General features: G+C 60.2%; 53 protein-coding genes and 1 tRNA gene (1 of these 54 only partly in view). 38 read left to right on the top strand and 16 right to left on the bottom strand.

Features of this window, described 5'->3' with window-relative positions:
• Window positions 1-1,618: the 5' portion of a tetratricopeptide repeat protein gene (locus ACT6Q8_RS24380; protein WP_444735080.1), read on the bottom strand. Its footprint begins 182 nt before the window's first position; 1,618 of the gene's 1,800 nt are visible here — the first part of the coding sequence; the start codon lies at window positions 1,616-1,618; its stop codon lies beyond the left edge, outside the window.
• 118 nt (window positions 1,619-1,736) lie between these two features.
• On the opposite strand from ACT6Q8_RS24380, the gene ACT6Q8_RS24375 reads away from it, so the two are divergent.
• Window positions 1,737-2,795: a GDP-mannose 4,6-dehydratase gene (locus ACT6Q8_RS24375; RefSeq protein WP_444735081.1), complete on the top strand. Its 1,059-nt coding sequence runs from the start codon at window positions 1,737-1,739 to the stop codon at window positions 2,793-2,795.
• Here the strand turns inward: ACT6Q8_RS24375 and ACT6Q8_RS24370 are convergent.
• A complete protein-coding gene (locus ACT6Q8_RS24370; protein ID WP_156344888.1) occupies window positions 2,785-3,156 on the bottom strand; it encodes a hypothetical protein in 372 nt (123 codons plus the stop codon). The two genes, ACT6Q8_RS24375 and ACT6Q8_RS24370, sit on opposite strands and share 11 nt — an antisense overlap.
• 245 nt (window positions 3,157-3,401) lie before the next feature.
• Here ACT6Q8_RS24370 and ACT6Q8_RS24365 point away from each other — a divergent pair, with 245 nt between their 5' ends.
• The 12 genes from ACT6Q8_RS24365 (at window position 3,402) to ACT6Q8_RS24310 (ending at window position 14,565) form a co-directional block, all read left to right on the top strand.
• Window positions 3,402-3,605 carry a hypothetical protein gene (locus tag ACT6Q8_RS24365; RefSeq protein WP_094458148.1) on the top strand — a complete coding sequence of 68 codons (204 nt, stop codon included), beginning with the start codon at window positions 3,402-3,404 and terminating at the stop codon, window positions 3,603-3,605.
• A 120-nt stretch (window positions 3,606-3,725) separates the two neighbouring features.
• Window positions 3,726-3,802 (top strand) — tRNA-Arg (locus ACT6Q8_RS24360).
• A 1,491-nt stretch (window positions 3,803-5,293) separates the two neighbouring features.
• Window positions 5,294-5,623, top strand: a complete 330-nt coding sequence (locus ACT6Q8_RS24355) for a hypothetical protein (RefSeq protein WP_444735082.1) — start codon at window positions 5,294-5,296, stop codon at window positions 5,621-5,623.
• Between the two features lie 2 nt (window positions 5,624-5,625).
• The gene (locus tag ACT6Q8_RS24350) at window positions 5,626-7,128 is read left to right on the top strand and encodes a hypothetical protein (RefSeq protein WP_444735083.1); all 1,503 of its coding nucleotides are present in this window, start codon (window positions 5,626-5,628) and stop codon (window positions 7,126-7,128) included.
• Window positions 7,129-7,149: 21 nt separating this feature from the next.
• Window positions 7,150-7,377 carry a hypothetical protein gene (locus tag ACT6Q8_RS24345; RefSeq protein WP_444735084.1) on the top strand — a complete coding sequence of 76 codons (228 nt, stop codon included), beginning with the start codon at window positions 7,150-7,152 and terminating at the stop codon, window positions 7,375-7,377.
• A 118-nt stretch (window positions 7,378-7,495) separates the two neighbouring features.
• Window positions 7,496-8,095: a hypothetical protein gene (locus tag ACT6Q8_RS24340; RefSeq protein ID WP_444735085.1), complete on the top strand. Its 600-nt coding sequence runs from the start codon at window positions 7,496-7,498 to the stop codon at window positions 8,093-8,095.
• 142 nt (window positions 8,096-8,237) lie between these two features.
• Window positions 8,238-8,981, top strand: coding sequence for a hypothetical protein (locus tag ACT6Q8_RS24335; RefSeq protein ID WP_444735086.1), 744 nt, complete (start codon window positions 8,238-8,240; stop codon window positions 8,979-8,981).
• Between the two features lie 2 nt (window positions 8,982-8,983).
• Window positions 8,984-11,134, top strand: coding sequence for a phage terminase large subunit family protein (locus tag ACT6Q8_RS24330; protein WP_444735087.1), 2,151 nt, complete (start codon window positions 8,984-8,986; stop codon window positions 11,132-11,134).
• A 24-nt stretch (window positions 11,135-11,158) separates the two neighbouring features.
• Entirely contained in the window at window positions 11,159-11,398 is a 240-nt protein-coding gene (locus ACT6Q8_RS24325; protein ID WP_444735088.1) for a hypothetical protein, read from the top strand.
• A gap of 1 nt (window position 11,399) precedes the next feature.
• A complete protein-coding gene (locus ACT6Q8_RS24320; protein ID WP_444735089.1) occupies window positions 11,400-12,914 on the top strand; it encodes a phage portal protein in 1,515 nt (504 codons plus the stop codon).
• A gap of 80 nt (window positions 12,915-12,994) precedes the next feature.
• Window positions 12,995-13,324: a hypothetical protein gene (locus tag ACT6Q8_RS24315; RefSeq protein WP_444735090.1), complete on the top strand. Its 330-nt coding sequence runs from the start codon at window positions 12,995-12,997 to the stop codon at window positions 13,322-13,324.
• A 2-nt stretch (window positions 13,325-13,326) separates the two neighbouring features.
• Window positions 13,327-14,565: a head maturation protease, ClpP-related gene (locus ACT6Q8_RS24310; RefSeq protein ID WP_444735091.1), complete on the top strand. Its 1,239-nt coding sequence runs from the start codon at window positions 13,327-13,329 to the stop codon at window positions 14,563-14,565.
• Between the two features lie 373 nt (window positions 14,566-14,938).
• On the opposite strand, the gene ACT6Q8_RS24305 is transcribed toward ACT6Q8_RS24310, so the two are convergent.
• On the bottom strand, window positions 14,939-15,805 hold the full coding sequence (locus ACT6Q8_RS24305; protein ID WP_444735092.1) for a hypothetical protein: 867 nt from the start codon (window positions 15,803-15,805) through the stop codon (window positions 14,939-14,941).
• A 9-nt stretch (window positions 15,806-15,814) separates the two neighbouring features.
• Entirely contained in the window at window positions 15,815-16,501 is a 687-nt protein-coding gene (locus ACT6Q8_RS24300) for a hypothetical protein (protein WP_444735093.1), read from the bottom strand.
• A 420-nt stretch (window positions 16,502-16,921) separates the two neighbouring features.
• Here ACT6Q8_RS24300 and ACT6Q8_RS24295 point away from each other — a divergent pair, with 420 nt between their 5' ends.
• The 4 genes from ACT6Q8_RS24295 to ACT6Q8_RS24280 all read left to right on the top strand — a co-directional run bounded on the left by ACT6Q8_RS24295 (window position 16,922) and on the right by ACT6Q8_RS24280 (window position 19,482).
• Window positions 16,922-17,290, top strand: a complete 369-nt coding sequence (locus ACT6Q8_RS24295; protein WP_444735094.1) for a head decoration protein — start codon at window positions 16,922-16,924, stop codon at window positions 17,288-17,290.
• 58 nt (window positions 17,291-17,348) lie between these two features.
• A complete protein-coding gene (locus tag ACT6Q8_RS24290) occupies window positions 17,349-18,359 on the top strand; it encodes a major capsid protein (protein ID WP_444735095.1) in 1,011 nt (336 codons plus the stop codon).
• A gap of 103 nt (window positions 18,360-18,462) precedes the next feature.
• Window positions 18,463-18,708, top strand: coding sequence for a hypothetical protein (locus ACT6Q8_RS24285; protein ID WP_444735096.1), 246 nt, complete (start codon window positions 18,463-18,465; stop codon window positions 18,706-18,708).
• Window positions 18,709-18,714: 6 nt separating this feature from the next.
• Window positions 18,715-19,482 carry a hypothetical protein gene (locus tag ACT6Q8_RS24280; protein WP_444735097.1) on the top strand — a complete coding sequence of 256 codons (768 nt, stop codon included), beginning with the start codon at window positions 18,715-18,717 and terminating at the stop codon, window positions 19,480-19,482.
• A 24-nt stretch (window positions 19,483-19,506) separates the two neighbouring features.
• Here the strand turns inward: ACT6Q8_RS24280 and ACT6Q8_RS24275 are convergent, their stop codons facing one another.
• The 4 genes from ACT6Q8_RS24275 to ACT6Q8_RS24260 all read right to left on the bottom strand — a co-directional run bounded on the left by ACT6Q8_RS24275 (window position 19,507) and on the right by ACT6Q8_RS24260 (window position 23,766).
• Window positions 19,507-19,944, bottom strand: coding sequence for a hypothetical protein (locus ACT6Q8_RS24275; RefSeq protein ID WP_444735098.1), 438 nt, complete (start codon window positions 19,942-19,944; stop codon window positions 19,507-19,509).
• Window positions 19,945-20,062: 118 nt separating this feature from the next.
• Complete coding sequence (locus ACT6Q8_RS24270; protein ID WP_444735099.1) at window positions 20,063-20,680, bottom strand: hypothetical protein; 618 nt, start codon at window positions 20,678-20,680, stop codon at window positions 20,063-20,065.
• 490 nt (window positions 20,681-21,170) lie between these two features.
• Window positions 21,171-22,532: a hypothetical protein gene (locus ACT6Q8_RS24265; protein ID WP_444735100.1), complete on the bottom strand. Its 1,362-nt coding sequence runs from the start codon at window positions 22,530-22,532 to the stop codon at window positions 21,171-21,173.
• A gap of 127 nt (window positions 22,533-22,659) precedes the next feature.
• Entirely contained in the window at window positions 22,660-23,766 is a 1,107-nt protein-coding gene (locus tag ACT6Q8_RS24260; protein ID WP_444735101.1) for a hypothetical protein, read from the bottom strand.
• Between the two features lie 302 nt (window positions 23,767-24,068).
• Here ACT6Q8_RS24260 and ACT6Q8_RS24255 point away from each other — a divergent pair, with 302 nt between their 5' ends.
• The 7 genes from ACT6Q8_RS24255 to ACT6Q8_RS24225 all read left to right on the top strand — a co-directional run bounded on the left by ACT6Q8_RS24255 (window position 24,069) and on the right by ACT6Q8_RS24225 (window position 29,319).
• The gene (locus tag ACT6Q8_RS24255; protein WP_444735102.1) at window positions 24,069-24,419 is read left to right on the top strand and encodes a hypothetical protein; all 351 of its coding nucleotides are present in this window, start codon (window positions 24,069-24,071) and stop codon (window positions 24,417-24,419) included.
• 11 nt (window positions 24,420-24,430) lie between these two features.
• Window positions 24,431-24,754 carry a head-tail joining protein gene (locus tag ACT6Q8_RS24250; protein ID WP_444735103.1) on the top strand — a complete coding sequence of 108 codons (324 nt, stop codon included), beginning with the start codon at window positions 24,431-24,433 and terminating at the stop codon, window positions 24,752-24,754.
• A 103-nt stretch (window positions 24,755-24,857) separates the two neighbouring features.
• Complete coding sequence (locus ACT6Q8_RS24245) at window positions 24,858-25,268, top strand: hypothetical protein (RefSeq protein WP_444735104.1); 411 nt, start codon at window positions 24,858-24,860, stop codon at window positions 25,266-25,268.
• A gap of 12 nt (window positions 25,269-25,280) precedes the next feature.
• Window positions 25,281-26,024 (top strand): phage tail tube protein, encoded by a 744-nt coding sequence (locus ACT6Q8_RS24240; protein WP_444735105.1) that lies wholly within the window; start codon window positions 25,281-25,283, stop codon window positions 26,022-26,024.
• A gap of 75 nt (window positions 26,025-26,099) precedes the next feature.
• Window positions 26,100-26,528 (top strand): phage pre-tape measure protein, encoded by a 429-nt coding sequence (locus ACT6Q8_RS24235; protein ID WP_444735106.1) that lies wholly within the window; start codon window positions 26,100-26,102, stop codon window positions 26,526-26,528.
• A gap of 20 nt (window positions 26,529-26,548) precedes the next feature.
• Window positions 26,549-26,746, top strand: a complete 198-nt coding sequence (locus tag ACT6Q8_RS24230; protein WP_444735107.1) for a hypothetical protein — start codon at window positions 26,549-26,551, stop codon at window positions 26,744-26,746.
• A gap of 5 nt (window positions 26,747-26,751) precedes the next feature.
• On the top strand, window positions 26,752-29,319 hold the full coding sequence (locus ACT6Q8_RS24225) for a hypothetical protein (RefSeq protein WP_444735108.1): 2,568 nt from the start codon (window positions 26,752-26,754) through the stop codon (window positions 29,317-29,319).
• Between the two features lie 699 nt (window positions 29,320-30,018).
• Here the strand turns inward: ACT6Q8_RS24225 and ACT6Q8_RS24220 are convergent.
• Complete coding sequence (locus ACT6Q8_RS24220) at window positions 30,019-31,239, bottom strand: IS256 family transposase (protein ID WP_444735109.1); 1,221 nt, start codon at window positions 31,237-31,239, stop codon at window positions 30,019-30,021.
• Window positions 31,240-31,627: 388 nt separating this feature from the next.
• Between ACT6Q8_RS24220 and ACT6Q8_RS24215 the strand changes: the two genes are divergently transcribed.
• The 10 genes from ACT6Q8_RS24215 to ACT6Q8_RS24170 all read left to right on the top strand — a co-directional run bounded on the left by ACT6Q8_RS24215 (window position 31,628) and on the right by ACT6Q8_RS24170 (window position 41,523).
• Window positions 31,628-32,134 (top strand): hypothetical protein, encoded by a 507-nt coding sequence (locus ACT6Q8_RS24215; protein ID WP_444735110.1) that lies wholly within the window; start codon window positions 31,628-31,630, stop codon window positions 32,132-32,134.
• 6 nt (window positions 32,135-32,140) lie between these two features.
• Entirely contained in the window at window positions 32,141-34,009 is a 1,869-nt protein-coding gene (locus ACT6Q8_RS24210; RefSeq protein ID WP_444735111.1) for a hypothetical protein, read from the top strand.
• 2 nt (window positions 34,010-34,011) lie between these two features.
• Window positions 34,012-34,569 carry a hypothetical protein gene (locus ACT6Q8_RS24205; RefSeq protein ID WP_444735112.1) on the top strand — a complete coding sequence of 186 codons (558 nt, stop codon included), beginning with the start codon at window positions 34,012-34,014 and terminating at the stop codon, window positions 34,567-34,569.
• Complete coding sequence (locus ACT6Q8_RS24200) at window positions 34,566-36,362, top strand: hypothetical protein (protein WP_444735113.1); 1,797 nt, start codon at window positions 34,566-34,568, stop codon at window positions 36,360-36,362. Before ACT6Q8_RS24205 ends, ACT6Q8_RS24200 begins: the two co-directional genes overlap by 4 nt.
• Window positions 36,363-36,446: 84 nt before the next feature.
• Window positions 36,447-37,703, top strand: a complete 1,257-nt coding sequence (locus tag ACT6Q8_RS24195) for a hypothetical protein (RefSeq protein ID WP_444735114.1) — start codon at window positions 36,447-36,449, stop codon at window positions 37,701-37,703.
• Window positions 37,651-38,043 carry a dATP/dGTP diphosphohydrolase domain-containing protein gene (locus ACT6Q8_RS24190; protein ID WP_444739449.1) on the top strand — a complete coding sequence of 131 codons (393 nt, stop codon included), beginning with the start codon at window positions 37,651-37,653 and terminating at the stop codon, window positions 38,041-38,043. The genes ACT6Q8_RS24195 and ACT6Q8_RS24190 overlap by 53 nt, the downstream gene beginning before the upstream one ends.
• Window positions 38,044-38,469: 426 nt before the next feature.
• Window positions 38,470-39,288 (top strand): lysozyme, encoded by an 819-nt coding sequence (locus tag ACT6Q8_RS24185; protein WP_444735116.1) that lies wholly within the window; start codon window positions 38,470-38,472, stop codon window positions 39,286-39,288.
• Window positions 39,285-39,605: a hypothetical protein gene (locus ACT6Q8_RS24180; RefSeq protein ID WP_444735117.1), complete on the top strand. Its 321-nt coding sequence runs from the start codon at window positions 39,285-39,287 to the stop codon at window positions 39,603-39,605. The genes ACT6Q8_RS24185 and ACT6Q8_RS24180 overlap by 4 nt, the downstream gene beginning before the upstream one ends.
• Window positions 39,592-39,885 (top strand): hypothetical protein, encoded by a 294-nt coding sequence (locus tag ACT6Q8_RS24175; protein ID WP_444735118.1) that lies wholly within the window; start codon window positions 39,592-39,594, stop codon window positions 39,883-39,885. The genes ACT6Q8_RS24180 and ACT6Q8_RS24175 overlap by 14 nt, the downstream gene beginning before the upstream one ends.
• A 99-nt stretch (window positions 39,886-39,984) precedes the next feature.
• Window positions 39,985-41,523 (top strand): AAA family ATPase, encoded by a 1,539-nt coding sequence (locus tag ACT6Q8_RS24170; RefSeq protein WP_444735119.1) that lies wholly within the window; start codon window positions 39,985-39,987, stop codon window positions 41,521-41,523.
• A gap of 55 nt (window positions 41,524-41,578) precedes the next feature.
• On the opposite strand, the gene ACT6Q8_RS24165 is transcribed toward ACT6Q8_RS24170, so the two are convergent.
• From ACT6Q8_RS24165 to ACT6Q8_RS24155, 3 genes are all read right to left on the bottom strand, one after another.
• Complete coding sequence (locus ACT6Q8_RS24165; protein WP_444735120.1) at window positions 41,579-41,917, bottom strand: GcrA family cell cycle regulator; 339 nt, start codon at window positions 41,915-41,917, stop codon at window positions 41,579-41,581.
• 65 nt (window positions 41,918-41,982) lie between these two features.
• Window positions 41,983-45,273, bottom strand: a complete 3,291-nt coding sequence (locus ACT6Q8_RS24160; RefSeq protein ID WP_444735121.1) for a phage/plasmid primase, P4 family — start codon at window positions 45,271-45,273, stop codon at window positions 41,983-41,985.
• Window positions 45,274-45,329: 56 nt separating this feature from the next.
• A complete protein-coding gene (locus ACT6Q8_RS24155; protein WP_444735122.1) occupies window positions 45,330-45,794 on the bottom strand; it encodes a hypothetical protein in 465 nt (154 codons plus the stop codon).
• A 63-nt stretch (window positions 45,795-45,857) separates the two neighbouring features.
• Between ACT6Q8_RS24155 and ACT6Q8_RS24150 the strand changes: the two genes are divergently transcribed.
• The 3 genes from ACT6Q8_RS24150 (at window position 45,858) to ACT6Q8_RS24140 (ending at window position 48,285) form a co-directional block, all read left to right on the top strand.
• On the top strand, window positions 45,858-46,247 hold the full coding sequence (locus tag ACT6Q8_RS24150) for a helix-turn-helix domain-containing protein (protein WP_444735123.1): 390 nt from the start codon (window positions 45,858-45,860) through the stop codon (window positions 46,245-46,247).
• 180 nt (window positions 46,248-46,427) lie between these two features.
• Complete coding sequence (locus ACT6Q8_RS24145; RefSeq protein ID WP_444739448.1) at window positions 46,428-46,718, top strand: hypothetical protein; 291 nt, start codon at window positions 46,428-46,430, stop codon at window positions 46,716-46,718.
• A 379-nt stretch (window positions 46,719-47,097) separates the two neighbouring features.
• On the top strand, window positions 47,098-48,285 hold the full coding sequence (locus ACT6Q8_RS24140; protein ID WP_444739447.1) for a tyrosine-type recombinase/integrase: 1,188 nt from the start codon (window positions 47,098-47,100) through the stop codon (window positions 48,283-48,285).
• A 411-nt stretch (window positions 48,286-48,696) separates the two neighbouring features.
• On the opposite strand, the gene ACT6Q8_RS24135 is transcribed toward ACT6Q8_RS24140, so the two are convergent.
• Complete coding sequence (locus tag ACT6Q8_RS24135; protein WP_444735124.1) at window positions 48,697-50,178, bottom strand: methyl-accepting chemotaxis protein; 1,482 nt, start codon at window positions 50,176-50,178, stop codon at window positions 48,697-48,699.
• Window positions 50,179-50,512: 334 nt separating this feature from the next.
• On the opposite strand from ACT6Q8_RS24135, the gene ACT6Q8_RS24130 reads away from it, so the two are divergent.
• Window positions 50,513-50,722 (top strand): hypothetical protein, encoded by a 210-nt coding sequence (locus ACT6Q8_RS24130; RefSeq protein WP_444735125.1) that lies wholly within the window; start codon window positions 50,513-50,515, stop codon window positions 50,720-50,722.
• Between the two features lie 54 nt (window positions 50,723-50,776).
• Here ACT6Q8_RS24130 and ACT6Q8_RS24125 read toward each other — a convergent pair whose 3' ends face one another.
• The 3 genes from ACT6Q8_RS24125 to ACT6Q8_RS24115 all read right to left on the bottom strand — a co-directional run bounded on the left by ACT6Q8_RS24125 (window position 50,777) and on the right by ACT6Q8_RS24115 (window position 56,766).
• Window positions 50,777-53,956, bottom strand: coding sequence for an efflux RND transporter permease subunit (locus ACT6Q8_RS24125; protein ID WP_054170394.1), 3,180 nt, complete (start codon window positions 53,954-53,956; stop codon window positions 50,777-50,779).
• Window positions 53,957-54,182: 226 nt separating this feature from the next.
• Window positions 54,183-55,352: an efflux RND transporter periplasmic adaptor subunit gene (locus tag ACT6Q8_RS24120; protein ID WP_054170541.1), complete on the bottom strand. Its 1,170-nt coding sequence runs from the start codon at window positions 55,350-55,352 to the stop codon at window positions 54,183-54,185.
• 463 nt (window positions 55,353-55,815) lie between these two features.
• Window positions 55,816-56,766: a LysR family transcriptional regulator gene (locus ACT6Q8_RS24115; RefSeq protein WP_054170540.1), complete on the bottom strand. Its 951-nt coding sequence runs from the start codon at window positions 56,764-56,766 to the stop codon at window positions 55,816-55,818.
• Window positions 56,767-57,003: the final 237 nt, after the last annotated feature.

Raw genomic sequence — 57,003 nt, 5'->3', positions numbered from 1 at the left:
TGGGCCGCCCCAGCCCGCCGGCCAAATGCGCCGGCCCCGTACAGGAGGTGATGACTAGGTCAAGGTTGGCCATGATGGCGGCAGTATCGGCGAAATCCCCGATCTCCGGCCCCAGATCGACAAAATTCTGCGGCAAGGGTCCGGCGGTTTCCAGATCCTTGCGGCCCGGTCCCTTTTGCAGGCCAAAGAAGGATACGCCGGCCGTGTCCAGCAGCGGGCGCACCGCCGCCAGACCGGGGGAACGCAAACGGTCGGCCTTGAATTCCGGGTTGCCGGCCCAGACCATGCCCACCTTCAGCCCCTGGTATCGCGACAGTTTCTCGCCCCATTGCGCCTGCAGGTCCGGTTCCGCCGCCAGATAGGGGGCGGCGGGCACATTGTCGATACAGGCCCCCAACAGGTGCGGTAATGACAAAAGCGATACATGGGCATCGTGCGGCGGCAACGGCTGAAACCGCCCGATCACGGGGCCCAGGCCGGGAACGCCGCCCAGCAGGCGCACCAGCTGGCTGTTGCATTCCAGCACGACATTCACGCCGCGTTCGCGCAGCACCGGGACATAACGGACGAATTGCAGCGCATCGCCCACCCCCTGTTCGTCATGAACCAGCAAGGTGCGGCCCGCCATGTCCGACCCGTCCCAGGCGGGAGAGGTGAAATCCCGGCGGGGAGAGGGAAAATCCGGCATGCGCGAGCGCCATTCGTATTCCGCCAGCCCTTCTGGATACTTGCCCTGCATCAGCAGTCCCATGGCCAGCGACGTGTGGCCGGCGGCAAGGGCGGGATCGTGCCGTATGGCGGCCCTGGCGCTGCTGACCGATTGTTCGATCAGCATTTCCTCGCGATAGGCGACGGACAGGTTCAGGTGCGCCGTGGCGCTGTCTGGCTGCTTGGCGATGGCGCGGCGGAAACAGTCCATGGCCTCGGGGTAAAGGTCCTGATCCTGGAGAACGATCCCCAGATTACTGAGCAGGCCGGGATCGTCGGGCGCGAAGCCCAGCGCCGTGCGGTAGGCGACCGCCGCATCGGCCAGCCGGCCCAGCCGCCGCAAGGCCACGCCCATGTTGGTATAGGCATGGACGGATAGGGGCTGCATGGCCAGCAGCTCATACATCGCCTCGATGGCCGCTTCCGGCTTGTTATCCAGGATCAGCAGCCGGCCCAGCTGCAACCGCGCCTCCGCCGAATAGGGGCGCAGCGTGATCAGTTGCCGCTGCGCTGCCACCGCGTCGCCCAACCGCTGCATCTGATCCAGGATATTGACAAGGTTGACGAGACCGTCGGCGAAGTCAGGCGCCAGACGCACGGCCTGCAGGCAGGCGTTCAACGCATCGGGCAGCCGGTTCAGGCGGCGCAGCGCACTGGCCAGATTGGAATGGCGGACGGGATCATTCGGTACCGCCTTCACCGCCGCCTCCATGATCGGCGCCGCCGCAGCATATTCACCCCGTTGAAGATGCAACACGCCCAGCCGGTTCAAGGCATCGCCATGGCCGGGTGCGCGATCCAGGACCGACCGGTATGCGGTCTCCGCCTCCGCCAGACGACCGGCATCATGCAGGGCGATGGCGGCTTGAAGCTCGGCAATGGCGGTCGATGGCTGATGCTGCACATTCATCGGGATAATCTCTCCTTCCGCGCCGATTTTACCGATCCCATCCAGGCGCCGGTACCCTTATAGATATGCTTATCCGCATCGGTGTGGCCGATGCCATCGCAATCGTCGGAATGGGTTGATGGGTGAGGAGCGGGGTACGGGCCGGCGGGCGTTGATCACCGGCATCACCAGCCAGGACGGTGCCTATCTGGCATCGCTTCTGCTGGAGAAGGGGTATCGGGTGACCGGCACCCTGCGTCCCGGCGGCACGTCGCTGGCGCAGGCCTGGCGGCTGCGGGAGATGGGGTTGCTGGGCCGGGTGACGACGGTGACCGTCGATCTGACCGACGGGCGGGCGGTTTCCTGGCTTATGGATGATCATCTGCCAGACGAGATCTACCATCTCGCCGCGCACAGCTCCGTCCATTCATCCTTCCATATTCCGGCGGAAACCTTCGCCAGCAATGCTGTCGCCACCACCAACCTGCTGGAGACGGTCCGCACCCGCTGCCCGGATACACGCTTCTACCACGCCTCCACCTCTGAAATGTTCGGTGAGGCGCCGGAGGTGCCGCAGACGGAGACGACGCTGTTCCGGCCCCGCAGCCCCTATGCCGTGGCGAAGGTGGCGGCGCACCAGATGACGACGCTGTACCGCATCGCCTATGGCCTGTTCTGCGTCAACGGCATCCTGTTCAATCACGAATCGCCGCTGCGCGGCCCGGAATTCGTGACCGCCAAGATCGTGCGCAGCCTGACCCGCTGGCGGGCGGGGGAGCAGTCGTCACCCATGGCGCTGGGGCGGCTGGATGCGCGGCGCGACTGGGGCTTTGCCGGCGACTATGTGCAGGGCATGTGGTCGATGCTCCAGGCCGACCGGGCGGACGATTATCTTCTGTCCACGGGACGTACCTGGAGCGTGCGCGACTTCGTTTCGCTGACGGCGCAGACCCTGGATATCCGTCTGCACTGGCAGGGGACGGGGGCGGGGGAAACCGCCATCGATCTGGACAGCGGGCGCATCTGCGTCGCGGTCGATCCGGGCCTGTTCCGGCCGGCGGAGGTGGGTGAACTGCGCGGGGACAGCCGCAAGGCGCGTGAACGCCTGGGCTGGTCACCGACGGTCGAACTTCCCGCCGTCATCGCCATGATGGTGAAGGCTGAACAGGCCCGAAATACCGACCCCGTCAGGGAATGACGGTCACAGGCTCGCCATGGGCCGGGTCAGCCTTGACGACGCTGACCTTGCCGCTTTCGGGCACCGAAAGCTCATAGGTCACGCCGGCGGAAAGATAGGCGAAGCAGGCGGCATGCAGGGCACCATCCTGACCGTCCGCCGCCTGATGCTGCAACGGGCATTGCTGCCCGCCGATGGTCAGATCACGAAGCTTGCCGGTCTGTGCCTGGCCCAGCGTCAACTGGATGCGATGCACACCCTCCCTGCCGACGGTGAAGCTGCAACGCCCGGCGGCGGCCATCATGCAATCTTCCGCCTGTTCTTCGGCGGCGGCGTGGGCAGGTGCCACGGGGGCGAATGCCAGGAATGCCGCAGCCATCATCAGGCCCGCGGACCGGAGGAAGAGGAAAAGCATGGAAACCTCGTCACATACGCTAAACAACGCCCCGCCCCTGAATAGGGCATGAGCGAATGCATAATCAACCCCTGAATTGTAGCGTAAATACCATACTTCCACCGTATGCTTGGCAGGCTACCCCGTCCGGGTGGGGCAATGGTGGAAGGAAAGGCGTGACGGGCCGGGGCCGGCCATGCTTAAAGAGCCTGGAATATATCGGGAATAATATGATGCCGGCTGAAGAAGATATCGTTGAACGCCTGCGCCGCCGCGCGGCCCGCGCCCGCGACCGTTATCCGGATGAGGCCGATGATCCCGCGACCCTCGTGGGTGGGTTGATCCAGGATTACGAGGCCGCCGCCGATGAGCTTCAGCGCATGCGCGACGCGCTGAAAGACCTGTCACGGCAGGCACTGCGGGCCATGCTGGGCTGAAAAATCGATTTATTTCAGTGGCTTGTCGGCAATTTTCATTTTCTCGAACGAAGCATTTGCACCGACCGAACCGATGCGCTATGGTCCGCGCCGCTTGGGGTTGCTCCCCAATGCCGGCATGGACCCGTAGCTCAGCTGGATAGAGCGCTGCCCTCCGAAGGCAGAGGCCGATGGTTCGAATCCATTCGGGTCCGCCAATTTTTCCCAATGAAATCAAAGACTTAGCTGTGATGTACCGAGTAGTCCTTGGCGGATCACTGAACCAATCACTGAACCCCCTGGGGTGACGTGGCAGGATTCGCGCGGTCGGCCTGAGCCGGGGAAGCCAGCAGCGGTGTTGAAGACCTGGGCGGGGCGGGTCCTGGGAAAATTGATATGAGGGTGCTGGGCGGGGGAGCGTGTGACGGCTCTGCCGTCATGCGTCATGGGCGGCTGTATTTGGTGGGCATTTGGCCGGCTGTGGTGGGAGATGGCGCCGACACCAGCGCCTGGGCGGAATTGGGGGTGGGGTGGTAGCGATGTGGGTCGGTGGATGGGGCTGGCTTTAGGCCCTGCGGGCCTTTTTGGGGCAGGGAAGGAAAAGTCTGTCGGGATCCGCGGGGTTGGAACCCGGCGGGCAGACTTTGGGCCCTGCGGGCCTTTTCGGGACGTCTGGGGGCTGTCTGTGGGGGCCTCTGGCCCCCGAGGATCAGAAAAGTGACAAAAGTGATTTCTCAGTGAAGGCAAAGTGATAAATCATTATTTCTTGAAACCCGCAGAAAACCTAGGGCTTTTACCCAAAAGTGACAAAAGTGATGTCTTTTTGGGAAGTTACGCGTAAGGAAAAAATGTATATCCAATGGATATAAAATTAGGCTTTGATCATTACGCTATATATGTACAGGGAATTTTTCCGGAAAAAGCATCACTTTTGTCACTTTTGGATAGAAAACAAAGCAAAATCAATGCGTTAGACAAATCATGATTTATCACTTTGGCATCACTGAGGCATCACTTTTGATCACTGAAGTGATCCCAGGCCCACGCGGGGGGCCATAACGAGCCTCCAGGTTCCCCCTCAAAAGGCCCGTAGGGCCTACAGTCAGCCCACCAGTTCCCCACCCAGGACCCCGCCTGACTTTTCCTTCCCTGCCCTAAACAGGCCCGCAGGGCCTAAAGCCAGCCCTATCCGTCCACCCACATCACTCCCACCGCCCCATTCATTCCGCCCAGGCGCTGTTGCCGGTGCTCCCCCACGCGCGCCCCGCGCGCCCACATCCCACACACGTTGATCTTCAACGCCGACAAAAAAACTTACGTACACACAAAAAAGTCCTTGAATCTTTTTTATGTGTATATATATTATCCATACCTGAGAGTGATATCGAGAGCGTACTCCATGCCCCCCGCTGCCACAGGTCGACTGATCGTATACCCCCAGGGTCCATGGCAGACCTACGCTCCCGTTATCCCACCTGGGGCCGAGATCTTGGGTACTGTTCAATCTGACGCTCACGGCGTTGGAGCCCTCGTCCGCTTGCCGACCGGCGCGTATTGCCAGCTCAATGCTGAGCGGGTGATCCGACTGGATGGTCGTCGTGTTGCTTCAGCCCTCGGTGTGATGGGCCGCCCGACTGAGATGACCGCCGGTCGGCGCGTCCAGGTCTATCTCGATGCACCCAGCCTGGCCCGGGCGTTGGATCTGGGCGATGGCAATGCGAGCCTTGGCATTCGCAGGGCTTTGGCTCAGCCGCAAGATTGAGTTTTGCCGATTAACCACCGCCAATGCGGAGGACGTCACCATGTCGATGTCGTTGACCCCCCAAAAATCTGTGCTGGCCGAACTGGTCGCAGCCAATACCCGTCGACCCACTGACTGGCGGGCCGCGCGCGACGCCCGCCGCGCTGCATATCGCGAGCAGTTGACAGAGCGCGATCGCCGCCGCGCTGAGCGCGCCGCGGGCATCACAGACAGTGATGTCGATGTCGATGTCTTTTCGGTAGCGTTGGACGCTGCTATCGACGCAGAGGAGGGCTAATCATGGTTCTGCCCTTATGCTGGTCTCGTCCCGCTGGCGGCCCCGATGATGCACCCCTCACACCTCCGCCCCCGACCGCAGCCCCGCAGCCACCGGCTGAGTGGCAGACCGGCCAGCTGACTTTTTATGGCACCCACGATCACATAACAGGTGCCGTCTATCGCCGGAGCAAGCCATGGATATGGGAGTGCGATGGCAACCCTCCGGACCCTCTGCCGGCCACGATCGACCTGCGCCGCTGGTGCGAGACCCTACCGCTGATCCCCGGCAATGCCTGGTCCTCTGTCTACACCGCCCGATCGAGTGACGTAGTCATCGGCACGCAGATCATCCGCGATCTGGTTGAGGTCAGGCGCCTCTTCGGCGAAGCTGAGGGCCCCGGCCAGCGCGAGATGGAATGCCGGCTCGTCATAAGTTTGCTGGACCTTTATCTCCAGCACCCAGATCTGCGGCCATCAAAGGCCGATCGACAGCTCTATGCCCTTGCCAAAGCCCACGGGGTCGGCGTCAAAATTTCCGGTGCCTGGGATGGCATCCGCCGCACGCTGGATGTCGTTGGCCCTACCGATGTCGCCGTGGACTACGTCCTGTCTGATCTCGATCGCGACGACCGGCGAGCGCTGCGCGACTATTACCTCCCCCTCACGCATGCGCCAAAGGCCATTACCATGGCGCGCAGACTGACGCAGGAGCTGCTTGGCCGCCGCCTACTCCTCGATTTGGATGACGATGGTGAGCTTGTCCTGGTCAGCAAGGACGCAGGGACCGGTCCAGATCGGCCGACCCTGGACGCCAATCTGCACTTGCCACCCCACCATATCGAGGAGGTCCGGCATCTCGCCTGGCACCTCCAGGAAATGGCGCGTTTTTGCCGGACCGGAGCCCAAAGCGGGGACAGCACCGCGATGATCATTGCCGCCCAGATCGAGTCACACGCCCATAGGTTGTATCATAAGCACGCTGGAGTTGAGGATTTCTTGCTCGAAGCGGCAGGGTACGACCTGACCCCGATCGTCTGCCCCCGCTCGGGCTTCATGGTGGCGCCCGACTGGGCCCGCTGGTTTCTGACCCCACCTGATTTCCGGGCCGCGTGGGAGAGCTACGTCCCACACATGTTGCGCGAGCGCCTCCTCCAGCAGCGCATCACTCTCGCGGAGCTCCGCCAGGCGGGGTACGATGCCGTGCCATCGACGGACAAAGACCATCTGCACCTCCTCCAGATCGGGCCCGATCAACGGCCACAGCCGTCAGCTGATATCCTGGGTCGTGTGGCCTCATCGGTACATCTTCTGCGCCAGGAGCTCCACGCTGAGGCACCGGATATCGGCGTTCATGCCTGGGCCCAGGCAGAATGCGACGGCAAGCCGATCCTCATCCCCTCGCGTTACACCCCCATCTCTGCCATGGCCGAGCGCCGAGCGGATGCCTGGCGCGCCGAATACCACCACATCATCCCCAGCGCTCAGTCGCCTCAGGCAGACGCTGCCGATCCATCTGGTCTCTGACACGGCCCACGGGAGCTCATCATGAATATCCACAAGCGCAAGATACTTGGCTACCAGCCCATGGCGCCCGAGGACTACTCATCACCGATCTATCAGGTGCGCCAGCGATTTTTGACCCGTCGCGGCAAAGACAGGATGGAGCCGGGCGATGCCCTGGAGGCCGCCGGCCGAGACGTTATCCTCACCATCGACCAGGAAATCCGCACTTTGCAGTTTAAGCGCGATCTCGTGATCTCGGCCATGCGCTAACATGGGCTGACCGTTTCCTGCCACTTTTTGCGCCTCTCTCTGTTTGCGCTGTATGATATGGCGACCTACAGAGGGAGGCGTTTTCGTGTTAGCGGCGAAGTGGGATGTATCTAGGCTGGTGAGCCTGCTGCGCGGATCCGCGCAGGACATGCCCTTTGCCACCGCCCGCGCCCTGACCCGTACCGCCCAGGCCGTGCGGGACCATGTCACGACGATGCTCGATCAGCGCATCGATCGGCCTACGGCTTTCACGCGTCGGGCCTACCGGATCTCCGCCGCGCGAAAGACAGCGCTGGTCGCTCGTGTCTTCGCCGCGCCCATCCAGGCAGCCTATCTCTCGCGCCTGGAAGATGGCGGCGAGAAGGCCCAGCCGGGCCTCCTGGCCCCCGTCCGTGCAAAGACTGACGCCTCCGGCAATCTCGGCCGCAGATCTATTACGCGGGCCTCTCGGCTGCCGGGCGCCTTCGTAGGCTCACTGACCAACAAGGATGGCAACAGCCAGCCAGGTGTCTATCAAAGGTTGGTATCTGGCCGCCCTGCGAAGCCCGGCAGCAAGCGGAAGGGTCGACCTGGTGTAAGATTACTCATTGCCTTTATCAGTAAAAGAACTCACAAGCCCCAGTTAAACTTCAGAAAAGACGCAGTAGAGAAAGCCAATGAGATAATGCAAAGCGAACTTAGAAGGTCAATTGACAAAGTATTCAAGGATAGAAAATGAAGCACCAAGTATCGAATACTGCCGGGGACCCAGTAAAACAAGTAAAACGAGGGTAATTCTGGAACCCGGTTCCGGGTGCAGCTGCAATATTTTTCAGTCGGACACCACCCATGGTATCACACGGCCCCAGAGGACACAAGATATGCCCATCGAACGCCGCGGCCGAGGCCGCCCTCGCAAGAGTGCAGCGCCGCCAGGTCTGATCCTGGACCCTCTGGATGTCGCCGGCGGGCCCATCATCGACGCTGTTGCTGTCGAGATCGATGATGCAGCGATCGACGACAATATGGCTGCCGCCCTGGACATGCTGGACGATCTGGAGCAGCCCCAGGCTGCCCCCAGCCGTATCGTCAGCCTCAGCCAGCTGGCGACCCTGCTCGGCAAGAGCCGGAATATTGTGCGGCGCTGGATCAGTGAGGGGATGCCGGTCGTTCAGAAGCCTGATAACGCCATCGACGGGTCAGGCTGGCAGCTCGACATCGCAGCAGTCTTCTCCTGGCGCGAGGATCAGGCGCGTGCCGCCGGTGGGGGCGCCGACGGCGAGATCTCCAAAGACGAGGCCGCCAGGCGCAAGCTCGTCGCCGAGGCGGAGCTGGCCGAATTTAACCTCGGGCGCGTCCGACGCGAAACTTTATTGCTCGGCGATGTCGTGTCGGCGGTCACCGATGAATATGCGGACGTCCGGGCCCGTGTCCGCGCTTTGCCGGCCCGTCTGGCGTCGCGCCTCGCCGGTGCCGAGCAGGACGAGATTTTCCGGATCCTCCGCGCAGAGATCGATGAATGCCTGTCGGTCCTCTCTTACGACGCCCGTCTGGCCCGGTCCGCCGCTGCGCCGGCCGAACAGGATGACGCTGTCGCCGACGAGCCTGGCGAGGAGGAGGACTGATCATGGCGATCCGCAGCACGGCACCTGAGGCCATGGACGCTCTGCGTAGCATGATGCGGCTAGAGTCCCGTGCGGCTCTGATGCCGCCGCCATCCATGACGGTTGATGCATGGGCGGATACGTACCGGGTTTTGGGACCAGAGGGCAACGCTGTGCCCGGCCCCTGGCGGACCAGCACGCAGGAAGTCGCCCGCGGCCCGATGCGCGCAGTCACGGAGCCCGGTGTTCGGACGATTACAGTAAAAGCATGCACACAGATCCTCAAAACGTCGTTACTCGAGAATGTATTCGGGTATTTTGCGCACCTCGACCCATGTCCGATGCTGTATATTCAGCCCAAGGAAGACGCTGCTCTCAAGTTTTCCAAGAAAAAAATCTCGCCAATGATCCGCCATACCCCTGTATTACGTGACCTTGTCTCAGAGGCAAAGGGCCGCGATGGGGACAATACGCAGCTCTACAAAAAATTCCCCGGCGGTGATTTGACGATCTCATCCGCTGGATCGCCGACCAACCTGGCGATGATCTCCATCCGCGTCGTCGGCCTCGACGAAACCAACAAATATGTCGACACGCCAGAGGGAGATCCGATCTCGCTCGCCGAAGAGCGGATGTCCAGCTACACCGCAAATTCGCTCTCCATCCGCGTCTGTTCGCCGACCACAAAAGACGGACAGATCAGCGTCTCTTATGCTGACTCTGATCAGCGCCGGCCCTATGTGTCGTGCCCCCATTGTCAGCATGAGCAGGTCATGGTGTGGGGCCAGGTCCAGTGGGACAAGGACGATGACGGCAACCATAGCCCTGGCACCGCCCGCTATTACTGCGAGGCCTGCGGCGTTGGCTGGACCGATCGCGAGCGCACCCAGGCCATCCGCCAGACGCTCCAATGGCGCCAGACCCGCATTTTTAAGTGCTGCGGGGAGGAGCAGGATCCACAGCGCTTGCGCGTCTGGCGTTGGGCGCCCGAGCATCTCGTCGGGTATGCGGCATGCCGGCATTGCGGCAAGGAGAGGGTCAGCAATCGCCACGCCGGGTACTGGGCCAGTAAGCTATATTCTTGTACTCAGGCCCTATCTGACATCGTCTACAAATGGCTGGACGCGCAGAATGACATCGAGAAACTCCGCTTCTTCATCAACACGCAGCTGGCAGAAGATTACGAAGAACGCGGGGCTAAGATCGACGAGACAGAGCTGATGTCTCGCCGCGAAAACTACGCCTCTATCATCCCTGATGATGGCGCCGTCCTGGTCGCCTCAGTCGATACTCAAGACAATCGTCTCGAGGTCTTGATCTTGTCCTATGGCATGGATGAGGCATCGTCCATCGTTGATCACATCGTCCTGCCCGGTGATCCGGGGCAGGGGGCGGTCTGGGATGAGCTGGACGAGCTGTTGTTGTGCCGCTGGCGCCGGCATGATGGGCGTGAGTTTTCGATCCAGGCTGCCTGTATCGACGCTGGCGGACACCATTCTCAGCGCGTATACGATTTTTGTCAGGCTCGCGTTCGCCGGCGCATCTGGGCCATCCGCGGCGCCGCCGAGCGCAACGGCGCGAGGAATCCGGTCTGGCCAAAGAAAGTCTCAAACAATAAAGCCGGCAAGCTTTTCTATTATGTCGGAACAAATGCCGCCAAAGATCAGCTACATGCGCGGCTGAAGATCACCACGCCGGGACCCGGTTACATCCGTTTCGGGAGCAACCTGGATCGCGAGTTCTTCGATCAACTAACCGCAGAGAAGCTGGTTACGCGCTACGAGCGTGGTGAATACCGGCGTTACTGGGTTAACCCGGAAAAGAAGCGCAACGAAGCCTGGGATCTCATGGTCTATGCCTATGCGGCACTGTGCGGCCTCAAAGCCAGCGGTCTGCAGCTCAACGCCGTCGTAGCCAGATCCGCGCCGTCGCTCCAGCCCCCACCCGCCGGGCCGCAAAAATTTGCTGCCGCCGCTCCCGCAGAGGTACAATCTCATGGTGCTCCTCCAAGCACGCGCAATCTCGACCCCGGTGCTGCTGCTACTAGCCGAGATCGAGATCATGCCCCGGTGGGGGAACGCGACGCGGACCCGTGTCCTCCTCAGCGTCCCAGTCCCCCACCGGCGCGTGCGCAGAAGCCCAAGCGCCGCACATTCGTGATGGGATACCGCTGATTTTTTGCGTCGAGGATGTAGGATATGTCTACCGCAGTCGATCGGCGTATTACCGATCTGACCCGCCAGCGCGCCGAGATCGAGGGCATGCTGCTCAAGGGCGCCACCGAGATCGCCTACGGCGATCAGCGCGTCCGCATCGACACTGCTGATCAGCTACGCGCTCGCCTGGCTTATGTCGATGCCCAGATCCGCGCCCTGACCGACCCCCGTCGCGCGGTCAAAACCCGCCGCATCGTCGTCTCGACGTCCAAAGGACTCTGATATGCCAATCCCGAAGCCGAGAATCCGCGTCCGGGCCGGCAGCACATCGGTGAAAGCCCAGGTGTCCGGAGCTGAATATGAGGCCGCGTCCGGCATCGGACGGGCGGCCAACTGGTCCGCGCCAACCACAGGTCCCAATGCATCTCTGGTCAACAATCTGGCCACGCTGCGCGCCAGGTCCCGCCAGGCTGTCCGCTCAGACGGCTGGGCGGCTGACATTGTCAGCAAGTTTTCGCGGGACGTCGTTGGCACCGGCATCAAGCCGCTCCTCCAGCTGCCCGAGCACCCCGAATTTAAGAGACAGATCCAGCGCCTCTGGGCCCGCTGGTGCCGTCAGTGTGATGCGTTCGGCCGTCTGGATCTGTATGGCATGCAGTCCTTGGTCGCAGGGGCCACCGCTGCGGCCGGTGAATCATTCATTCGCTTCCGACCGCGCCGGGCCGAAGACGGCCTGGCCGTGCCGCTACAGCTCGAAGTAATTGAAGCCGAGCAGGTCCCGCTGGCATATCCCATCGTCCCCACTGTACCTGGCAATCGCCTGATGGCTGGTATCGAGCGCGATGCCATCGGTCGCCGCGTCTACATCCATTTTCTGCGCCGCCATCCCGGCGAGACGGGGATGGGCGTCTGGGACTCTGATGCAGGCTCGACCATCGAAACCGTTCCGGTGCCGGCCGACAGTGTTTGCCATGTCGCCCTCAACCCGAATTTCCGGGCGGGGCTTGAGCGCGGCGAGCCGCTGCTGACCCGCGCGCTGGTCAAGCTGCGCGAGCTGGATGCGTATGATGATGCTGAGCTCGTCCGCAAGAAAATCTCCGCCAACATCGTCGGCTGGATCACCCGCTCGCCCATGGCCGAGGACGGCGCCTCTATCCTCGGTGAGGAGGAGGTCGATGATGCCGGCGTTGGCTCGCTGACCCTGCAGCCCGGCACCTGGCAAGTCCTGGAGCCCGGGGAAAAACCAGAGCTGACCCAGCCATCCGAGGTCGGCGGCACGTACGACCCGTTCTTGACGTGGCAATTCCGCTGGATCTGCGCCAGCGTCGGCATGCCATACGAGGTCCTGGTCGGGCCCACCGCTGGCCTGTCCGACCGCACCCTCCGCCAGATCCTGATCGAATATCGCCGTGGGCTGGAGGCCTACCAGCATACTCTCATGGTCCAGCAGATGTGCGTCCCGATCTGGGAACGCTGGATCGACACCGCGATCCTGGCCGGTGCCATCACATTGCCTGCTGGCGTTGAGGTTGAGGACCTTTACGATGTGCGCTGGACCCCGCCGTCCTGGGGTTATTTGCAGCCTGTCCAGGAGGTCCAGGCAAACGAGCTGGCCGTGCGCAATGGCTTCAAGAGCCGCAGCGAGGTGGTTTCCGAAGCGGGCTATGACAGCGAGGATGTCGACAGTGAGCATCAGCGCGATAACGACCGGGCTGCGCGGATGGGGCTGCGCTATGCCTCATCCACCGCCGCTCCGCCTGCTTCCGGCCCGCCGACCAGAGCCCAGGCCCGCCGGTAAGCTGGCGGCCCGGGCGTGAATTTGCGCGCCATCGCCCCAGCATGTAAAATGTCGAGAAAGTCGATCTCTACCGATAGCGAGTGCAGACAATGAGCCAGATGGCCCGCGAAAAACTGACGCTGCGCGCCACGGGCCAGACGGTCCCGGCGCTGCGCCCATCTCTGACCACAGCCCTGACCACCGGCTCCGGCGCTGCCGTGCATTCGCCGGTCGTTGGTGAGCTGACGTCCGTGGTGCGTGTCGCGACGACGACCCTGGCTCGGGTCGCTATCGGCCCCAATGCCGACGCGACCACCGGCGATCTGATCCTGCCTGCTGGCGCAATCGAGTATTTCCGCGTCCAGCCGGGCGACCGCGTGTCCATCCTGTCGCCGTCCGGCGCGGGCCTCGCCACCGTCACGGAGTGCTAATCATGGCCACCGCTCCCAAGAAAAACTCCTGGTACCGCATCGGCGGCCTGGTCACGCCGTCCGAAGGCGAAAGCTCGGTCGAAATTACGATTTACGATGAGATCGGCTACTGGGGCATCAATGCCAGCAGCTTCATCCGCGACTTGCGCAGCATCGGCGCCGTGGACCGGATCGACCTGCGCATCAACTCGCCGGGCGGCGACGTTTTCGACGGCGCCGCGATTTACAATCTCTTGCTTGCCCATCCTGCCCGCGTCGTCGTGCATATCGACGGCCTGGCCGCATCGATGGCCAGCGTCGTGGCCATGGCCGGCGACGAGATCAATATCGGCAGCAACGCCTTCGTCATGATCCACAATCCCTGGTCCGTGAGCGTCGGTGATGCTGACGAAATGCGGTCGATGGCGGATCTGCTGGACCAGATCGGCCAGACGATTGTCACAGCCTACGAGCGTAAGACCGGCCTGGGCCGGGACGAGCTGACGGCGATGATGAATGCTGAGACGTGGATGGCAGGCGACGAGGCCGTGGCGAAGGGCTTCGCGGATCACGTCACCGATGCTGTGAAGCTGTCCGCCAGCGCCAACTTCCGCCGGCTTGGCACCTTCGGTCGCTTGCCGGAAAACCTGAAGGCCCTAGCCGACCCCGAAGGCTGGGCCGAAGCCAATGAACCCGTCGATTTGGGAGCTGCCACGACCGTTGAGGCGGATGAGGCACCCAACGCGGATGCTCAGCCCCAGGAAAACCGCACTCAGAACAGCGGTGTAGACTCTCCTGGTGCAGAAGATCCACAGCCGACCATCCCGCCGGCGGATGCAGCGCCACCCGCTGATGTTGATCCAGCAGCCGCCGCTGCGGCGCAGGCCGCGGAAATCGCGCGAATATGCGCCGAGGGTGGTATCGCCAGCCGCGCCAGCGAACTGATCGCTCGCCGCGCCACCGTTGAGGAGGTCCGGGATATCGTGCAGTTCGCAGGCGCCGCAAAGGGCCTGGTCGATCGCGCCCGTAAAATCGGCGCTTCGCTCACCCCGGCAGCAGAGGCTGAGATGACCAGCGGCTCGCTCACCGTAGAGCAGGTACGGGCCAGGCTCTTCGATCTGATGGTTGCCGGGGATGCCCGCCTCCAGATCGATCCGGCGCTCAGCCCAGCCGGCGCGTTGGGCTCTATCATCTCACCGCGCAACACCCCGATGATCGACGCGGCGGACGCAATGGACCGGTTCGCCGGCCGGGTCAGGTAGAGGGGGCGCGCACGTCGGAGACGGAGCAAGAGCGAACAATGATAGTAAGGGAGCCGGTCGCTGCTTACATCAATGCAGATATTGCAATTGTCTGAGACGCTGGTATAATTAACTCGACCCGTATGTGTGGACTGAATAGGCCGTGCGCCTATCTGGGAAGCCATTCGAAGCTCAAATTGGTTGCTTGCGACCAAGGCGAGCGTGTTCATCGCGGTTAGATTTTGAACTCCACCCTGCAGGGTGCCTTCAGAATGGCCGTGCTGATCCGTAGGTACGAAGGACTAATGGTCGCAAATACGCGCATTGTCCGTGGTCGAAAAGCAAGAAGATTATCGCCATCGGTGAGCCTTATGCTCACCGATGGCTCAAAACTTCAGATGATGTAATCATTCGGACATATGTTTACGTGGCTCTTTTTTGATGCTGTCGGCGTGTCGTGACAGTTTGGATAACTGTCGGCGAGCTGGTTTACCGGCAAGCAGTCATAATGGAGATCATGAGAGTAGCTTCCACCTAAACGGCTACGCGCAGCCAATAAGCATGATGGATGGTGGTCTCCACCGGCTTCATGGCGGAAATAACCGTGGCGGTTACGCCCTGGACTCCGAAAATATAGACGCCCATCTGAGAAACAAGTATCTCGTTGTCCCGGCGGTGGGATCCGTGGATGATGCTGACTGAACTGGTTTGCTTCCGCTTTCATTAATTCAGTAACGTTGTCATGGGTGCCAAGTTGATTATATAGACGGGTTATCATTTCATAATGGTGACGTGATTTGAAGTTTTTGTATGGCAGAAGATATGGCGTAGTATTGCGGATGTGGGTAAACTCGCTAATAACTTTCGCACGCGCTCGCAACTCCTGTGCTTCGTCCGCCAGATACTTCCCATATTCCCTACGTGCTGCTTTGGATATTTGAGTGCCTGCAACACCATTAACAAATGGATTGATTGGGCGAACCAATGCAAATGGTCGAAAGGCATCTACGAATGCTGTAGTTGTTTGATCACCATAATTGACATACGCTATAGTAATCGAGACCATGGTAGTTTCTGGCAGCTCCAAGATTTTGTCTCGCATTTGTTCTTGATATTTCAATGCGTGATTTTTGGAGTAGCCTGGCAGCTTAACCGGAAAGGCAAACAGCTTCCCCGATGGAGCAATGCGTTCTTTACTTTCTGCCGTTAAAGCATCGAATCCGTCAACACTAAGGCCTGCGATGACAATGTATGTAACCATTTTAGATAGTTATCCGCGCGGTGTGCGAAGGAGTACTGAAACAACATCAAGTGAAAGTTTGGTTGACTGTAACTGTCGATGATCGAGAGCTGTTATCATTGCCTCCAGCAACGAGCCTTTCGGTGGAAGTACTTGATTACGCTTGCCCACCCTGAATCTTTCCTCAGGTAGACCGGTTTCGGCCAACCAGGTCGCGATGCTGGCCTTGATCTTTTCATTGCGATGCTCGGCGTTAATCGCAACGACGAGGTCTGTTGAAATAGTGAGCGCCCCTGCAGGAACATCAGCTTTAGGTGCATCATAAAATGTCAAATCGTCAGGATTGAGAATGCGTACCTCATTCTTGGGCGGTACGGAGAATGCAGCCCAGAAGCGATAATGAAAACGCGGATTCTGTTCTCTATCAGGGCCCTGCAATTGTGCGAAACCCTCTGGATTATCAGCTGCGTCAATCACGGCAGTAACGTTACGGTGAGCTCCCAAACGTATTAGCGTGACTCGATCCGAGAGGTGCGTCTGGATGAAGTCATTAAGGCCTTTATGCGTTAAGTTCTTCAATGTCTTCAGATCACTCCCTAACTCTATACCAAGCGCACTTACAAGATAGGGACTGGGATCACCTTTATGAGCTTTGGTCAGGGTAATAATCTTTTCAGCGATACGATTTATCTCGCTTGAGGAGTCTTGGATGCTCAAAATTGTTCTCCTGGCACATGACTTCTAGTCTTAGTTGAGTGGAGGATGCCATTGTAAAGGGCTATGGTAACGATTTTTGATCCCAGCAGCGTTCCAATGGATTTTTGAAACGCCTATAATCGTAACAACATTTTGTTCCGAAGTTCAAGGCAGACGATCGACATCTGTCCATTTAACGAAGGGGTGGCGAGGGCCGATTTGATGCCGGCTGAGGGCCCGAGTTGGGTCGAAGGCGGAAGTGTGGGTCGGTTAAGCGGTCGGGCTTTAGGCGTCCGTCAAGCCTAGGTTTTCGCGGCCGCTATGTCTTATCACCTATCTCAGCACAGAAATTTGCGCTGCCTGCTGCGCCCCATGTAGGATATCGGTAACGACGTCTATCGCCTGATCCTCATCTGGCGCTATCATGTGGAGTATCGCAGCATGCCCGTCCTTTCCGAAGGCCTGTATCCCGGCGAGTACCTGATCTCCGAGGTCGGCGCCATCTCGCGTGATCGTGTCACCATATCCGGCCTGACCGGCGGCGCAACCTATGCCCCCGGTACGGTCCTGGCCCAGGTAGAGTCCGGCGGCACGGCTGGCACCTGGACGCAGTATGATCCGTCCACGGCCGCGATCGATGTGCCCGGCGCGATCCTTTATGCCGCGGCTGGCAACGGCCCGGCGGTGGTGACGGCTCGGCTCTCCGAGGTCCGCGCGTCGGATCTGGTCTGGCACGCCGGCGTGGATGCCGGCGAGAAGGCCGCCGCCCTGGCCATCCTTAACAGCACGAAACAGATCGTCGCCCGCTAAGCATCGACATCAACAGATTGTCGAAAATCACGACCAACAGCCTACGAGGATACGACAAATGTCGATGATCAATCCCTTCACCGGCGATGCTTTCTCGACCACGAGCCTGACTGCCGCCGTCAACAAGCGCCCGTATGTGCCCAGCAAGCTGCGCACGATGGGCCTGTTTGCGCCCAAGTCCGTCGCCACGACCTCCGTGGTGGTCGAGGAAAAGAACGGACAGCTGGGTCTGATCCAGACCGGAATCCGCGGCGAGCGTGCGCCCACCAAGGGCAACAGCAAGCGCAAGGCTCGCTCGTTCATCGTGCCGCACTTGAAGCAGGAACGCATCGTGCGCGCCGACGAGGTCCAGGGTGTCCGCCAGTTCGGCAGTGAGAACAGCCTGGAGACTGTCCAATCCGTGATCAACGGCAAGATGGACGAGGCGCTGAGCGATCTGGACGCCACCACGGAACATCACATGCTGGGCGCCGTCAGCGGCCTGCTGCTGGATGCTGATGGGTCGGTAATCTACAATCTTTTCAACGAGTTCCAGGTCACGCAGCACACCGAGGTTGACTTCAATCTCGATGCCGCTGCCGCTGGCATCAGGTCGAACACCGCTGCCATCCGCCGCCTGATGAAGAGCGAGCTGGGTGTCCAGGGCAGCCTGCCATTCAACATCGAAGCCTTCTGCGACGCCGATTTCTTCGATGCGCTGATCAACCACCACGAGGTCAAAGCCGCCTACGACCGCTATCAGGAAGGCGCCGCCCTGCGTGAAGATTTCACCCACGGCGTTTTCCCCTATGCCGGCGTGCTGTGGCACGACTACCAGGGCATGGATGACGGCTCCAGCGGCATCGGAGACCAGAAGGTCCAGTTCTTCCCGTCGGGCATCCCTGACCTGTTCACCGTTACCTTCGCCCCGGCGGACTACCTCGAGACGGCCAACACCCTGGGCCTGCCGCGCTACGCCGCCATGCCGCCCGAGCTGCAGACCATCCGGTCAGCGACCCTGGAAGTGCAGTCCAACCCGCTCTGCCTCTGCACGCGTCCCCGCGTGCTGATCAAGGGCAAGCGGACCTAATCCCCGGTCCACCCCCTTCATCGCCGTTCCGGCCCAAACCCCCGGCGGGCCATGCCTGTCGGGGGTTTTGTGCATCCAGCTCATACTACAGTAGGACCGTCCGATGATCCTCCGACCAGGCACACTATTCGCGCTCCGGGCAATCGCCGACGGGGCCACCCCGCCGGATCCGGATCCCGTTGCGGCCATCCTGCTGGAAACCGGCGAACTGATCCTTTTGGAGAATGGCCAGGCCATCGTCCTGGAGATCTCCGATCCGGCCGATCCGCCGCCTGTTGAGGACTCGATCCTGACTGAAACCGACCTGCCGTTCCTGACCGAGGCCGGCGTAACCATCATACTGGAGTGACCAATCATGAGTCAGAAGATTTCCGAAATGACCGCTGGATCGGCAATCGGTGGAAAGGAGATGCTGCCGGCCGTTCAGGGGGGAGCCAATGTGCGGACCAACCCCGATGCCGTACTGGCAGCATATAAGGTTCTGCGCCCGGTCTTGCGCATCGCATTCTTGCAGTTCGAGCAGCCCGGTGTTGCCCCTCTCGGCGCGGCCACGGCTGGCGATCGCTATGCTGTTGGCTTCGTCGGGACGCCGGCCGGTGCCTGGGGCTCGATCCCTGGCGTCGCGGTCGGCGATGTCATCCAGTATACCGGCTCGGCTTGGGTCATCGACTGGGACGCCAGCGCCGCGCCTGCTGCTGGGGCAGGATACATCGTGCAGGTGGCAGCCTCTGGAGCGCAGGCAGCCGGCGGCTGGAATGCTTTCAGCGGCACCAGCTGGCAGCCGATCGCCGTGACGCCAGCGAGCTACACGGCCAATGCGTCAGGCTCTGACGCAGTGAGTGCGGCTATGCACGGATCCAATGGGCTGCCATCGGCCGTGATCATCAGCTCGTCTGCGACCGGGCAGGGTGTCCGTGCGTCGGCTGCCATCGGCCCAACGACCTACCTCAATACCTCCGCCAATCAGGTGGAGCTTTACCCGACCAATCCCACTGACCAGTTTATCGGCCTCTCTCAGGGGCAGTCGGTGCAGATCCCGGCTGGCGGCTGGCGGACAATCACTACCGTCTTCCGTCAGGATATCGGTCGCAACATTCACTTAACTATCGCGCAGTCTTCATAAAAAAATAAAGCAAGACAAGAAGTATCATTTCACTTCTTGTCTTGCAAATGGACATTCTTCTAAAGCATCGGATGCAATAATTTTGCAGTGGTGCGTATAGTTTCCACTGTATACATCACCCAGTGTTGGCCACACTGTATAAACTCTCCATAAATAATGCGTAAAGTCGTTTGTCATTTCTTCAGGTGGATCCATGGCGCAGAATACCAGCCACTCCCTGCCGCTCTGTGATGTATCTACGCCGTAAATCGTGGCGCACTCACGGACGCCTCTTGAATACAACACTCTACGTATTGCTGTGTATGTGCTTCCAGCAATTTTCTCTATAGGCCTATTACTGATCTCAATTACGTCCTCATCGAATCGCCTTTTCATCTCTCCGTTATCACCGCACCCTGGCAACGTGGAGGCGGCTACGAATGACAGCGGCAGGAGCAACAACAATGATCTGATTTTCTTCATAGAATTTTCCAGCTACAAGACCAGGAAGCAGCAAAGGGTTGATTTACGCCGTGGGGGTAGTATAGAAAATACACTGAGCGGCTAACCGGTTACGACGAATTCTGAACCGAGCGGTTCATTATCTCGTGCCGTTCGAATACAGCCACAGATCCAAGAGCTTAGCTGGGAACCACTCCATAGCGATAAGCTGCCCAGAAGAAATGGTTAGGACAGAACTATACGATGCGGCAACCGGGTAAATTTCGTTGTCAAGCCTCGACAGCTCCGACCTGAAGGCCCTGACATACGCGCTGTAATCACCATCAGGAGATGCATGTCCGAGTTCGCGCAAGTAAACCCTGGCCCGCCTATCATATATCACTCCGATATCTGGACGTCCGCACCAAATAAATTTTGAGCAAGCACTGATCGGACGATCAGGTTTTCCTGCAGCATTGCGCTTCACCAGCCCAGGGACCGCGCATAGTCTGTCAGCCATAACCTCGACCCGATCGACGAGATTATGGCAGTCTATACCATCTAGTGCTTCCTTGAGGGGCAGCACGACAGGTTCGAAATCAAACGATCGAACATTGGAGCGCCGCGGAAACTGCCGGGAAATGATGAAACTGGCGGCGATATCATCAAGCAAAGTTGGGGTAATATAAGCCATACTCTCGATGAAGCGCTTTTCAACGCCTACCCATCGTCCCCGCAGGTAATTTTCGGCGCATTGCTGGAAACTGACTGATGGCATTACATTCCTCATTCTAATGTTGAGTAAGGCAGAATGGCACGGTCAGGACCGCTGCCGAAACGGAAATGATGCTCCAGTTCGATCGAAAATTGATCATGTTGAGAAAGTCGCATTAAGCCGCGGCCTCGCGAAGAGCTGCTTCGTAACGAGAAACCTCCGTTTTTGCGTCTGGCGCTGATACAGCGAGCATTGCCAATTGCCAGCCATCAGCGGTCACCTTCAGCTTGTCATCGACTGGGACCGGTTCCGTACGTCGACCACGATCTGACGGACTAACGCCCTCAGTATCTCCTCCAATCAGGTTGAGTTTTATCCGGCATCTCCGACCGGCGCATGACCACAGTGGCCTGCCGCCAGGACATCTTCTACAATATTCGCGTAACCATCGCACAGTAAAATATTGAATTGATTGCGCTCAGATGAATGGCCGTGACCATCTATGATCACGGCCATTCATATTTGAATATGCAATGCCGTTATGGCCAGCTCGTCACGACTTGTACTTCCAAACAGACAGGAACTGCGACGGAGCTGAAGCCAGGATGTCAGACCAGACTTTCTCATCTTGGTGCTGAGGTCTAATATAGTGGACCAGATGCATCATATTAATATGCTTGTTCAATGAGCTGTCATCGATTGACGCGCTCGGCGCTACGGTCTTGATAAGCTCCTTGCAATATTCTGATATAAAGCTCTTATCGCTGGCGATGCGTAACACGTCCAGAAGAATAGAAGCGCCATAGTTGATTCTCCATATTTCTCCAAACCTTCCATCATCATTTGGCATACAGACAACACATTTCATGGAAAGACCAATAATATCCAAGCATTGCTTTATGTCGATTGCGGGTGGATGAGGTATCTCTTCTGTCTCTGGATCCAAGTCAATTCCTCTGGGGTCATAGACCAAAGCTGAAAAGTGCTTGTTCCAATTCCCATAGCAAACGTCAATAACCGCCTCAAGCAGATCTGAAATAGTCATTCTCTCTATTAAATTCGAGAAAAGAGCTGCAATAGCAGATGGCCCAAGCTCACAGTTTCTCTGGAGATAGCCGGAGTTTACATTGGCTATTGGCTTTCGTCCCCCGTCACGGAGAAAGGCTTCCCTTAATACGCCGTCAGCCATCTTCTCTAGGGTTGAGCTAAAATACCTATCCATTTCACTCGAGATTAAGGGCGCCCCAAACTTGTTATGACCCTTGCCATTGGACCGGGCGACATCCTTTAGCCAGAGGCCATACGATTGCTTGCTGTCTAATCGAGCGAAGCTGCCGCAGAACTCCTGTAGTTCAGACTTGATTGTTCCAAACTTCTCAGTGCAAATTGGCAAAAGCAGGTCGACGACTTCTGAACGGAAATCTATCAACTCATGCGTATATTCCTCAACGGGTTGGCCAAAATCATCCAGCATCTCCTCTTCGTATTCCACAATTACTTTTCTTGTTTTGAATTTATGTACATTGGAGGTCAATACGTTATCTGCTGTCGCAACAAGATCGAGGATTGAGCTGATGGACTGCCGGAGTGAGCGATCCGCAGCGCTGATTGGCTCGATCACACCGTCCCCGACCCGCAAGAGTAGCTCAGCTGTAGCGACAGAAGCCTGCGCCTCGCCGGCTACGGTCGCTTGACGCCCAAGGTAAACCGCAGCAATGCCAAGCACCAATGTTGCCGGTACGCCCAGTATAAGCGAGAATCTGTCGCTCACAAATGACCACTTGTCTTGCGCTGTGCTGATTCCTGCGTCAAAAATATAACTGATGAAAACCACAATAGCAAAAAACATCAAGATGGAGACTAACCAGAAGACACCAGGATAACTAATCACCTTGCTGATTCTTTTAATCGACATTCTATGTTCCTCTACTGCTGTTGTAGGATGGTGTTTGCGGGCTAAGTTTTGTGCCGATAGCAGTTACATAGCTGAACTTCACATAGATTACTAATCATTAATCTACGAGAAACAATCCATGTGAACTTTACTCTAATGAACTCAAAACTTCATATTTATAATTTTGTCCGCCCGAGGTGGAGGGACTGATTGTCTTGCAAACTTTATTATTTCCAACGCTAGTTATATTTTCAACGCAAACCATTTCCATTTCATTGTTGCTAAAATCTACGGTTTTTGGCCATCGAGCGAATGCTGCAAAATGAGAATCCATTTCAGCTTTCGATCTAAATGAGCGACTTTCAGAAAACTTAATCATAACTTGATCTTTCGGAGAGTGATTGGAGAAATTAAACAGCAATCCGTATCCATCTAAGCCTTGGGGTGCAGCCATTAATGTAATCGTTTTATCATCAGTAATTTTGAGTCTGCAATCATTCATAATTTTGCAAATTTGCATCATCTTTGCTTCAATTTGCATTCTGTTAGAGCCTTTCGTAAACAAAACCTCTGTGCCTATTGCTTCAACAGATTTCTCAAGTGGATCCAAAAACTTTTGCTCGACAGAAACAGCCGGAACAGCAGGGTTGAGCCCCATCGTCATTTTGCAAACTTTCATGTAAATGCTGTTTGTATTAGGACTGATACGGCAAATTGAGTAAATGTTGGGGTAGTAAGTCATCCAACTTCCTGATCCCGTTATGGAATTCAATACTCGATTGAAATGATTTTCGGAGGAACTTGGATCCACAAATGACGAAAGCAGATCCATCGAGGAAGCTCTGTTTTCGCTAAACTTAATGGTCAGTAGCGCTGATTTTTCCCCTATAGATCCCCTTGGACTTAACGTTGTATAAATCCCCATTCCAATTCTCTTGGATTTTATACAATCAGCACATGATGACAGGAAACTCTCTGCTTTTTCCTCTTCCATACCCAAATATAATTTACTAAGGACATCAAATTTTTGTGTAGTTGTTTGGTCTTTTATTTTTAATGTATCCTTATTTCCGATAGTTGTACTCGCTTTAGCTTCGAAGAAAATACCCATTGATGATAACGAAGAAATAATAAATAGTGCGATAAAAAATATACTCAGATCGGCACCTTTTGAATAAGTCTTATTAAAATCATACTTACTTGATGGCATGTAATTCTGGGGGAGATTGGACTTGCACAACATTTCAAGCTCCATTTTTTACGTCATTGTAGGCTCTAGGAGAGCGCCCAACCAATCCGCATGGGCTTTAACACAAAGCAGCGGAAGTGATCAACATAATGGGCACTATTGTGGAACACGTAAGGTGTAATCTCAAGGCAATTACGCTAGGTTTGACACTTGCGGCGCACGGTCGTCCGTATCAGCTGGGGCTGTTCAGCCGCCCTCTCTATGGCCATCCTCCACCAATTTGCGCCTACTTCCCGCACCATGATAATGTCGGCCTCATGATATCGACATGCTCGCTGGGGCAGTCAGACAGACTTATCGGTGCAAAGATGGATGAAATCAACCTGCTCTTGAAAATCGTCGGTGCCGCCCTGTCAACAGCCGGCATTGCCTGGGGTGTCTATTCTTTCTTGTCCAAGAGGATCGACAAAACCCGCGTCGAAATTGTCTCGCGCATCGATCGCGACAGGGACGAAATATTCAGCCGCCTCGACGATATCCGCGACGACTACCTGCGACGCGCCGAATATGTCGCTGACCGCGAGCGCATGGAAACCCGAATCTCTGATCTCGGCGCTGAACTCCGTGCCGGTTTCGGCGGTTTGACCCAGCGCATCGACAGCGTCCTCGCCGCCCTGGCGTCCCGCGGTCCTGGCGGCGGTCCGTCCCCCCGGATGTGAGGAGCCGTAATATGGTCGCGTCGATCTTTGCAGGGCTCTCCTCCCTCATGACATCCACATTCAGCGATCCGGCCCTCTGGACCTACCGCGCTGCGCCGTCCGACCCCGGCATCCAGGTCCGGGTCATCTACCGTGAGCGGGGGACGACAATTGTCGCCGGTACCGAGGGGGCCGAGTACGAGACGACTGTACCGACCGCAGCCCTCGAGATGTCCGCAGTCCCCGGCCTGCGCAACGGTCACCGGCTGACATCCCCCGACGGCACGACATACATGATCCGATCCAGCGATCCAGATGGATCCGGCCTGATCGTCTGCGCCCTATCCCGGGCCTAAAATTTGCCCCGAGATCCACCGCTACGCTACTCTGATGTCAGAAATAGCGACCGCCGGTGATCGACAGATGCCACATATCCGCCTACAGGTACGGGACGCCATCGTGTCCATCCTGCGTGCTGGTCTGCCGGCGCTGTCAGTGCATGTCCACCGCGTTGACGCATTCGAAAACGCCGATCTGCCGGCCGTCGTCGTCTATCTCACCGGTGAGCGCGTCGCCCAGCAAATCGAGCGGATGCAGCAGCCGCGCCCGCAGCGCCGGGACATCGATCTCCAGATCGTCGTCTTCGGCGCCGGCGAGGCTGGTCTCGATGCTATCCATGGGATCTGCGAGACAATCGAGCGCAAGATTTTCGCTGATTACAGTTTGGGCGGCCTGTCGATCAATACCCGCCTGACCAGCGTCGATATTCAGGCGACACCCGGCGGCGACAAGACGCTGCACACTGTTGCGATGACATGGTCTGTCCTTGTTGAAACCCGCGAGGGCGACCCCGATACCACTATTGTCTGATGGAGTCCTACCATGACCGCCGTTTTCTCGCCGCTGAGTTCTGATCTCTACTCGATCCCGAAGGGTCAGATCCTGTTCCGAAAGGCCGGGGCGAAGTCCTTTGCGCTGCTGGGTGACGCCGACAATTTCTCGCTCGAGGTCGCTGTCGAGCGCGATGAGCGTTACTCCAATGAGTATGGCACTCGCACGCTGGTGGACACGATCATCACCCAGACCTCGGCTACCGTCAGCATGACGCTGCTCCAGATGTCTGGCCTGATCCGCGCCCTGTCCGTCCTGGGCGAAGACAGCACGATGACGCAGACCGCCACCACGGCCCAGACGATCGATATCACTGGCGTCAAAGCCGGCGGCATCGTCAAGACCCCGCACCTGGCCATTTCCAATGTGGTGATCACCGGCATGGATGCGGGCGATGATTACCGCGTCAATGGCCCGACCGGCACGATTGAGTTTCTGATTGATGTCCCCGGCGGGACGACATCGGCGACCTATGATGCCGCGGCTGTGACGAGCGGGCACCAGTCTGGCGTGGCCAGCGGCACCGGGCTGCGCGGGACACTGATGTTCGTCGGCACCAACAGCAAGGGCCCCAAGGCGCTGTTGATGCTGCACGACGTGCAGCTGACGCCCGCCGGCGCCCGCGCGTTCTTGTCCGATACCGACCGCTCCTCGATCGAGCTCACCGGCACTGCATTTCCCATCGCGGGTCAGCCTGCCGGCTTTGCCATCGGCTACGAACAGACCATCGCTTAAGCCTTTCCCAGCGTGGCCCCGGCCCTGGCGCCGGGGTCATCACCCTGCCTGCCAGCAGCAAGAGGACACCATCAAATGGCAACCATCTTCGACATTATGCCGCGCAAGTCTCATGTCATCGTGGAGACGGGATCCGGTGAGACCCTGCGGGTCGAGGTGCGGGCACTGTCCACCGGTGCCGTCGCCGACCTTTTCGCGCGCTACCCGGATCTGTTGAAAATCGTCGAGGACCTGGTCGTCCGCGGCACCGAAGACGCCGCAATCGACTGGTCCACTGTCCTGCGCAGCGCTCCCGCGGCTGTTGCCTCGGTCGTCGCGGCTGGCACATCCGACGCCGCCGGCCGCCCGGCCGCCGAAGCTGCGGCCCTGGAACTGGATCCCGATATCGCCCTGCAGCTGGCCCAGGAGATCATCAGGATCTCTTTCTCAAATTTTCTCCAGCGGATGGGGGGAATGGGCGGCGCCCTGTCCGCCAACGCCGCAATCGCCAACGCCGGCGGCTGACAGAGACCCTGCTGGACGCCGTGACGATCGTCCGAGCGGCGTCCGGTGATGATCTGGATACCGTCCTGTCCTACTCGCCCAGACAGCTCATGGCGCTGGCCGAAGCCGCAGCGGCCAACAAAAACAAAGATTGCCAGGCGCAGATCATCGGTATCCGCATCGCAATGCACGCTGACGGCAAGGAATTCGAAAAAGCTGTCAAGCAACTGGAAGAGTAACCGCCATGACTGAGACCGCAGGACTTGAGATTCAACTCTCCGCTACGGGGGCGGAAGCCGTCCGCCGCGCTCTGACGGGCGTCGCGGCCTCTCTGCGCGGCCTCGGTCGATCGGTCTCAGCACCGCTGGAATCCGCCCGCCAGTCAGCCGATCGCACGACAGCCGCTCTGCGCACGCTGGCCGGCGCCGCGCGGGCTATCGGTGGGCGGGCAATCTCCATCGGCACCACCGGCGTGACGACGGGCCTGGTCAGCGTGACGGCGGCGGCGGCTGCAACCAGCGTCGCTCTCTCGGCCGCCCGCGACGATATCCTGGCGGTCGAGCGGGCAAGCCGAGGCGCCGGCTTCAACTCCGCCGAAAGCTTCCAGAGATTTGCTTTCGCCGCACGTTTGTCTGGTGTCGAGCTCGAGGATGTGCGGGGCGCGATCGCCGGATTGCAGGATGCGCTTGTCGAAGCATCGCGCAATGCGGAGTCTGATCAGGCTCTGTCCTTCAGAACCCTGGGCGTCTCAGTCCTCGACGCTGCCGGCAAGCTGCGGTCAGCAGAAGATGTGATCCTGGATGTCGCCGACAGCCTCTCACGCCTCGAAAATGGCCCCCGCCGAACCTTTCTTTTGCAGCGGATCACAGGCGAGGATGATGCCGCCAAACTGATTCCGCTGCTGGAGCGCGGCAGCAAAGCGATCCGAGAGATCGGGGCTGAGGCTGATGGTCTGGGCGTCGTGTTCGATCGTGGCCAGGTCAAGGCGGCCGAGGAGTTCGATCGCGGTCTGTTCCGGATCGGTGCTGTGCTGCGCGGTGTCCGCGCCCGGCTGCTGGAGTTGACGACGGTACGCTTCGGATCGTGGCTCAACACCATTGCCGATATCGCGGTCCGCAACCGTGATGCCATCGACGCGTTCCTGGTCCGCGGTGTTGATGCTGCAGCGCTGCTGTTTGCCGATTTGACCAGGATCGCCCAGGGACAGCGGGCGCTGCACTTCAGCTGGATCAACGATACGATCGCTGAATACAACCGCTTCCGGGATTTTCTCGCTGTCGTCGGACAGGATATCACGGCCGCCCTTTCCGGGCGGCGTGATGACATCGCCGACCAACGCATCCGTGCCGTCTACGACATCGCTGTTGATACCGCGGTCGCTGCGCGTCTGCTGGCATCTACACTGAGCCGCGTGGCGACCACTGCGGCCAAAATCGGCGCCGATCTTTCGGCTGTTTTTGCATTCATCGACCGCCAGTTTGGCTCAATCCTGGGTGCTGCCGCTGATTTCGGCCGTCTGATCGCGCGTGCCCTGGGGCTTGAAAACAACACCCAGCTGCTGGCACTGGTGGCCATATTGAAACTGGTGTCCGCTGCGATCCTCAGTACAGTCGGTATTGCCCTGCGGGTGCTGGCGCCCGTCGGTGCGCTCATCGCCTCTATCGGCGGGTCTGCGCAAGCGGTGCTGGCACCACTCACCCGTCTGATCGCCAGCATCGGCGGCATCGGTCGGGTCATCGGGATCGCTGCGGCGGCCCTGGCCGGCGTTGTGGGTTGGCCAGTGACCGTTGCGGTGGCGATCGGTGCGGGCCTGGCCGTCATTTCGACGTTCTGGGATGAGATCAGATCTGGGGCTGACAGTCTCTACGTATCATTGGTGGCTGGCATCAACGGATTTTTCCGCAACGCCCAGGCGGCTTTCGCGGGCCTGGGGGATATCGATTTCCGCGCACTCTTCCGCGGATTCTTCGACACGATCGGGGAAATGTATGTCGAGATCCAGCGGTTCATCGTCGAGGGGGGTGTGAAGGCATTCGCGTCCTTGTCGTCCGAGGCGGCTGTTATCTGGCGCAATCTTGTGCAGCTGCTGGTCTACGATCTGGACTGGCAGGCGATCGGCGACACGATCCTCGCGGTGCTGCGCATCACGGCGGATGCCATCCTGGCCCTGATGATCGAGACCAGCGCGGCCATCCTGCGTGCGATCCAGTTCATCTTGATTGACCCGCTGGCGTTCCTGCTGCGCGCGGCCTGGGATGGACTGGTCGCTGGCTTCGACTTGGCAGCGGCGGCGATCGCCACGCGATTTGACGCGCTGGTCAGCAGGCTAAAGGCGGCGGCAGCCTCTGTCGCTGCGGCACTGGGGATCGGCGGCGATGATCAGCAGACGCAGGCCACGCAGACCGGGTCGGCCATCGTCTCGCGCGCGGTTGGGGGTTATGTGTCCGGTCCTGGCTCCGGCACCTCAGATAGCATCCTGGCGCGGTTGAGTAATGGCGAGTATGTCTTGCCGGCACGGATCGTACGACAGCTCGGCATGCCGTTCCTGGAGGCGCTGCGCCGCCGCGGGCTGGACGCGCTATCGATGCTCCAGGGTTTTGCCGACGGAGGGCTGGTGGCGGCCGGGCCGCGGCTGGCGATGCCGCAGCAGATGTCTGCCAGCAGCAGCGGCGGGCGGCCCTTCGTGCTGCAGCTGCCCGGCGGCGAGAGCTTCGCGGGGAGGATGCAGCAAGATGTGGCACAGCAGCTGGGATCGACGCTGCGGCGGTCTTATGCAGCCAGGGTGGGCAAACTGCCACGGTGGGCCGGCTGATCGCTGGCCGGGTGTGAAAGGCTGGATCGGGCGTGAAGCAACGCGGCAGGGTTTGCCGCGTTGCTGCTTTGGAGATGGTGCCGACACCAGCGCCTGGGCGGAATGGGGCGGTGGGGTTTTGGATGCGGGACGGGTGAGGGGCTGACTGACGCCGGCTGCGCCGGCGCGTTTGAAGGGCAGGGAAGAGAAAGTCTGTCGGGGTCCGGGGGTGGAACCCGGCGGGCAGACTTTGGGCCCTGCGGGCCTCTTTGCGGCGTCTGGGGGTTGTCTGTTGGGGCCTCTGGCCCCCGGAGGATCACAAAAGTGAAGTAAGTGATGCCTCAGTGAAGGCAAAGTGATAAACCATTATTCTCTGAAACCCGCAGAAAACCTAGGGTTTTTATCTATAAGTGAAAAAAGTGATGCCTTTTTGAGAAAGTTACACGTAAGAAAAAAAGTATATCCAATGGATATAAAATTGGGCTCTCATCATCACGTTATATGTAAAGGGACTTTTCTCCGGAAAGAGCATCACTTTTTTCACTCTTCGATATAAAACACAGCAAAAACAAAGCGTTAGATATATCATGATCGATCACTTTGGCATTCACTGAGTGATCACTGAAGTGATTTCGGGCCCCCGCGGGGGGCCATAGCGAGCCTTCTGGTTCCCAAAAAAGGGACTATCGGGAATTCCGTGCTCGGCTGGGCGGTTTGAAATCAGGCGTTCATCGCCTTTGTGAACCTGTCGCCGAACAGGACTGCCATCTGAGCCTTGGCCGCCGTCCATTCACGTGCGGGCATTTTCCACTCTTTCTCGGCCCTGTTCAAGACCAGGAACAGCAGTTTCAGCGCGGCTTCGTCATTGGGGAAATGGCCCTTGGCGCGGACGGCGCGGCGTAGCTTTGAATTCAGGGCCTCGATGGTATTTGTTGTGTAGAGTATGCGCCTGACGTCGCGCGGAAAGGCAAAGAACGGGATGACTTCCTGCCAGGCCCGGCGCCAAGCCTTGCCGATGGCCTCATATTTCTGCCCCCAGGGGCCTTGTTCGAATGCGGTCAGGGCCTTCTCCGCCTCCGTGTCATCCAAGGCGTCGTAAACCTGTTTGAGTGCGGCGGCGACCGGCTTGCGGTCCTTCCAGGAGGCGAATTCCATGCTGTGGCGCAGGAGATGGACGATGCAGGTTTGCACGCTCGTTTCCGGAAACGCGGCGGCGATGGCTTCCGGAAAGCCCTTCAGCCCATCGACCACGGCCAGCAGGATGTCCTCCACCCCGCGGTTCTTCAGCTCGTTCAGGACCCGCAGCCAGAATTTCGCCCCCTCATTCTGCTCGATCCACAGGCCCAGCACCTCCTTGGTGCCATCCACCCGCACACCGATGGCGATATGGATCGCCTTGTTCCTCACGAGGCTCTCGTCCCGGATCTTGACCCGCAGCGCGTCCAGGAAAACCAGCGGATAGACGGCTTCAAGTGGTCTGGTCTGCCAGGCCGCCACCTCTTCCAGCACCGCGTCCGTCACCGCCGAGATCAGGTCCGCCGACACCTCGATCCCGTACAGCTCCCGCAGATGCCCGGTGATCTCCCGCGTCGACATGCCCCGCGCATACATCGAGATGATCTTCTCGTCGAACCCGGGGAACCGACGCTGGTACTTGCCGATCAGCTGCGGATCAAAGGTCGAGGCCCGGTCACGCGGGATCGACAGTTCCACCGACCCCGTATCCGTCAGCACCGTCTTGCGGCCATAGCCGTTGCGCCGGTTGCCGCTCTCGTCGCCGGCAAGATGGTGATCCATCTCCGCCTTCAATACACGCTCCGCCAGCGCCTTCTTCAGCTGATCAAGCAGGCCGTTCTGGTCAAAGGCCGCCTTCGCGTCACCGCCGGCCAGCAGCTGGTCCAGAAGCGCATCGGGGATAATCGGGTCCTTGCGTCGTGCCATCGTGAAGCTCCTTTCGCATCACTATGGCCCAGCCGAGCACGGAATTCCCGATAGTCCCCCAAAAAAGGCCCGTAGGGCCTTACCGGTCTACCCCACTGGTTCCCAATCCAGGACCCCGACAGACTTTCTCTTCCCTGCCCCCCACGCGGCGGCGCAGCCGCCGTAAGCCAGCCCCATCCCTCCACCTACATCACTCCCACCGCTCCATTTCATTCCGCCCAGGCGCAGTTGCCGGCGCTGTCTTCCCCGACGCTCCCCGCGCGCCCACCCGTCCCATCCCACATCACCGACCCCAATTTTTGCCCCCACCACCGCCGCCTGATACACTCCGCATGCTATCGAATCTGTCTACCGATAGCGTCCGACATCGTCTGTGAGTTTCGCCCCCATGCCAACTCTGCCCGAGACAGACCTATTCATCTCCGGCGTCGCGATCCCGACCGGCGCTGGTCGGAATATCACGCAGACGCTGGAGCTGATCGACAACGGCGATATTCGGCGCACGATCAATGGCGCAGCCGTCGATCTGACCCGTGCCGCCTCGCGCAAATACCGGTCCGATATCCGGGCCACTGGCGTCAGCACTCCAGCCCTGGCCGGCATCGTCCGTGGGTCAGCCGTCACCGTCCACTGCATCCAGCGCCTGCGTGTCCCCGCCAGCGGCACGTCCGTCACCCTGCCGCGCACGCCCGTATCAGGCTCCGTCCGGGGCTACCAGGCCGACGGTACGCGCGCCACCCTGTCGAGCCTGATCGATCGCGTCGCGACCTTCTCAGCCCCGATTGTATACGCCGAATTCCGGCCGATCCTGACCATGCTCGTCGCCGATCTCTCCTACGACACCGACGAATATGCCGCGTCCGAGGGCTGGTCTCTGTCCCTGGAGGAGGCCTGATCGATCATGTCTGACATCCTCGGCACCATCTATTTTGCCTGGGTCGATGATGGGGAGGCTTATTCCCCATCCACGCACCGCCGCGAAGATGAGCAGGTCTTCAATCTCAAGATCTCAGAATCCGAGGGCGAATTTCCACGCGCAGAAGTCGAGATCCGGTCCACGGGCGCCAAGCTGCTCGCCGCCGGCCGCAAGCGCCGGGCCTACATCTCCGCTGATTTTCTGGACGGCGCCGGCGCCGTGACCGCGACCCGTCTGCTCTTTGCGGGCCGATTGACCGGTATACCTATCGCGCTGGCCGGCGCCACCCAGACCCTGGAGCTGCTCGCCCAGCCATCTGGATGGCAGGACATCCTGCGCAGCCAGCTCGCCGCCCTCAAGACTGGCGATCAGTGGGAGCCGCTGCTGGTATCACCCGACCGCGCCGACGAACTGGACGAGGTCCTGGCTGCTCGACCGGTCCTCCCTCACTGGGATCGCCGCACTGGCGCGCTGTCGATGTCGCCGATCGCCGACGGTCCGCCGCTGGCGATATCTGCCCCGCTGCCGACCGACATCACGGGCCATGACGCGGACTCCCTGTCCATCTCGCTGGCCGAGGCCCCGATCCGCCGGATCCGCTACATCGTCCGTGCCGCCTGGCTTCAATCCAGCGCCGTGACATTCGACGCCGCCGACTATGTCGCTGACGCGCTCGAGCCCGAACCTGGCCCCCATATCCGCACACGCTTTGCCACGCTGACGCCCGACGCGCTGGAGTCTGTCTGGTCATCGCCCGGCATCGACGCCAGCAGCGGATACGAGGTGATCGATGCGCGCTTACAAGAGGTCGCCCGCTCCCAGGTTAGTGTGCCGGTCACGGTGGCAACGAGGCCTACCGGCGACCCCGTGTTTGACGCGGTCCCGACGAATGCCCGGCAGGTAACATTCGACCGCGTCACCTATATCGGACGCATGGTTGTTCGCGCGACCTATGAGCAGTCGCGCGAAGAGACGCTGGAGCTGGCCTATGAGTCCGACGCCCAAGACGTGCTGGACGCGGGTGAAGAGGTGGAAACGCTGGACCTGCAGGACCTGTCTTTGACCCTGGGCGCCTATGCGACTGATCTATATACCCTGGGCCCATCGATCTCTGGAGGCGTGCAGTACAGCGTGTCGGAGAGCCGATACATCGTCCCGCAGGCATCCGCCCTCTATGCGCAGTCCGGTTCCGGTTGGACATGGTCGGCCCTGGGGGATCGCATTGTCCGACATGTCACGCAGCGGGCCGTCGCCCGCCTGCTGCGCTCAGCCCGCGCGCTCGAGATCTCCTGCGTCGTGCCCCTGGCCCCCTACTGGGATATCAGCTGCGCCCAGGCGCTGACGATTATCGACGAGAGGTTGCCGGGCGGGCGGGTTTACGGAAAGATTATTTCGTATGAGATGATCGTAGAGCCAGACGGCTGTTATACGCGTCTGACGATCGGTGCCATCATTGGCCGTGGCCGTGGCCGCACCACGCCGGGAGCGACGGCCAGTGTCTCGATGGGGTCATATCGAGATATCGCGGGCGGGGTCGATGCCCTGTCCGTGGGCCTGCCTCCCTTTCCGACGGCGGGCTTTGCGCCCCCATCGGTCCCGGTTGATGCTGGCCAGCTGCGGGCGGACCCTCCTGGATATCTTATTCAGTCGATCGTGCCCGAAAACACGATCTCAATTCAGACCGCCGCAATCACCGGCGCAGCTGACCCACAGGCAGCACTGAGGGATAAGCCTGCCGGGCTCTATGTGACCTTCCGATTGCTGGAGGGTCTGGAAACGCTCACCGCGTCGGCAACCACAGCATCTAGTCCAATCCTTGTCCCACTGCCACGATATATTGATCTGGAGGGCTGACCATGACAGCACTCGATCCCGTTCTGCGGGCGCCACAACTGCCGCCAGGAGAGCGCCGGCCGCAGATCCGTGACACGGCGGGCCTGAGGACCGGATCCACGCGGACCCGCAATCAGACGTCGCCGACCACGGTCGAGGCGGGCGGCTTCGTATCCCACGATGACCGCAAGCACACCATCATCAAAGCTTTTGACGCGCTCAACGTCGGGGAGCTGGAGCAATCACTTTCCGGCGCGTCGGTGACAATCGATCCTGCCCTGGGCGGTGTGGTTGCCTGGTCTGTACCGGGCTCATCCGCATCCGTAACCTGGGTGCCACGGGCACCGGTGCCGGCCGAGCAGGTCTATGGCGGCACCGCGCGCAAGCGCTCGCATATCATCATCCTGCTGATCACCTGGGCGTCCAGCGGGCCGCGGACGGTGTCGATCCCCGGTCAGTGGGATGGCGGGTCTCAACCCGACTGGTCTACCACATCTGGTAGTACAGATCGGGTGGTCGCACAATATAGTGAGACAAGCGGCGTCTACTATCTCCAGCTGACAGGGTCCTTCGAGCCATGATCGTCACCAAGAAGGCCCTCGGCGGATCGCGGCCGGTCGGTGTCGTGCCCTGGCGCCTGCCATGGGCGCCGTCAGTCCGCGGGTATGCACAGATCCAGCCGCCGTCCGGCCCACCTCTGCGCACAATCGACGGCGTGGGGTATTATGAGATCGACTTCAAGCTTATCCGCAATGCGCGTCCGCCCGCACAAGATCTGGTGTCTGTTGACCTTGATCGCACCATGAATAGTGTCTTCGAGGTCAGCGGCGGCTCGCTGGTGCCTGCAACGCGGGTCCTACGCATCGTCGGGGGTGGGACCCGGCCCGATGGCCGCCCGATGGCTATCGCGCTCTATATCAGTGCAGTGACCGGGGTCAACACCGCGGCTTTGCTGATCCGTGACGCTGTGGCGCCGACGAATTGGATTGTTGAAAAAATATTCGATACATTCGTTGGCCGCGCGACTGGTTGGATCAACGATTTCGTACTGGGTTTTATTGCTGATACAAGCGGACCGCGCTGGGTTATTTTCACCTCGACCTTTAGTTATCTAGGTGCTTACTATCTGACATGGACATCGCCGACAACGGCTACGAACGCAAAAGTGCTGGGTACAGCGCCCGGCTACACAGGCCTGACCGCGACTGATACATCCCGACCGATATCTCTGCCGACGATCTGGCTGCCGGAGACAGGCCTCGCATGTGAGCTCGAGACGCGTTTGACTGGCAATGGCAGGGCCGGTGCATTCGGCGGACCTATCTCCATTCCGCCGATTGTCGAGAGCGTCCGCCTGCGACCGGTGGCAGGCGAAATCGGCACCGAATACCCGTCGGTCCGTGACGACTTTCCGCTGTCGCAGCTGATTTTTCAGCCGACGTCGCTGTCGTACGATCCCGGTGACCCGAATTTCAATCTGACTTTGCGCTATGAGATCATCCCGCGGTCCGAAGGTGATAATCCGGCGGTAGTCAACAAGCGGACATTTTCCGTCGTTGACCTTGTCCTACCCGATCCTGTGATCGGTGGCACGGGCCGAAAAGAAATCGTCATAAGTAAAGCAAACCGCACGGATACACGCACCGGATTCCTTTCCTGGTGGGAATATTATGGATATGGCCAGGATGTTTACGCTTTTACGCAGGTCGTGCCGGTTTCTCTGGGTCCTGGTCCTGGCGGTGTGACCGAATGGCGCTATCTCGGCGCGGGCGAGACGATTGATCTCTGGCGGCGCTGGCAGATCAAACGGGTGATCGGCCCAATGATGCTGCCCCCTACAGCTGCTGAACTGGCTGGCCTGACGCTTGATCTCGCCGGTCAGCCGCAAAAACTGCCGGCTGGCAATGTCATCCCATACTCAGCCCAGGGTGAGGCGCTCTACATCATCATCTCTGAGGGGCAGGGGCACGAGCCGGGGGATGGGTCGCAGGAGATCCGACACGACACGACGCGCAATTATTTCATCGGCGTGGAAACGCCGCAGCAGCCCGGTTACATCCAGGTGCTGATCGATGGGCCCTATGATCTGGACGAGATCCAGCGCCTGGATGGACCGCGCTATAAGATCGGCTACACCAGCGGCTCCTACTCTGCCTGGAACCCTATCGCGGAGCCGTCTCCACCGGCCTATCACGGCGTCGATCGACGCCCCGTGCGCAATGCCGGATTTTACGTCGATCCTGTGGACGGACGCATCGTGCATGCGATTTTGACCTGTGACGCGACACCGAGCGAGACGTCAGAAATTGCATCGCGATCGCTGGTCCACAATCACAGCATATTCGACGCCGTGGGTTTCCGCGAGGTGCCATAGTCCGCAGGAATCCTCAAAAATTTGCACTCTGCTCGCTTTGATCTGTAGGATTTTGAGGTCGCAGCAGATCGTGAGAGCCGCAATATGCCTCCCAAATTTTCCCGGCCGGATATCACCCGCGATGTTGCGGCCGCCCTGGTCGCTGAGCATGGCAACATCGGGCGCGCCGCCGCCGCCGCCGGCATGGACCGGGTTACCTTCGGCAGGCGCTTGCGGCAGACTGCACCTGAGGTGCCCCCCGAAAAGCCGGCTCCGATCCAGCTGGACGCATCGCCGGCCAGCCGCAAAATCGTTGCGCTCGAGGACGAGGTCTCACGCCTGCGACGCGAGCTGCGGGCTGCCCATCGACATGGCCTGACCGAAGATCGGGTGCTGGAGGTGATCGGTGCCGCCGGCGCGGCGGAACTGCCCGTCCCGACCTGGACGCGACAGGCCCCGACAGCGGTCAAGACGTCCGGCATCCCGGTGGCCATGTGGTCTGACTGGCACTTGGGCGAGACCGTCGATCGCAAGCAGATGGACGGCTACAACGCATTTGATCTCTCGATCGGCCGTCAGCGTCTGCGCAACCTCGTCACGCGGACCATCGATTTTTGCTACGAGCATATCGCCAGCCCAGCCTACGACGGGATCGTGGTGTGCCTCGGCGGCGACATGGTTTCCGGCGACATCCACGAGGAGCTCGCGCTGTCCAACGAGCTCACGCTGATGGAGACCGTGCTCACGCTGTCAGGCGAAATCACTGCCGCCCTGCGCGAAATCCAAAAGGCATTTGGCCGCGTCCATGTAGTCTGCGTAACTGGTAATCATGGCCGGACCACCCACAAAACATACGCAAAGAAGCGCAACGCGACCAATGCTGACTGGCTCGCGTATCAAATCGCCAAGCGTGAATTGTCTAGTGTTACGGAAATCACTTGGCAAATTGCCGAAAGCAACGACGCGCTATTTAGCGTCTACAGCAAAAAGTACATGCTGACCCACGGGGACAGTCTGGGGGTCAAGGGAGGCGATGGTATTATTGGTGCCGCCGGCCCGATCATCCGCGGCTGCAAAAGGCTCAAAGCCGCCTATGCGGCCAGCGGCTGCCATATCGACCATGTGCTGCTGGGTCATTTCCACCAGTACATGACGCTGCCAGGGATCACGGTGAACGACTGCCTCAAGGGCTATGACGAGTGGGCTAGATCGATGCGGTTCGAACCGCACCCTCCCGGCCAGGCCCTGCATCTCGACCATCCACGCTGGGGCACCACGATCCAGACCCAGATTTTTGTGGACGCGCCCCATGGCGGGACAGTCCACGCCGGCGCCCATCAGCCGTCTTGGCTGGCCGCTTGATATTTCGGAGGACATGATGACTGAGACCCCAAAAAAAGTCAGCGCATCGGCCGGCAAAGCGCCGCTCCAGCTTCTCCCGCCGGCCGCCCTGATGGCCGAGGCGCGGGCCTTCGCGCATGGCGCCACCAAATATGGCCGCTGGGATTGGCGCCGATCGGATCTGATTGGGTCCGTCTATTACGGCGCAGTGCTGCGCCACCTGGCAGCCTGGTATGCCGGCGAGGATGTTGACCCGGAGAGCGGTGTATCCCATCTGGCGCACGCCCGTGCGGGACTGGCCATCATGCTGGACGCCATCGACACCGGGCGCTGGACCGACGATCGGCCGCCCGCGGCTTAGGCGGCTTAAATTCTGAGCCAGAAGCACTTGCCAGCCCTCGATCGGCTTGCTGCGACTGAATACAACAGCGCGCAGGCCAATAACGCGATCGGCAGGAAATAAATGGGGATCTGTTCCATGCCAGCAACAAGGCTGGCATAGCATCCCATGGCAAGGCCAGATGGGTTGAGCTGGATCTTGAGCGCCCCGCAGGAGCAAGAGCAGGCCGAGATCTCAACGGCCGCACCGCAGTAGCGGCAGGTCGTGGTCTTGGCGGCGGTGGCGGTGCTGGTCGGCGCTACATCCGTGGCGGCGACCGGCAGGTTGATCGTATCCCCAATTTAGTTGCCCCTCCTCTGGGCGATTATTTGCGCTGCTGCTGCGTGATGTCCTAAGCTGTCGTTAATAGTGGTCACTGTCAATCGCTATTTTCGCAGGAATGTCTCCATGAGCACCGTCATCACCCAAGCCGTCATCGACGCGGCCATCGCGATCGCCATCCCGATGATCAAGGGATACGAGGGCTGGCATGATGGAGACACGCGCACGCCGCACAGCGACCCGATCCTGTGTCCGACCGGCTATGTGACGGTCGGTTGGGGCAGGGTCCTGCTGGATCCGGATACGGGCAAGCAGCTCAAGGGTAAGGCCGGGCTGGCGCGGGCACAGTCCCTGTGGCCCAATGGCTTTTCTCGCGCTCAGTGCGATGCGATGCTGGACGAGGACGTCCGGTTTTTCGCAGACGGCGTGGTCGCGAAACTGCGGGCGCCTGCCAGTGCCCAACAGTTGGCTGCGCTGATCTCCCTCGCATACAATATCGGCCTCGGCAAAAAAAGATTTGGCGGTTCAACGGTCTTGCGCCGCCATAACGCCGGCGATGATGTCGCCGCGGCCCGCGCTTTCAACCTTTGGACAAAGGGCACGGTCGACGGTAAACGCATCGATCTGCCCGGACTTGTGGCCCGTCGGGCGCAGGAGTCCGCCCTCTATCTCGAGGGGACTGAAAAGATCGCCCCTGCCGCCATGGCCGAGGCCAAACCCCTGGCCGCCAGCCGCACCATCGGCGGATCGGCGACGGTGATCGCCGCGACGGCCGGCTCCGTTATCGTCGAAGCCCAGGATACCATCCGACCGGTGCATGAAGGTCTGGCCAGCCTCGGCATCGACAGCGCCATACTCAAATATGTGCTGGCCGCCCTGATCATCGCCGGTGCGGCCCTGGCCATCTATGCCCGGATCCGCGATCGCATGGAGGGTCGCGCATGACAGCCCTCATCGCACGTATCCTGTCATACTGGCAGGTCTGGGCAGTGCTGGTGGCTGCCGCTGCCGTGGTCGCACACCTGCTGATCGTGGGCGCCTTGCGTGCTGATCTGCGATCGGCCCAGGCTGCCACCGAGGAGATCCGGCTCGCGCTGACCACACAGACCGCCGCGATCCATCAGATGCGCGCCGATGCCGACAGGCGAGCGGCTCGGGCTGCCGAGCGGGCCCTGCGCGAGATAAAGCGGCCCCCGCAGCCGCCCCCGCAGACCGTCGATGACCTCAACCGTTGGATGGGGGCGCAAGATGGGCGGCTTTAAGCTATTGATGCTGATTGTTTTTGCCTTAATGTTTATGCCCGGCTGCACATCAGCGCCGCCGCCGCCGACCCTTGTCCCGGTCGCTGTGCAGGCCGATCCGCCACCTGAGCTGCTGGAGCCGATCTTGCCACCATCAGCGGTATTCATCGCGCCGGGAGACCCGACGGCTGTGGCCTGCATCGGCCCTGCCGGACGCGATGCGATTGTCCGTTATGTCGATGATCTGCGCACTCGTGTGCGGGCTTGGTCGGCCTGGGCCTTGACGCCGGCGACCGACTGACTCATATAGGGTCCATGACCACGCACACCCAGCTCATACGCATACCTGTGGATTGCCGGACCGATTTCTCGGATTGCATATCTATGGGATGCGCATGCCATGCTGGATCAGGACATTTTTTCTGTCGCCCGTCTGCCCTCGAGTGATGACAAGGTAGACCTTGCCGAGGCCGGTCACACGCTCTGCAGCCTAATTGGCTGGGCCGAAGGACAGCTCCGCAAAGACATTTTCGGTGCCGAAACCACGCTGGCCCTACGCCGAGGCTCGCCGGACCAGATCGCGCGCGCCGCCGCTGATGCTGCGTCGGTGGCCATCGACCGGCTCGGCCCCGATTGCGTCGACCCTCTTCCATGTGGCGGCATGACCCAGATCGCCACATATGCCTCGACCATGATGATTTTCTCGTCCGTCGATGTCATTCGCGCTGCCGGCTACATGACGCGCGCCGTGATCTGTGCGCGTTTAGTGATCCGGTACGGCCAGGAGCAATTCGGCCTGATGGATGACGAAAAATACAAAGAATACAATAGAACTATCGCGCATTTTCGAGCTGGTGCGCGTAGGAATTTCATGACCTTGATTAGAGAATTTGACAATCCAGCTGATGAACTATTCGCATTTTATATTAAAACTAGGTATCTGAAGCGGTTAGAACCGGCAGAAGAAACGCCGCGTCGGAAAGCTATGTCCCACAAAGGCGGCGCTCGGAGCGCGCTGGCCGACCTGGTCGATGACGAGCTTCGGCCATACGCAGTGGATCAAGCTGTCAAACTGAAGCCCGCTGCCCAGCCTATCCCTTTGGCGCCAGCCGTTGCTACCCCCGTCCCGCCGCCCCGGAAAAAAATCGAGCATCCCGGCTACGAGCATCTCGTCCATGCCCAGCCCCATGCTGGTCGCACTGCCGGTGTGGCCGACGCGATGCGCCAGCAGATGCCCTGGGCGCGCGGACTGATCCGTGCGATCGGCCCAGAGCTGCGAATGCGGGCAGAGTTTGGCCTTCGGCCGACATTGCTTGTCGGTCCGCCAGGTAGCGGCAAATCCGCCGCCGCTCGGATCATCGCCGAGGCTGCAGGCGTGCATTTCGAAGCGGTCAATGCGGCCGGCATGAGCGACAATCGAGACTTTTCGGGGACGGCATCAGGCTACCGGGGTGCTCATCCTTCGCGCCCGGTGGATGCTATTGCGCGGTCCAAAAGCTGCAATCCAATCATTCTGATCGATGAAATCGAAAAAGAGTCAGAAGGTCGGAATAATGGCAAAATCGCGGAAACGCTTATTACGATGATGGAGCCTGAGACAGGCCGGAAATATTATGACGATTGTCTGAGATGCACGATTGATCTGTCGCATATTACGTGGATTCTGACAGCGAATAGCGTCAAGGGTATTCCGTGGCCGCTGCTCAGCCGTCTGCGGATCGTCCAGGTCGACAGGCCGGGGCTGCAATATGCAGATCAGGTGATCGAGACAATGCGCGTTCAAGTCGCCCAGCAGATGGGCGGCTATCGGGCGGACCTGTCACCCGAGCTGCTGGACCGATTGCGCCGGGGATTTTGGAGGGGAGCTGATATCCGCCGGGTGCGAGCTGCGATCATGGCGGCGGCAGAGATCGAGATCGAGGCAGCCGTCATCCACTGATGGGTGGCATGTGTTGGCAAAGTTCGAACTTTGCCAACACAGGCTCATGTGAAGGTCAAAAGGCAATCGAATGCTCGTCGTAGCCGGCGGCCATGCCAAGGGCCGCATGATCTTCTTTACATTTCAGGCAGATCCTGTTTCCCCGCCATTCGGCGGCGAAAGGTTTGAGGCAGGACAGGCAGGTCGTGAGGTGCGACCTGGCGAGCTCGTCATCTTGATCGCGCATGCGGCGGGCGCGCAGGCGGTCGCGGAAGGCCTTGCTGATGACCGCTCTGGGGGACCGGCCAATTCTGCGGGCTATATCTGCGGAGGATATGCCCTCCGCCCAGAGCTGACGGAGGATCTGGTCTTCGGCGGGAGTCCATGGGGTGCCGGTGGAGAAGATGCTGCTCATGATATGTCCTATAGAGGTCTCTGTCGGTCGTCATTTTCGACACCAGAGCGAAATTTTTGGGGGGCTCAGACTCTACGGCTGACGGTCGCAGACCGTGTCGGCTCCGGGTCCTGGCTCTGACGGGGCACCCAGTCTCCACCGCCGCCACCGGTGGACCCACCCCATCCACGGGTCCGCGACATGAGCCGGTCACGGACCTCTGGGATGATGACGATACCGCGCCATGTTCGCCCGATGGGGCCGGTCCGTCCCTCTTGCATGCGGTGGTCGCGCATGGCCGCGCCGAAGCGGTCTTTCGCCAGGGGGTGTGATCCGGATTCCTCGCACCACATCTGATAGATGCGGTATAGCTCTGACTGTCCGACCGAACTGCTATGCCCATCTCGCCGTTCGGTGCAATCCTGCAAAAATTGCATAACTCGATCATTTTCCCCACGATAGGCCTGGATCGCGGCTAGAGCTCGTGGGGGGCGGCAAAGCTTCATCTTCTGCCACTCGAGGCACCCTCGCACGAGCCAGGCAAGGATGCCCTGGGCCTCCGCGCGGAGCTTGTCGTCCAGCTCCATGTCGGCCATCGGCAAATGCTGAAGATCTGGATCAGTATCTTTCTCGGTCCGCCAAATATGCTTCGGGTCGATTACCTCCTGCCTGCGCCAAATACCACGCTCTGTTCCTTTGATTCTCGGCTTTTCATTGCAAGATATGAAGAATTTTCCGACAACTTGAAGTTCAATTTCATCATTCTCGTAAAGATTTCGCGCCGTTATCGTGTCGCGACCTGTCAGTTGTTTTACGACCCCCTCATCCATATGGGCCCCGCGTTTCGGTTCCGAAGTCATGACATAGCGAATGCCTTTTAAGGCTACAATCGTCGGTTCAGGGCCATGGGCCGAACTTTCTCCAGTATCGAGGAGAAGATTTGGTTTAATGGCCTTAGCATAACTTCCCATCACAAAGAAAACAGTCTCCAATAACTTTGACTTTCCGTTACCGCCTGGGCCATCCAGGAAGAAGATCACTTCTTCGCGAGCATCACCCCAGATCGAGTAGCCAAAAACGCGCTGAATATATGCGTAATATTCAGGATCTAGCGTCTTGTCGGCTTCAGCAAGAATTTCAGCCGTGAATTTTTCAAATACTGGGCATTTTGCTTCAGGGTCATAGGCGCATGATACAGCTTTCGTGATCAGGTACTTCGGCGAATGTGGGATCAACTCACCGGTTCGCAAGTCGATGATGCCGTTCTGCGCGACCAACAAGTGCCGATACTCGAGGCTATCGAGCCTTTTTGAGTCTTGGGTCAGCCACGGCAGAATCAGCTTGAGGGTGGAGCCGATCACGCGCTCAGTGCAGAGCTTCTGCAGCCATTTTGCGTGCTCTTCGATTTCAACAGACTCCGGCGTTTTCCGGGAGTCCTCTGACATATAAAGTCTCTTGGCATCAATGTTAGGGCCATAAATCGTATGCTTTGTCAGTATTTTTACTGCACTATACTCAGAGTCATACATCGCAAGTATTGCTCGCTCGATCAGTTGACGAACGCGACTGGCCTCTTTGCTGTCTTTGGCCCATCTCACGCTATCGTAGTAATACCAGCCGTCACCATGTACATACATCGCCCGGTCACGGATGATCTCCGTGATACGATGTGCGACCCCTATCTCGCTCCTGGTGTGCGAGAGGTACCACCGGACGGCGCGGACGAGCTCCAGACGGGCCTCATCCGACGGCAAGGAGTCCAGCTTTTGGCATATCTCGAGGATGGCTGACCAGCGCTGCTGGCCTAGGGCACGCACCGTCTCGGCCCCGCACATCCGGCCGTGATCGAGGAGGATCCGGGCTCGCTGCAGCACCTCTTGATCGCCCAGCAGGTCGGCGGCTGACATCTGCGACATCTGCGCCAGCTGTGCCTCAATGTCACGCGCCTCCTCATGTCCACCACCCAGGTCGAGACCGAGATCTGCGTCATCTGCAACGACAGGCACGGGTAGCGCCGCGATGGCCTCATCGATCGACATCAGGGTGACGGTGGCGGTGGTCTGGGCTGTGGCGGTGGTCGTGGTCATCGGGTCCTCGTGCGCCGGCTGCGTCGTATCTGCATCGTGTGGGGTGGGGACGGCGGTATCGGCGGCCTGGGCCTGGCGCGGAGCAGCACGAGTGGCTCGATCGCGCTCGAGGAGCTCCTGGTGGTGCTGGGTCAGCTCGGCCAGCAGCTCATCGTCTACATGTACGGTCTTGACCTCCTGGGATGCCGTCAGGGCGTCGTCGAGACCCTTATGTACGCCCCCCCAGTACGCTAGATCGACGCCTATGCCGGCCTCGTCGCGTAGGGCTTGGATCATCGCCACGAGATGGCCGCTGACGCTACTTTTCTGCTGCCAGTCCATGTCATAGGCAACCCTGATCGCGCTGGCGCCGAGAGCACGGACGGCCTGGACAGCGGCCTCGACAAAGGCGGCGCCAGGCACTGAGATCGTATAGGTGTCTGTCATCGCAGCAGCAATCGCCGCCTTGATTTCGCCTTCGGTGATGCAGACCACGCCATCCGCGTACTGTCGGCCAGGTACACGTACTGGGTGATGGACCGCCGGGCGGGTGCCGGTCGGGTATATGTAGGCTTTTTTTCCGTCCGACCCCACGATCCGCTGGCGGAGCGCCACTATACGCCCGTCGGCATCCCTGACCGGTACCACCAGCGCGCCGGGTGTGAGGCCAATTTTTGCGCCGCCGCCGGTGCCGCCGACGCCCGGCACACTGCGAGCGGTCGGCCCCATGGTGCCGATCTCCCGCGCCAGCTCGTAGCCCATCACACTCAGATCGACGTCGGCTGGGACCGTGCCATAGGCCTCGCGCTCAATCATCGCATCCATCTGCTCGGCCGACATGGCTGTGCCGCGGCGGGCCATCAGCTGCTCGCGATGCTGCGTAGAGAGCGGCATCCGCGGGAGTAGCCAGCGATAGACCGTATCTGCATCGGTCGCGGTGTAGGCCGGGGTTGGCCGGGGCGGAGGTGCAGGACGCGGGGTTGGGATGCGCGATGTAGTGTGGTCGATCTCTCTCTCGCCACCGAGGGTAGCGCAGGCCTCGGGGAAGGTGACACCATCGCGATCCATCACCCACTGGATGATATCGCCCGCCTTGCCGCAACCGTGGCAGCGATATCGCTGCGCCCTCGGATCGATCGACAGGCTAGGATTCCGTTCGTCATGAAAAGGACATAAAGCCTGGTAATATCCGCCCTGCTGGATCAGACGCCCATGCGGGACGTCCTGGCGGGCCAGATCCACTATGTCGTGCTGGGCCCGGATGGCGTCGGCGTCGTAGCGATGACGTATGTGTGACTGTGACTGCGACATGGTGACCTCCTCAGGCGGGTCTGGCTGCTGGCCGACCGCCCGGGAAGAAAACTGAGTCACTCCACCGAGCTGAGCAAGCACTTTTTTGCTGGTACGTCGATCATATGCGAGCCGTCGGCTGCGGTAGCCGACATGATCGCATCACGCACATCTCGACGCAGCGGCATGTCGATATCCGCCAGGTCGCATATCATCTCGAGGTCATCTCGGAAGCCGGATTTTAAGAAAAGAGCCCTAGCAGAATGAATCTCGCGGATGCGCATGTGCTGTAAAACAGAATATGGAGGGACAGGTGTCGTGGCATCATTATATGCGCGATGAAATACAGCCCTCCATAAACTGGTACATGACTCATCTTTTACAGGAGAATAGAACTCCTTTGAGCGGTCGATTGGGGTATCAATATTCATGACGCATCCTCCATCGTCGGTGAGATCGCTGCTACCCAGATGATAAAATGCGGTGCCGAGACCGGCAAAATGTCGGTCGAAAAAATCGCTTGTCGGATTGTCGATTGGCATGTTAGATATAAGAAATGCTAGAGCTATGAAAATAGGACATATCAGATGCCCGCAGGAACCAGCGTGGACGCCAAGGTCAGCGTACTGGATTTACAAGGTCCGCGTGAGGCACTGCGCGGTGAGATCGCGCAAAGATTGCAAGGACTGATGGAGAAGAAGGGCTGGAATCAATCGGAGCTGGCCCGAGCGGCCGGAATCGGGCGCGATTCGGTATCGGTTTATTGCCTCGGCAAGAGCATACCGGGCGCGAAACATCTCGCGGCCATGGCCCGGGCCCTGAATTGCGATCCGTCCGACATCTGCCCGGCAGTCAGTGAGGCCTCCGCACCGACGGCAATGCAAGTCACGCAGGTAGTGGGTGAGCCAGGTAAAGCATGGCTAAGGTTGAACCGTAGCGTGACGATGGATCAGCTGGTCCGCATTATGCAAATACTCGCTGAGCCGGAGACCTGACGCGCGGGACACACACATATATAGAGTGTGTCGGATGGGCCGCGCCAGGGATGGCGTGGCCCTTTTTTGATGCCAAAAAAAACGCACGTCTTATGTCGATTTTTGTGGTTTCCCGAAAATCCATGAATAGCTCATCAGGGAGGCGAGGCCTCAACCGCTAACCCTATGATGAGGCCAACGATGGACTCCGATCCCAACACCACCATCACCGTTTACATTTCTGCCCTCCGGGCTGGCTTGACCCCCGGCGCCGTCGGCGCCGAATGCCCAGATCATTGTGAGACGGTAGACATTCCACCTGACTACGTCGCCATCCGTCATGTTGACACCATAGACATGTCCCTAGGCGAGGCGATGGTGGTCGCCCACGATTCAATACTGCCGCCAGGCTTGTGGCTGAGGATGGACCCTGCACAGTCCCGCGGCACCGTGTCAGTCGAGGCCGTGTTCGGTTCAGATCTAGCTGCATGACACTCCCATGACGGAAACCATCATGATGCTCATGACATTGCATGAGGCAGCCCTCAGGATCCGGCCGGATGGACTGATCTCGCCCCGCAGTCTGCGCGCTGAGATTTCCGCCGGCCGCCTGTCCGCGTGCCGTATCGCTGGCCGCCTTATGGTCAGCGAGGATGATATCGCCGACTATTTGGCCCGCGCCCGTCTTCACGGCTCGGCTCCAGCAACCATTGCCGCCACACGACCGAAGCCACAGAAGCCCGCCTTTGGGAATATGGTCCGACCTGCCGCCCCCATTGACCACAAGCCCATATCCGCCCCATTGGCGGCGGCAGCTGCCGCCCTGGTGAAGCGAGGAGGAACTGGCAAGCGGGCTGGGTGAGGTAGATAAATGGCAAGACAGAAGTCTTCTGCGCGGCCTGCAAATGTGGGCTCGACCCCGAAACTCGTGCCAGTTTGTTCCACCGGATCGACGGCATGGCGCTGGAGCGTCAGGTGGAAGGAAGCCGGGCGGAAGCGGGAGGTTGCGACGGGTTGCTTGATCGAAGACAGGGCCGGTGCTGAGGCTTTCCTGGCTAACCTTCTTCGTGAGCGGGCCGAAGCCGCTGCCGCTGCGCCGCCGGGCGGCCCGCAGGCAGCTCACGCGATGACGTGCGGCCAGGTGCTTACTCTTTACGCTCGCGAACATGCGCCGTCTGCGGCAGATCCCGAGCGGATTGGCTATGCGATTCAGGCCCTCGGGGGATTCTGGTCGGATATACTGGTCAGCGAAGTGAAGGGCGAGGCTTGTCGACGATACCTGGCCGGTCGCAAGAAGCGGCGGCGCGTCCCAGGCAGCATGCCGCCTGCATATGAAGATGTCCCGGTATCGCCGGCGACGGTCAGGCGCGAGCTGTCCACTCTAGCGGCCGCACTGTCCCACTGCCACCGAGAGGGTCATCTCCTGACAGCCCCGGCGGTGTGGCTGCCGCCGATGTCACCGCCCCGGGAGGTCTATCTGACACGGTCAGAGGTCGCCCGCTTGATCCGCGCCGCCCGGCGCGATGCGAGGGTCCGCCGGCATCTGCCGCTGTTTATCTTGCTCGGCTTTTACACCGGACGCCGGAAAGAGGCGATCCTCGGCTTGCAATGGCAGCCGAACCCCGATGGTGGCTATGTCGACCTCGAAACGGGTTACATCGATTTCCGCCCGCAAGGCCGAGCTGAAACAGCAAAGCGGCGGGGGCGGCTGAGGGCGCCTGAGAGATTGCTGAGGTTCTTGAGGTACGCCCGGCGGCGGACGAACACACATGTCCTGGAATACGGTCCTCTTCGCGAGCCCGTGCGGGATGTCAAGCGATCCTTTGCCTCAGCTGCAGCCAACGCCGGCCTGGATCCGGCCCGCGTGACGCCGCATGTTTTGAGGCACACATGCGTCAGCCATCTCGCCCAATCTGGCCTGCCGCTCTGGGAGGCATGTGCTTGGGTGGACGTGACTGTGGAGACGGGGGAAAAGGTCTACGCGCACCATGACGGCCGCAATGATCGCGTCAGAGATCTGCTCGACAAGGGTGGCCGGGCTCGACAACGTGGTGCGTAATCATGTCGCCAGCTGAAAATCACTGAACCAATCACTGAACTAAGCCACTGTCAGAATACGTCGTCGTTCGTCAGAGCCCGCAGAAAACCTCATTACCAGCACTATCGCTTAAAATTGGCATAAGTTCAGTGATTTTGCCAGTGACCCGGTCAGACGCGCTGCACTGCTGATGTTAGGACATCCACGAAACCCTCAGAAATCCTTGTAATTGACGATACTTAGTAAATAATAAGACAGCATCCGGTGTTCCAAAAACGCTGTATGGGTGACAGGATTCCACACCTCGTTCTCAGCCCTCCGAAGGCAGAGGCCGATGGTTCGAATCCATTCGGGTCCGCCAATTCTTTCACAAAACCAGTCACTTATTCCCTGTGACCAGCGTCGTGTGGTCACCATCAGGGATTGCAAGCGTTAAGCGATCAGGCGCAGGGCGTCGCGGACATTGCCGATGCGCTGGTTGGCGGCGCGGGTGGAGTGGGCGATTTCGTCCATGGAATGGTGGATCTTTTCCACGTCACCCGAGGCGCCGCGCATGGTGCTGTTCATCAGACGGGCCACCGCACTCTGTTCCTCCACGGCGGAGCAGGTGCCGACCACATAGCCGCGCACGGCGTCGATGGCGCCGCGGATGGCGTCCATCTTCTCCGCCACGTCACCGGCGGCACCCTGAAGGCTGACGATCTCGTTTGAGATACTGGCGGTGGCGCTGGCAGCCTGCCGGGCCAAGCTCTTCACCTCGCCCGCCACGATGGCGAAACCACGGCCCGCCTCACCGGCCCGCGCGCTCTCGATGGTGGCGTTCAGGGCCAGCATGTTGATCCGTCCAGCGATATCCTGGATCAGCTTCACAATCCCGTCCATGGACTGGGTGCTGTTCAACAGGCGCTGGGTGGCGGCATCGACCACGGTCGCCTCTTCAAAGGCTTTCTCCGTGGCGGATTTGGAATGGCTCATGGAGCGGGCGATTTCCTGGATGGAGGCGTCCAGCTGTTCAGACCCGCTGGCGATGGCAGCAACGCTGACGGAGGTGCGTTCCGATGCCTGTGTCGCGTTCTCCGCCTGATTATTGGACTGCTCCACTGCCGAAACGATATCACCCAGATAGGATTGCACCGCCGACAGGGTCTGCTCGTTACGCTGACGCGCCTCGACGGCGGCGGTCACGTCGGTGGCGAACTTCACCACCTTCACGGGCTTGCCATCCTCATCCAGGATCGGGTTGTAGGTGGCCTGGATATAGATGACGCGGCCACCGGCAGCCAGACGCTTATATTCGGCCTGGCTGAAGCGGCCCGCGCGCAGGCCCGCCCACAAGGAGCGATAGCTGTCGGTCACCACCTCCTGCGGATCGACGAACATGCTGTGGTGGCGGCCCTGAATCTGGTCCAGACGGTAGCCCATGGCCTTCAGGAAATTCTCGTTGGCATCCAGGATGGTGCCATCCATGGCAAAGCTGATCACGGCCTGCGCCCGGTTCAATGCCGCCAACTGCCCCTGCACATCCAGCGCCCGCTGCCGATCGACCGTCACATCGCTGGCCAGCTTCACGACCTTGCAGACATGGCCACGGCGGTCAAAAACGGGATTGTAGGAACCGTGGATCCAAACCTCGCGCCCGCCCTTGGCCAACCGCCGGATCATCTGCACCTGACCCGGCTTGCCTTCACGCAGGCTTTGCCACAGTTGGGCATAGTCGCGGCTGTTGCGCGTCGTCTCATCCACGAAGATCGAATGGTGACGGCCTTTGATTTCGTCCAGACGATAGCCCATGACCTTCAGGAAATTGTCATTGGCGTTCAGGATTTCTCCTGTCGGAGAGAACTCGATCATACCCTGGGCCTTGCTCAGGGCAGAGATGATTGCGTCGGCGTCTGAATTATTTCCGAACAACATCGCGTTCCTCCAGATATCATGCGGTGGGCGCATCGACCTGTCAGAACCATACGTCGAACTTAGCGAACATTCACCAAATCGGAAGGTTATAACCTTTGGAATCAAAATAGTTGAAATGCTCAACTTCGTTAATATTTCCTAATTTGCCGATCTGATACTCTATACATTAGTACAGGTGCCCCACCCCTGGTAAGCGCAGAAGCCAGACCACCCAATACAACCGCGCACAAGTCTGTACCATGATGGCGCCCCCTGGCAGCGCAACCCCGCACGGTATATGAGCGCGACCGGTCCACCGATGGGTGGATGCTGCCCCGGCGAACGGACAGACAGTATGTTGAGCGATATTATCGAGTTCCTGGCCACAGGCATCATCGCCGTGATCGACGCCATGGGCTATGCCGGGGTTGCGCTGGGCAATGAATGGCATTCCAACCCGACGCTGAGCACCTGGCTGCATCGGTTCGATGCGCTGATCATCCTGGCCATCCTGGGCCTGGGCGGGCTGTTCCTGTGGCATAAGCTGCATAAGCAGAAGGCCTGAAAAACAACAACCCCCGCCGGATCGCCCCGGCGGGGGTATTGCTTTCAGGAGAGGTCACTCACCCGCCACCACCATGCCGGCCGGCAGCGCCGGTTCGGGCTGTTTGCGGTGTGCACCAACCATGAAGCGCAGCAGGACATAGAAGACCGGGGTCAGCAGCAGGCCGAACAGGGTCACGCCCAGCATTCCGGCGAACACGGCCACACCCATGGCCTGACGCATTTCCGCACCCGCACCCGTGGAGGTGATCAGCGGCACCACGCCCATGATGAAGGCGATGGAGGTCATCAGGATCGGGCGCAGACGCAGGCGGCTGGCCTCAATAGCCGCCTGGACGACCGTACGGCCATGAGTTTCAAGCTCGCGGGCGAATTCCACGATCAGGATCGCGTTCTTCGCCGACAATCCGACCAGCACCATGAAGCCGATCTGGGTGAAGATGTTGTTGTCCCCGCCCGTGATCCAGACACCGGCCAGAGCCGACATCAGGCTCATCGGCACGATCATCAGGATGGCCAGCGGCAGGGTCAGGCTTTCATACTGGGCCGCCAGCACCAGGAACACCAGCAGGACGGAGATGGGAAACACCCACAGGGCGGCGTTGCCCGCCAGGATCTGCTGATAGGTCAGGTCGGTCCATTCGAACTTGATCCCGCGCGGCAGAACCTCTGCCGCGATCCGCTCCGCCGCTGCCTCGGCCTGGCCCGATGAATAGCCCGGCGCCGGGCCGCCATTGATGTCGGCGGCGGTGTAGCCATTATAACGGACCACCATTTCAGGGCCGTAGCTCTGCGTCACCTGCACCAGCGAGGACAGCGGCACCATCACGCCCTGATCATTGCGGGTCTTCAGCAGGCCAATATCATCGGCATGGGCGCGGAACGGGGCATCCGCCTGCACCCGCACCTGATAGACGCGGCCAAAAGTGTTGAAGTCATTGACATAGAGGGAGCCGAGATAGACCTGCATCGTCTCGAACACGTCGGTGACGGGCACGCCCAGCTGCTTGGCCTTCACGCGGTCCAGGTTCACATCCAACTGCGGCACGTTGATTTCGTAGCTGCTGAAGGTCGGCCCCAGTTCGGGGGTCTGGCGAGCCTTCATCACGAAATCATTGGCGGCCTTGGCCAGCGCCTCATAACCCAGGGAGCCGCGATCCTCCAACTGCATCTTGAACCCGCCCAGCGTGCCCAGGCCCATGACGGGCGGCGGCGGGAACACGGCGACGAAGGCTTCCTTCACGCCATTGAACTGCTGCTGCAGGGACATGGCGATGACATTGGCCGACAGGCCTTCCTTCTGCCGCTCTTCATAGGGTTTCAGGGTGGCGAACACGATGCCAGCGGAAGACGAGTTGGTGAAACCGTTGACCGACAGGCCGGGGAAGGCAACCGCATGGTCGACGCCGGGCTGTTTCAGCGCCACATCGGTCATGGCGCGGATCACCTCCTCCGTCCGGTCCAGCGAGGCGCCGGTGGGCAGCTGCGCGAAGGCGATCAGGTACTCCTTGTCCTGTGCCGGCACGAAGCCACCCGGCACGGCACGGCCCAGGACGACCGTCAGGCCCAGCAGCAGCACATAGAGCAGCATCATGGCACCCTTGTGCCGCACCACGCCGCCAACACCCTTGCCATAGGCTTCGGACCCGCGCTGAAACACGCGGTTGAAGCCCCGGAAGAAGCCGCCCAGCACCTTGTTCATGGCCTTGGTCAGCCAGTCCTGCTTGTCATGATGACCCTTCAGCAACAGGGCCGACAAGGCAGGCGACAGGGTGAGCGAGTTGAAGGCGGAGATGACGGTGGAGATCGCGATGGTCATCGCGAACTGCTTGTAGAATTCACCCGACAGGCCCGACATGGCGGCTAGCGGCACGAACACGGCCACCAGCGTCAGGGCGATGGCGATGATGGGTCCGCTCACCTCCTGCATGGCCTTGTAGGTGGCCTGCTTCGGTGACAGGCCCTCGGCGATGTTACGCTCAACATTCTCCACGACCACGATGGCGTCATCGACCACGATGCCGATGGCCAGCACCATGCCGAACAATGACAAGGCATTGATAGAGAAGCCAAACAGCAGCATCAGAGAGAAAGTGCCGACGATGGAGACGGGCACCGCCAGCAGCGGAATGATAGAGGCGCGCCAAGTCTGCAGGAAGACGATCACCACCAGCACGACCAGGGCGATGGCTTCCAGCAGGGTATGGATCACGGCGTCAATGCTGGCCTGCACGAAGCGGGTCGGGTCATAGACGATGGAATATTCCACCCCGTCCGGCATGTCGGCCTGCAGCTCTGCCATCGTCTCCCGAACGGTCTCGGAAATGGCCAGCGCATTGGCACCCGGCGCCTGGTTGATGGCGATGGCCACCGCCGGCTGGTTATCCAGCAGGGAGCGCAGGCCATATTGCGAGGCAGCCAGCTCCACCCGCGCCACGTCGCGCAGATAGGTGACGGCGCCGGCTTCGGTCTTCAGGACGATGTCCTGGAATTCCTCCACCGACTTCAAACGGCCCTGGGCGTTAACCGACAATTGCAGGGGCGCGTCGGGCACCGACGGGCTGGCGCCGATCACACCGGCGGCCACCTGCACATTCTGTTCACGGATGGCGTTGACAACGTCGTTCGCCGTCATGCCGCGTTCGGCCACCTTGTGCGGGTCCAGCCAGACGCGCATGGCATAATCGCCCGAACCCCACAGCAGCACCTCACCCACCCCGGAAATGCGCGCCAGACGGTCGCGCACATTCAGGACGGCGTAGTTGCGCAGGTAGGTCATGTCGTAGCGGTCGTCGGGCGAGCGCAGATGCACCACCATGGTCAGGGTCGGCGACGACTTGACCGTCGTCACGCCCAGCCGCTGCACATCCTGCGGCAGACGCGGCAGCGCCTGGGCCACGCGGTTCTGGACCAGCTGCGTGGCCTTGTCCGGGTCGGTGCCCAGCTTGAAGGTGACCGTCAGCGCCATGTTGCCGTCGCTGTTGGCCTGGGACTGCATGTACAGCATGTCCTCAACGCCGTTGATCTGCTCCTCCAGCGGGGAGGCGACGGTTTCGGCGATGACCTTGGGGTTAGCACCCGGATACTGGGCACGCACGACAACGGAGGGCGGCACGACCTCCGGATATTCGGAGACCGGCAGCTGGAACAGGGCGATGAACCCCGCCAGGAAGACGACCACCGACAACACGCCCGCGAAGATCGGGCGGTCGATGAAGAAACGGGAGATGTTCATGATAGCCTCGGGCTCCGCGTGGGGGTGCGGAATGGGATGGGCTTGGAATTTGAGTAGTCATCACCCCTCGCCCACGTCAGTGGGAGAGGGAGGGGCCCATCGGTGTCAGCCGATGGGAGGGTGAGGGAGCAACGATTGGGGGGGGGCCCCTCACCCTCCCGAACGCTTGCGCGTTCGGGCCCCTCCCTCTCCCGCTATCGCGGGCGAGGGGTGGAATGGGGTGGCCTTACCGCGTCGCCACCTGCGTGACCGGGCGTTCCATGGCAACCGCCTTGGGCTTCACCACATCGCCCGGACGGGCGCGCTGCATGCCGTTGACGATGATGCGTTCGCCGGGCTGCAAACCGCCGGTGACGATGCGCAGGCCTTCCTGACGGCTGCCCAACAGGACGGGACGGTAGGAAACCTTGTTGTCATCACCCACGACCAGAACGAATTTCTTGTCCTGATCGGTGCCGATGGCGCGTTCATCGACCATCACGGCGGCCTGCGGATCGGACCCGCCCACCTTGACACGGGCATAGAGGCCGGGGACCAGCAGGCCGTCGGCATTGTCAAAGCGGGCGCGGACGCGGATGGTGCCCGACACGGGGTCCAGCCGGTTATCCACGTCATCGATGGTGCCCGCGCGGGAATACTCCGCCTCGTTGGCCAGACCCAGTTGCACCGGCACACCGGTCTGATCCTTCACCGACGCGATATGGCGCAGATAGGTCTGCTCATCCACGTCGAAGGAGGCATAGATGGGAGAGACGGAAACCAGCGTCGTCAGTGGCACACCGGTCGCACCCGCCGCCACGACATTGCCCACGGTAATTTCCGCACGGGAAACACGACCGGAGATGGGGGCGGTGACGGATGTGTAGGACAGGTTCAGCTTCGCCACATCCAGTTCCGCCTGGGCGGCCCGCAGGCTGGCCTGGGCGTCGCGGGCATTATGCTCCCGCTCGTCCAGGGTGCGGCGGGGAATGGTGCTGTCGGCCACCAGCTTGGCGGCACGGTCCAGTTCGGCACTGGTGAAGCGAACCCGGGCCTGGGTCGCCGCCAGCTGAGCCTCGGCCCGCGCCACCTCGGCACGATAAGGGGCGGGATCGATGGTGAACAGGACATCGCCCTTCTTCACCTGCGCCCCATTCCTGAAATGCACCTCAGTGATGGTGCCGGAGACGCGGGGGCGGATATCCACCCGCTCCACCGCCTCCAGACGCCCGGAATAGCTCTGCCAGTCCACCACCTTGCGCGCCACGACGGGGGCCACATCGACCTCCACGGCGGGCATGGCGGCCACGGCCACCGGCTTGTCTTCCGCCTGCCCCTGCAACGTCGCCAGCGAGATCACCAGCAGCGACACACCGGCCGCCATCATCCAGGCCAGCTTGGATCGCGTCATCGACATGGGTACCACTCCTTGCCAGAAGGGTGCAGAAAGGGGTTTCCCGCCGCCGCCCATCGACGGGGGATCACACAAAAGTGGCCTGCTCTAAGGACAGCGCCGCCCCTGGATGCCCGGCGATCCGGGCCCCTTGTCCAACACCTTTGTTTCGGGTTTGGAACCGCACCCAGACCGGATGAGGCTCCCTCAATTCTCAGGTTTATCGAGTTTGCTGCATTGCCGCTGTGATGGCCGTCGCAGGGATTAAATTTTTTTCATTTATCACCCATGCATTTTCGCAAGGGCTTGGAGAATAACACCTTTCAGCATCAAAATAGCCAATAAGCCCGCGAACAGGCGTCCGCAGGTCAGTGAGCAGTTGCAGCATCACCCATTCGCCGCGACGAATAAATATCGATTTTTCGACAACAGAATTCGGATTATCCGAACAATCCCTTCCGCACAGGGCCGGCGGTCGCCGGCCTTCTCAGGCGGCGACGTGCTGATAACAGGCAAAGGGCTTATCGGCGCCCTGCAGGATCGGGCATTGTTCGAACAGGCTGACAACCCAGTCGATGAACAGCCGCACCTTCTGTGAGGGCTGGCGATTGGGCGGATAGACGGCAGAGATGGGCATGGGCCGGGGCCGAAACTCGGGCAGCACCTCCACCAACTCCCCGCGCTGGAACTGTTCCAGCACCATGAACAGGCCGGGCTGCATCAGGCCATAGCCCTGAACCCCGCAGGCAATATAGGCCTCGCTGTCATTGACCGCGACCGCCCCCTTCAGAGGGATGTCGATCTCCACCCCATCCTTCACGAATTCGAACGGGTAGGAGCGGTTGCCCAGATGGGGGGAGAAATACCGCACACCCTGATGGTCCGACAGATCCTCCAGCCGTTGCGGCAGCCCATATTTCTCCAGATAGGCCGGGCTGGCGCAGGTGATGCGGGAGAGAAGGCCCAGACGGCGGGCGATCATGGAACTGTCGGCCAGTTCACCGACCCGCAGCACACAATCCACCCCTTCCTGCACAATATCGATCTGCCGGTCATTCATGCCCAGCTTCAGTTCGATGTCGGGGTAGCGCGCGTGAAACTCTCGCAATTGCGGGATCACCACCAGCCGCCCGATGGAGGTGGGCATATCGACATGCAGCCGGCCCTTGGGATGCCGGCGGCCTTCGGTGAAGCCGATCTCCACCTCCTCCACCTCGGCCAGGATGCGGAGCGCGCGTTCATGAAAAAGCTCCCCGTCAGCAGTCAGGGACAGGCGCCGGGTCGTCCGCAGCAACAGGCTGGTGCCCAGATGGGCCTCCAGATTCTGGATGATGGTCGTAACCGATGCGCGCGGCAGGCCCAGCTTGTCGGCGGCCCGGGCAAAGCCGTTCAGCTCCACCACCTGCACAAAAACCTGCATGGCCTGCAACTTGTCCATGATCCGCCCACCCGGAGATATGATCCCACTCTGTCATGAACATTGGGTCGGGGCCGGTCGCTATGCCCGCCGTCACAGGGGGACAGTTTTCAAGGGCGGGCGCGTTCCCTCACCCACCCAAGCTTTTCGGCTTGAGAGGGTGAGGGAACGACGTGTTTACCCCAGCGCCTCGGTCAGCTCCGGAACGATCTTGAACAGATCGCCGACGATGCCGTAATCGGCCACCTGGAACATCGG

The sequence above is a fragment of the Niveispirillum sp. genome (assembly GCF_052437035.1).
In the GTDB taxonomy this organism is placed as follows: Bacteria; Pseudomonadota; Alphaproteobacteria; order Azospirillales; family Azospirillaceae; genus Niveispirillum.
The sequence above is the reverse complement of the archived record's forward strand: the minus strand, read 5'-3'. Positions and strand labels throughout refer to the sequence as shown.

What these genes read in the sequence shown, in the direction of transcription:
- ACT6Q8_RS24375 (WP_444735081.1), top strand. Translation starts at nt 1,737, where the DNA reads ATGGGTGAGGAGCGGGGTACGGGCCGGCGGGCGTTGATCACCGGCATC.
- ACT6Q8_RS24370 (WP_156344888.1), bottom strand. Translation starts at nt 3,156, where the DNA reads ATGATGGCTGCGGCATTCCTGGCATTCGCCCCCGTGGCACCTGCCCAC.
- ACT6Q8_RS24365 (WP_094458148.1), top strand. Translation starts at nt 3,402, where the DNA reads ATGCCGGCTGAAGAAGATATCGTTGAACGCCTGCGCCGCCGCGCGGCC.
- ACT6Q8_RS24355 (WP_444735082.1), top strand. Translation starts at nt 5,294, where the DNA reads ATGGCAATGCGAGCCTTGGCATTCGCAGGGCTTTGGCTCAGCCGCAAG.
- ACT6Q8_RS24350 (WP_444735083.1), top strand. Translation starts at nt 5,626, where the DNA reads ATGGTTCTGCCCTTATGCTGGTCTCGTCCCGCTGGCGGCCCCGATGAT.
- ACT6Q8_RS24345 (WP_444735084.1), top strand. Translation starts at nt 7,150, where the DNA reads ATGAATATCCACAAGCGCAAGATACTTGGCTACCAGCCCATGGCGCCC.
- ACT6Q8_RS24335 (WP_444735086.1), top strand. Translation starts at nt 8,238, where the DNA reads ATGCCCATCGAACGCCGCGGCCGAGGCCGCCCTCGCAAGAGTGCAGCG.
- ACT6Q8_RS24330 (WP_444735087.1), top strand. Translation starts at nt 8,984, where the DNA reads ATGGCGATCCGCAGCACGGCACCTGAGGCCATGGACGCTCTGCGTAGC.
- ACT6Q8_RS24325 (WP_444735088.1), top strand. Translation starts at nt 11,159, where the DNA reads ATGTCTACCGCAGTCGATCGGCGTATTACCGATCTGACCCGCCAGCGC.
- ACT6Q8_RS24320 (WP_444735089.1), top strand. Translation starts at nt 11,400, where the DNA reads ATGCCAATCCCGAAGCCGAGAATCCGCGTCCGGGCCGGCAGCACATCG.
- ACT6Q8_RS24310 (WP_444735091.1), top strand. Translation starts at nt 13,327, where the DNA reads ATGGCCACCGCTCCCAAGAAAAACTCCTGGTACCGCATCGGCGGCCTG.
- ACT6Q8_RS24305 (WP_444735092.1), bottom strand. Translation starts at nt 15,805, where the DNA reads ATGGTTACATACATTGTCATCGCAGGCCTTAGTGTTGACGGATTCGAT.
- ACT6Q8_RS24295 (WP_444735094.1), top strand. Translation starts at nt 16,922, where the DNA reads ATGCCCGTCCTTTCCGAAGGCCTGTATCCCGGCGAGTACCTGATCTCC.
- ACT6Q8_RS24290 (WP_444735095.1), top strand. Translation starts at nt 17,349, where the DNA reads ATGTCGATGATCAATCCCTTCACCGGCGATGCTTTCTCGACCACGAGC.
- ACT6Q8_RS24285 (WP_444735096.1), top strand. Translation starts at nt 18,463, where the DNA reads ATGATCCTCCGACCAGGCACACTATTCGCGCTCCGGGCAATCGCCGAC.
- ACT6Q8_RS24280 (WP_444735097.1), top strand. Translation starts at nt 18,715, where the DNA reads ATGAGTCAGAAGATTTCCGAAATGACCGCTGGATCGGCAATCGGTGGA.
- ACT6Q8_RS24275 (WP_444735098.1), bottom strand. Translation starts at nt 19,944, where the DNA reads ATGAAGAAAATCAGATCATTGTTGTTGCTCCTGCCGCTGTCATTCGTA.
- ACT6Q8_RS24270 (WP_444735099.1), bottom strand. Translation starts at nt 20,680, where the DNA reads ATGCCATCAGTCAGTTTCCAGCAATGCGCCGAAAATTACCTGCGGGGA.
- ACT6Q8_RS24265 (WP_444735100.1), bottom strand. Translation starts at nt 22,532, where the DNA reads ATGTCGATTAAAAGAATCAGCAAGGTGATTAGTTATCCTGGTGTCTTC.
- ACT6Q8_RS24260 (WP_444735101.1), bottom strand. Translation starts at nt 23,766, where the DNA reads ATGGAGCTTGAAATGTTGTGCAAGTCCAATCTCCCCCAGAATTACATG.
- ACT6Q8_RS24255 (WP_444735102.1), top strand. Translation starts at nt 24,069, where the DNA reads ATGGATGAAATCAACCTGCTCTTGAAAATCGTCGGTGCCGCCCTGTCA.
- ACT6Q8_RS24250 (WP_444735103.1), top strand. Translation starts at nt 24,431, where the DNA reads ATGGTCGCGTCGATCTTTGCAGGGCTCTCCTCCCTCATGACATCCACA.
- ACT6Q8_RS24240 (WP_444735105.1), top strand. Translation starts at nt 25,281, where the DNA reads ATGACCGCCGTTTTCTCGCCGCTGAGTTCTGATCTCTACTCGATCCCG.
- ACT6Q8_RS24235 (WP_444735106.1), top strand. Translation starts at nt 26,100, where the DNA reads ATGGCAACCATCTTCGACATTATGCCGCGCAAGTCTCATGTCATCGTG.
- ACT6Q8_RS24225 (WP_444735108.1), top strand. Translation starts at nt 26,752, where the DNA reads ATGACTGAGACCGCAGGACTTGAGATTCAACTCTCCGCTACGGGGGCG.
- ACT6Q8_RS24220 (WP_444735109.1), bottom strand. Translation starts at nt 31,239, where the DNA reads ATGGCACGACGCAAGGACCCGATTATCCCCGATGCGCTTCTGGACCAG.
- ACT6Q8_RS24215 (WP_444735110.1), top strand. Translation starts at nt 31,628, where the DNA reads ATGCCAACTCTGCCCGAGACAGACCTATTCATCTCCGGCGTCGCGATC.
- ACT6Q8_RS24210 (WP_444735111.1), top strand. Translation starts at nt 32,141, where the DNA reads ATGTCTGACATCCTCGGCACCATCTATTTTGCCTGGGTCGATGATGGG.
- ACT6Q8_RS24205 (WP_444735112.1), top strand. Translation starts at nt 34,012, where the DNA reads ATGACAGCACTCGATCCCGTTCTGCGGGCGCCACAACTGCCGCCAGGA.
- ACT6Q8_RS24200 (WP_444735113.1), top strand. Translation starts at nt 34,566, where the DNA reads ATGATCGTCACCAAGAAGGCCCTCGGCGGATCGCGGCCGGTCGGTGTC.
- ACT6Q8_RS24195 (WP_444735114.1), top strand. Translation starts at nt 36,447, where the DNA reads ATGCCTCCCAAATTTTCCCGGCCGGATATCACCCGCGATGTTGCGGCC.
- ACT6Q8_RS24190 (WP_444739449.1), top strand. Translation starts at nt 37,651, where the DNA reads ATGGCGGGACAGTCCACGCCGGCGCCCATCAGCCGTCTTGGCTGGCCG.
- ACT6Q8_RS24185 (WP_444735116.1), top strand. Translation starts at nt 38,470, where the DNA reads ATGAGCACCGTCATCACCCAAGCCGTCATCGACGCGGCCATCGCGATC.
- ACT6Q8_RS24180 (WP_444735117.1), top strand. Translation starts at nt 39,285, where the DNA reads ATGACAGCCCTCATCGCACGTATCCTGTCATACTGGCAGGTCTGGGCA.
- ACT6Q8_RS24175 (WP_444735118.1), top strand. Translation starts at nt 39,592, where the DNA reads ATGGGCGGCTTTAAGCTATTGATGCTGATTGTTTTTGCCTTAATGTTT.
- ACT6Q8_RS24170 (WP_444735119.1), top strand. Translation starts at nt 39,985, where the DNA reads ATGCTGGATCAGGACATTTTTTCTGTCGCCCGTCTGCCCTCGAGTGAT.
- ACT6Q8_RS24165 (WP_444735120.1), bottom strand. Translation starts at nt 41,917, where the DNA reads ATGAGCAGCATCTTCTCCACCGGCACCCCATGGACTCCCGCCGAAGAC.
- ACT6Q8_RS24160 (WP_444735121.1), bottom strand. Translation starts at nt 45,273, where the DNA reads ATGTCGCAGTCACAGTCACACATACGTCATCGCTACGACGCCGACGCC.
- ACT6Q8_RS24155 (WP_444735122.1), bottom strand. Translation starts at nt 45,794, where the DNA reads ATGCCAATCGACAATCCGACAAGCGATTTTTTCGACCGACATTTTGCC.
- ACT6Q8_RS24145 (WP_444739448.1), top strand. Translation starts at nt 46,428, where the DNA reads ATGGACTCCGATCCCAACACCACCATCACCGTTTACATTTCTGCCCTC.
- ACT6Q8_RS24140 (WP_444739447.1), top strand. Translation starts at nt 47,098, where the DNA reads ATGGCAAGACAGAAGTCTTCTGCGCGGCCTGCAAATGTGGGCTCGACC.
- ACT6Q8_RS24135 (WP_444735124.1), bottom strand. Translation starts at nt 50,178, where the DNA reads ATGTTGTTCGGAAATAATTCAGACGCCGACGCAATCATCTCTGCCCTG.
- ACT6Q8_RS24130 (WP_444735125.1), top strand. Translation starts at nt 50,513, where the DNA reads ATGTTGAGCGATATTATCGAGTTCCTGGCCACAGGCATCATCGCCGTG.
- ACT6Q8_RS24125 (WP_054170394.1), bottom strand. Translation starts at nt 53,956, where the DNA reads ATGAACATCTCCCGTTTCTTCATCGACCGCCCGATCTTCGCGGGCGTG.
- ACT6Q8_RS24120 (WP_054170541.1), bottom strand. Translation starts at nt 55,352, where the DNA reads ATGTCGATGACGCGATCCAAGCTGGCCTGGATGATGGCGGCCGGTGTG.
- ACT6Q8_RS24115 (WP_054170540.1), bottom strand. Translation starts at nt 56,766, where the DNA reads ATGGACAAGTTGCAGGCCATGCAGGTTTTTGTGCAGGTGGTGGAGCTG.